At 65.3% G+C, this 43,232-nt stretch carries 34 protein-coding genes; 22 read left to right on the top strand and 12 right to left on the bottom strand.

Annotation, left to right across the window (positions count from 1 at the left end; all coding sequences use genetic code 11):
* From J8I35_RS28925 to J8I35_RS28915, 3 genes are all read left to right on the top strand, one after another.
* On the top strand, positions 1-201 hold a 201-nt coding region (locus J8I35_RS28925; protein ID WP_209928242.1), incomplete at its 5' end, for a 4Fe-4S dicluster domain-containing protein.
* A gap of 48 nt (positions 202-249) precedes the next feature.
* Positions 250-1,443, top strand: coding sequence for a beta-ketothiolase BktB (gene bktB / locus J8I35_RS28920; RefSeq protein WP_209928240.1), 1,194 nt, complete (start codon positions 250-252; stop codon positions 1,441-1,443).
* A gap of 38 nt (positions 1,444-1,481) precedes the next feature.
* On the top strand, positions 1,482-2,336 hold the full coding sequence (locus J8I35_RS28915; protein ID WP_069619533.1) for a 3-hydroxybutyryl-CoA dehydrogenase: 855 nt from the start codon (positions 1,482-1,484) through the stop codon (positions 2,334-2,336).
* Positions 2,337-2,451: 115 nt separating this feature from the next.
* Here J8I35_RS28915 and J8I35_RS28910 read toward each other — a convergent pair whose 3' ends face one another.
* On the bottom strand, positions 2,452-3,315 hold the full coding sequence (locus tag J8I35_RS28910) for a DUF2071 domain-containing protein (RefSeq protein WP_209928238.1): 864 nt from the start codon (positions 3,313-3,315) through the stop codon (positions 2,452-2,454).
* A 126-nt stretch (positions 3,316-3,441) separates the two neighbouring features.
* A complete protein-coding gene (deoC, locus tag J8I35_RS28905) occupies positions 3,442-4,122 on the bottom strand; it encodes a deoxyribose-phosphate aldolase (protein WP_209928236.1) in 681 nt (226 codons plus the stop codon).
* Between the two features lie 146 nt (positions 4,123-4,268).
* On the opposite strand from deoC, the gene deoR reads away from it, so the two are divergent.
* Positions 4,269-5,039, top strand: a complete 771-nt coding sequence (gene deoR, locus J8I35_RS28900; RefSeq protein ID WP_050014199.1) for a DNA-binding transcriptional repressor DeoR — start codon at positions 4,269-4,271, stop codon at positions 5,037-5,039.
* 31 nt (positions 5,040-5,070) lie between these two features.
* Here deoR and J8I35_RS28895 read toward each other — a convergent pair whose 3' ends face one another.
* Genes J8I35_RS28895 through rbsK form a run of 3 tightly spaced genes read right to left on the bottom strand, consistent with a single transcriptional unit; the run spans position 5,071 to position 8,466 of the window.
* Positions 5,071-6,123: an aldose 1-epimerase family protein gene (locus J8I35_RS28895; RefSeq protein ID WP_209928234.1), complete on the bottom strand. Its 1,053-nt coding sequence runs from the start codon at positions 6,121-6,123 to the stop codon at positions 5,071-5,073.
* Positions 6,124-6,125: 2 nt separating this feature from the next.
* Entirely contained in the window at positions 6,126-7,499 is a 1,374-nt protein-coding gene (gene fucP, locus J8I35_RS28890; RefSeq protein WP_209928229.1) for an L-fucose:H+ symporter permease, read from the bottom strand.
* A gap of 40 nt (positions 7,500-7,539) precedes the next feature.
* Positions 7,540-8,466, bottom strand: a complete 927-nt coding sequence (gene rbsK, locus J8I35_RS28885; RefSeq protein WP_089490267.1) for a ribokinase — start codon at positions 8,464-8,466, stop codon at positions 7,540-7,542.
* A 459-nt stretch (positions 8,467-8,925) separates the two neighbouring features.
* On the opposite strand from rbsK, the gene J8I35_RS28880 reads away from it, so the two are divergent.
* Positions 8,926-9,180: a type II toxin-antitoxin system Phd/YefM family antitoxin gene (locus tag J8I35_RS28880; protein ID WP_124557408.1), complete on the top strand. Its 255-nt coding sequence runs from the start codon at positions 8,926-8,928 to the stop codon at positions 9,178-9,180.
* Positions 9,171-9,593, top strand: coding sequence for a type II toxin-antitoxin system VapC family toxin (locus tag J8I35_RS28875; RefSeq protein WP_124557409.1), 423 nt, complete (start codon positions 9,171-9,173; stop codon positions 9,591-9,593). Before J8I35_RS28880 ends, J8I35_RS28875 begins: the two co-directional genes overlap by 10 nt.
* A gap of 175 nt (positions 9,594-9,768) precedes the next feature.
* Here the strand turns inward: J8I35_RS28875 and J8I35_RS28870 are convergent, their stop codons facing one another.
* Positions 9,769-10,371 (bottom strand): LysE family transporter, encoded by a 603-nt coding sequence (locus J8I35_RS28870; RefSeq protein ID WP_209928226.1) that lies wholly within the window; start codon positions 10,369-10,371, stop codon positions 9,769-9,771.
* A 795-nt stretch (positions 10,372-11,166) separates the two neighbouring features.
* On the opposite strand from J8I35_RS28870, the gene J8I35_RS28865 reads away from it, so the two are divergent.
* The 13 genes from J8I35_RS28865 to J8I35_RS28805 all read left to right on the top strand — a co-directional run bounded on the left by J8I35_RS28865 (position 11,167) and on the right by J8I35_RS28805 (position 31,983).
* Positions 11,167-12,783: a tryptophan halogenase family protein gene (locus J8I35_RS28865; RefSeq protein ID WP_176016152.1), complete on the top strand. Its 1,617-nt coding sequence runs from the start codon at positions 11,167-11,169 to the stop codon at positions 12,781-12,783.
* On the top strand, positions 12,783-13,868 hold the full coding sequence (locus J8I35_RS28860; protein WP_348522289.1) for a monodechloroaminopyrrolnitrin synthase PrnB family protein: 1,086 nt from the start codon (positions 12,783-12,785) through the stop codon (positions 13,866-13,868). The genes J8I35_RS28865 and J8I35_RS28860 overlap by 1 nt, the downstream gene beginning before the upstream one ends.
* A gap of 54 nt (positions 13,869-13,922) precedes the next feature.
* Positions 13,923-15,623 (top strand): tryptophan 7-halogenase, encoded by a 1,701-nt coding sequence (locus tag J8I35_RS28855; protein WP_050014209.1) that lies wholly within the window; start codon positions 13,923-13,925, stop codon positions 15,621-15,623.
* A gap of 24 nt (positions 15,624-15,647) precedes the next feature.
* On the top strand, positions 15,648-16,733 hold the full coding sequence (locus J8I35_RS28850) for a Rieske 2Fe-2S domain-containing protein (protein ID WP_034175623.1): 1,086 nt from the start codon (positions 15,648-15,650) through the stop codon (positions 16,731-16,733).
* A gap of 544 nt (positions 16,734-17,277) precedes the next feature.
* Entirely contained in the window at positions 17,278-17,712 is a 435-nt protein-coding gene (locus J8I35_RS28845; protein WP_209928222.1) for a hypothetical protein, read from the top strand.
* A gap of 125 nt (positions 17,713-17,837) precedes the next feature.
* Positions 17,838-20,612 carry a sugar ABC transporter gene (locus J8I35_RS28840; RefSeq protein ID WP_209928219.1) on the top strand — a complete coding sequence of 925 codons (2,775 nt, stop codon included), beginning with the start codon at positions 17,838-17,840 and terminating at the stop codon, positions 20,610-20,612.
* Complete coding sequence (locus tag J8I35_RS28835) at positions 20,602-24,735, top strand: tetratricopeptide repeat protein (RefSeq protein WP_209928217.1); 4,134 nt, start codon at positions 20,602-20,604, stop codon at positions 24,733-24,735. Before J8I35_RS28840 ends, J8I35_RS28835 begins: the two co-directional genes overlap by 11 nt.
* A 171-nt stretch (positions 24,736-24,906) precedes the next feature.
* Complete coding sequence (locus J8I35_RS28830; protein WP_080287820.1) at positions 24,907-25,404, top strand: penicillin-binding protein activator LpoB; 498 nt, start codon at positions 24,907-24,909, stop codon at positions 25,402-25,404.
* Positions 25,358-26,899 (top strand): PelD GGDEF domain-containing protein, encoded by a 1,542-nt coding sequence (locus J8I35_RS28825; protein ID WP_209928215.1) that lies wholly within the window; start codon positions 25,358-25,360, stop codon positions 26,897-26,899. Before J8I35_RS28830 ends, J8I35_RS28825 begins: the two co-directional genes overlap by 47 nt.
* Complete coding sequence (locus J8I35_RS28820) at positions 26,892-27,986, top strand: hypothetical protein (protein WP_209928213.1); 1,095 nt, start codon at positions 26,892-26,894, stop codon at positions 27,984-27,986. Before J8I35_RS28825 ends, J8I35_RS28820 begins: the two co-directional genes overlap by 8 nt.
* On the top strand, positions 27,983-29,629 hold the full coding sequence (gene pelF, locus J8I35_RS28815; protein WP_209928211.1) for a GT4 family glycosyltransferase PelF: 1,647 nt from the start codon (positions 27,983-27,985) through the stop codon (positions 29,627-29,629). The genes J8I35_RS28820 and pelF overlap by 4 nt, the downstream gene beginning before the upstream one ends.
* On the top strand, positions 29,629-31,002 hold the full coding sequence (gene pelG, locus J8I35_RS28810) for an exopolysaccharide Pel transporter PelG (RefSeq protein ID WP_209928209.1): 1,374 nt from the start codon (positions 29,629-29,631) through the stop codon (positions 31,000-31,002). The genes pelF and pelG overlap by 1 nt, the downstream gene beginning before the upstream one ends.
* A 66-nt stretch (positions 31,003-31,068) precedes the next feature.
* Positions 31,069-31,983 (top strand): endo alpha-1,4 polygalactosaminidase, encoded by a 915-nt coding sequence (locus J8I35_RS28805; protein ID WP_348522288.1) that lies wholly within the window; start codon positions 31,069-31,071, stop codon positions 31,981-31,983.
* Here J8I35_RS28805 and J8I35_RS28800 read toward each other — a convergent pair.
* Positions 31,945-32,361, bottom strand: a complete 417-nt coding sequence (locus J8I35_RS28800) for a hypothetical protein (protein WP_209928207.1) — start codon at positions 32,359-32,361, stop codon at positions 31,945-31,947. The genes J8I35_RS28805 and J8I35_RS28800 overlap by 39 nt on opposite strands.
* 508 nt (positions 32,362-32,869) lie before the next feature.
* Here J8I35_RS28800 and J8I35_RS28795 point away from each other — a divergent pair.
* Complete coding sequence (locus J8I35_RS28795) at positions 32,870-34,438, top strand: methyl-accepting chemotaxis protein (RefSeq protein WP_209928205.1); 1,569 nt, start codon at positions 32,870-32,872, stop codon at positions 34,436-34,438.
* Positions 34,439-34,645: 207 nt separating this feature from the next.
* Here J8I35_RS28795 and J8I35_RS28790 read toward each other — a convergent pair whose 3' ends face one another.
* The 5 genes from J8I35_RS28790 to J8I35_RS28770 form a co-directional block, all read right to left on the bottom strand.
* Positions 34,646-34,915, bottom strand: a complete 270-nt coding sequence (locus J8I35_RS28790; protein WP_209928203.1) for a hypothetical protein — start codon at positions 34,913-34,915, stop codon at positions 34,646-34,648.
* 350 nt (positions 34,916-35,265) lie between these two features.
* Positions 35,266-35,661 (bottom strand): hypothetical protein, encoded by a 396-nt coding sequence (locus J8I35_RS28785; protein WP_209928201.1) that lies wholly within the window; start codon positions 35,659-35,661, stop codon positions 35,266-35,268.
* 14 nt (positions 35,662-35,675) lie between these two features.
* Complete coding sequence (locus J8I35_RS28780) at positions 35,676-36,281, bottom strand: chemotaxis protein CheW (protein WP_348522287.1); 606 nt, start codon at positions 36,279-36,281, stop codon at positions 35,676-35,678.
* Positions 36,241-37,971: a methyl-accepting chemotaxis protein gene (locus J8I35_RS28775; RefSeq protein ID WP_209928199.1), complete on the bottom strand. Its 1,731-nt coding sequence runs from the start codon at positions 37,969-37,971 to the stop codon at positions 36,241-36,243. Before J8I35_RS28775 ends, J8I35_RS28780 begins: the two co-directional genes overlap by 41 nt.
* 462 nt (positions 37,972-38,433) lie before the next feature.
* Positions 38,434-38,946 (bottom strand): Lrp/AsnC ligand binding domain-containing protein, encoded by a 513-nt coding sequence (locus J8I35_RS28770; protein ID WP_105787079.1) that lies wholly within the window; start codon positions 38,944-38,946, stop codon positions 38,434-38,436.
* A 173-nt stretch (positions 38,947-39,119) separates the two neighbouring features.
* On the opposite strand from J8I35_RS28770, the gene J8I35_RS28765 reads away from it, so the two are divergent.
* Both J8I35_RS28765 and mdeB read left to right on the top strand, forming a co-directional pair.
* Positions 39,120-40,136, top strand: coding sequence for a 1-aminocyclopropane-1-carboxylate deaminase (locus tag J8I35_RS28765; protein WP_209928197.1), 1,017 nt, complete (start codon positions 39,120-39,122; stop codon positions 40,134-40,136).
* Between the two features lie 71 nt (positions 40,137-40,207).
* Positions 40,208-42,895 (top strand): alpha-ketoglutarate dehydrogenase, encoded by a 2,688-nt coding sequence (gene mdeB / locus J8I35_RS28760; RefSeq protein WP_209928195.1) that lies wholly within the window; start codon positions 40,208-40,210, stop codon positions 42,893-42,895.
* The last annotated feature ends 337 nt before the right edge of the window (positions 42,896-43,232 follow it).

The following is a 43,232-nucleotide window of genomic DNA, read 5'->3' as shown; positions in this document are numbered from 1 at the left end:
CGCACGTATGCGGGGCCGGAGGCGCGCTTCTGCCCGGCGGCCGTGTACGAGTTCGTGAAGAACGACGACGGCGGCGAGCGCCTCGTGATCAACGCGCAGAACTGCGTGCACTGCAAGACCTGCGACATCAAGGACCCGACGCAGAACATCGTGTGGGTCACGCCCGAAGGCGGCGGCGGGCCGAACTACCCGAACATGTAACGCAACGCATCCCCGCGCCCGCGGGCGCGAACGAACCGGAGTGAGACGATGAGCAATGCAGCGAAGGAAGTCGTGGTGGTGAGCGGTGTCCGTACCGCGATTGGTGATTTCGGCGGCAGCCTGAAGGATTTCTCGCCGACCGACCTCGGCGCGAAGGTGGTCGCCGAAGTGCTGTCGCGCGCGAACGTGCCGGGCGATGCGGTCGGCCATGTCGTGTTCGGCCACGTCGTGAACACCGAGCCGAAGGACATGTATCTCGCACGCGTCGCGGCGATCAACGGCGGCGTCGCGCAGCACACGCCGGCGCTGACCGTGAACCGCCTGTGCGGCTCGGGCCTGCAGGCGATCGTGTCGGCCGCGCAGACGATCATGCTCGGCGATGCCGACATCGCGATCGGCGGCGGCTCGGAGAGCATGAGCCGCGCGCCGTACACGGTGCCGGCCGCGCGCTTCGGCCAGCGCATGGGTGACGCGAAGCTCGTCGACATGATGCTCGGCGCGCTGCACGACCCGTTCCAGACGATCCACATGGGCGTGACGGCCGAGAACGTCGCCAAAAAATACGACATCTCGCGTGACGCGCAGGATGCGCTGGCGCTCGAATCGCATCGTCGCGCGGCGCGCGCGATCGCCGAAGGCCGCTTCAAGGACCAGATCCTGCCGATCTCGATTCGCACGAAGAAGGGCGAAGTCGCGTTCGACACCGACGAGCACGTGCGGCACGACGCGGGCCCGGACGACTTCTCGAAGCTGAAGCCGGTGTTCGCGAAGGAGAACGGCACCGTGACGGCCGGCAACGCATCGGGCATCAACGATGCGGCCGCCGCCGTGCTGATGATGAGCGCGGACGCCGCGCGCGCGCAGGGCGTGAAGCCGCTCGCGCGCCTCGTCGCGTATGCGCATGCGGGCGTCGATCCGGCGTACATGGGCATCGGCCCGGTGCCGGCCACGCAGAAGGCGCTCGAACGCGCGGGCCTGAAGATCACCGATCTCGACGTGATCGAAGCGAACGAAGCGTTCGCCGCGCAGGCGTGCGCGGTCACGCAGGAGCTCGGCCTCGATCCGGCCAAGGTCAACCCGAACGGCTCCGGCATCTCGCTCGGTCACCCGATCGGCGCGACCGGCGCGCTGATCACGGTGAAGGCGCTGTACGAGCTGAAGCGCATCGGCGGGCGTTACGCGCTCGTGACGATGTGTATCGGCGGCGGCCAGGGGATTGCCGCGATCTTCGAGAACATCTGATAATCGACCGCTCAGCCTCCGAATACACAGGAATCGTCATGGCCATCGAAACCGTCGGCGTCGTGGGCGCCGGAACCATGGGTAACGGCATTGCGCAAACCGCCGCCGTTGCAGGACTGAACGTCGTGATGATCGACGTCAGCGACGCCGCGCTCGACAAGGGCCTCGCGACGTTGAAGGGCAGCCTCGAGCGGCTCGTGTCGAAGGACAAGCTCGCGGCCGACGCCCGAGATGCGGCGCTCGCGCGCATCACGACGTCGACCGACTACGCGACGCTCGCTTCGGTCGACATCGTGATCGAGGCCGCGACCGAGAACGTCGAGCTGAAGGGCCGCATCCTGAAGCAGATCGAGGCCGTCGCGCGCCCGGACGCGATCATCGCGACCAACACGTCGTCGATTTCGATCACCGCGCTCGCGGCGCCGCTCGCCGATCCGTCGCGTTTTCTCGGCATGCACTTCTTCAACCCGGTGCCGCTGATGCCGCTCGTCGAGATCATCCGCGGGCTGCAGACGAGCGACGCGACCGCGTCGGCCGTGCGCGCGCTGACCGAGCGTTTCGACAAGTCGCCGATCGGCGTGCGCAACTCGCCGGGCTTCGTCGTGAACCGGATCCTGGTGCCGATGATCAACGAGGCGTTCTTCGTGCTGGCTGAAGGCATCGCGTCGGCCGAGGAAATCGACGCGGGGATGAAGCTCGGCGCGAACCACCCGATCGGGCCGCTCGCGCTGGCCGACCTCGTGGGCCTCGACGTGTGCCTCGCGGTGATGGACGTGTTCCTGAAGGACTTCGGCGACCCGAAGTATCGCGCGTGTCCGCTGCTGCGCGAGATGGTGTCGGCAGGCAGGCTCGGGCGCAAGACCGGGCGTGGGGTGTACGACTACAGCAAGTAAGCCGGTCGTCCACGGTGTTTCGCGCGGCCGCCTTCGGGCGGCCGTGTGTTTTGTGCGGCGGGATGACGCGTCGAGTACCGACAGGTCGCGCGGCAACGCGTGCTTGAACATCGCGCTACAGCAGCCGCTCGGACAGTACGCGGAATGCGACGTCGGGCACGACGAAGCACAGCGGTTCGCCGGTCGCGCCGATGCGGGCGAGGAAGTCGCCGCCCGCGGGCCCGACCGTCTTCAGCGGCCGCACCGCATCGACGTCGATCGGCAAGTCGATCGACGCATATGCGAGGCGGTCGCAGTCCTCGACATGGGCGACGGCCGCGTGCTGCAGCGACAGCGCGGCGACGGCCGCGCGCCAGTCGTCGAAGAACGGCGCGAATGTGTCGGGCAACGTCCGGTCGTGCGACGCTTCGGCCGTGCAGCGGAAGTCGGGCGCGCTGCCGCCGCTGCCAGCCAGCCGCGTGTCATAGCGTCCGTCGTGTGCCTCGTGCGTAAAGGGCCGCGCGAGATGCGACGGCAGCGCGTCGCTGAACAGCCGGCTGCCGAGCGCATAGAGCGGGTGATCGAACACGTTCTTCACGAACAGCACGGTGCGCTCGGCCGGCGCGCCGCCCGGCAGCGCATCGACGTAGAGCCGCCAGTTGCTTTGCAGCGGCGACGGAAACGCGCGCCGCAGCGGGCCGGCGAGACGCGGGCCGAAATGCCGGTGCCGGTAGGTGAGCGTTGTGAACGGTGTGCGGCCGCCGCGGCTCGCGAGCGTGACGCCGCGCGGCACGAGGTGCGCGACGGCCGCGACATCGACGACCCACGTGCAATACACGACGTGCTCGACGTCGCTTGCGAGCTGCAGGAACGGTAGCCGCGACAGCAGCGCGCGACGTGCGCGCAGCAGCGGGCCACTCGCGACGATCCGGTTGGCGAGTCGGCCGGCGATGCCGGAGGACGGATGGACGAAGGCGTTGTCGTGGCGCATGGGCGGCATTGTGCCGGGGTTGTCGCATACGGGGAAGATGCGCGGCAAGTGTCTTGAGCCGAGCGGGCGCACATCCGCCGGCGACCCCGCGCGGTGCTGCTCGCGCGACGCATGGCGACGGCCGGGCTTCGCGCGTCAATACCCCGACCCGCCGCCGCCCTGATCGGTCACGATCGCCACCCCCGAACTCGTGCCGAGCCGCGTCGCGCCGGCTTCGAGCATCGCCAGCGCGGCTGCGCGATCGCGCACGCCGCCCGACGCCTTCACGCCGAGCGTCGGCCCGACCGTACGCCGCATCAGCGCGACATCGGCCAGCGTCGCGCCGCCGTGGCCGAATCCGGTCGACGTCTTCACGAACGCGACGCCGAGATCGCGGCACATCCCGCACACGCGCACCTTCTCGTCGTCGGTCAGCAGCCCCGTTTCAAGGATCACCTTGAGCGGCACCGGGCCGCAAGCGCGATGCACGGCGTCGATGTCGGCCTTCACGTCGTCGGTGCGGCCGCTTTTCAGCGCGCCGATGTTGATCACCATGTCGATCTCGCCGGCGCCCGCCGCGATCGCGGCGGTGGCTTCGAACGCCTTCGCGGCGGACAGCCCCGCGCCGAGCGGGAAGCCGACCACGGCGCAGACGAGCACGCCGGTATCGACCAGCTCGCGCGCGGCGAGCGGCACGTTCGCCGAATTCACGCAGACCGAGTAAAAGCGATGCTCGGCCGCCTGACGGCAGAGTTCGCGGATCTGCGCGTCGCTCGCGTCGGGCGCGAGCAGCGTGTGATCGATGGTTTGGGCGAGTTGGGCGTTGGAAAGCGGCATGTGTCAGGACTCCACGGATCGTGTGCGGAAAGCGCACACGGAAAGTTGATGTTTTCACATCGGTTTGTTACAAATACGACATTCCGGCCGGGCCCGCGGGCCCGGCACGACGAGCGACTCACGCGGCGGTCACGCAGGATACAGGCATGGAAACAAAGAAGGGCGAACGGATCAAGACATTGATGAACGTGCTGCAAGGGCAGAACGCGATTCATCTGAGGGAAGTCGCCGAGCTGTTCGGCGTGTCCGAAATGACGATCCGCCGCGATCTCGCGGACAACCCGCACGGCCTCAGCCTGATCGGCGGCTACGTGACGCGCCATTTCGCCGCGCAGCGCAGCGACATCGGCGAATATCTGATCAGTGCCGAGAACAACCGGCAGACCGAGGAAAAGCGCCGCATCGGCAAGCTGGCCGCGCAGTTCGTGACGACCGGCGACACGATCTTCGTCGACTGCGGGTCGACCACGCCGTTCATCGTCGACTTCATTGCCGACGACCTCGAATTCACCGCGGTCTGCAATTCGCTGAACGTGTTCGCGAAGCTGCAGCAGAAGCCGCATTGCAACGTGATCCTGTGCGGCGGCGCGTATCACCGGCAGAACATGGTGTTCGAATCGGTCGCCGAAACGGGCATTCTCGATTCGGTACGCGTGTCGAAGGCGTTCATCTCGGCGGCCGGCGTGAGCGAACGCTGCGGCGTCACGTGCTTCAACTTCCACGAAGTCGATGCGAAGAAGCAGGTGATGGCGCGCGCGCAGAACCGCTTCCTGCTGGTCGACCACACGAAGTTCGACGAAGTGCGCGCAGCCTATTTCGCCGAATTGACCGATTTCAACTACGTGATCTCCGACGGGCAACTGAGCCGCCGCTACGAAACGGCGATCCGCGAGCACGGGATTGCGCTCGTGACCTGATGCGGCGCCGTGCATCGCGCTTTTCAGCACGTCACGCATCGCGCGCTTCCGCCGCGCTGAGGTAGCCGGTAAGCACCTCGAAGCGGCGCGATGCGCCGGGCGCCAGCGCCGCGACGTGGCCCTTGCGGCGTTCCGCTTCGTAACCCTCCGGCTCGCAGGTCGACGGCAACGCGAACGCGGCCACCTGCTGATCCGCGTTGTGCAGGATCCAGCGCGTCGCATGCGGGAATTGCGCGGGGCGATACGCGGTGTGGAACGCGCCGCCGTCCGGATGCGCGAGCCGGAAATGCGCGACGCCGTCGGCATCCGTTGCCACGTCGTTCATGAAGAACACGATCTCGGGGTCGTACAGCGCGGGCGCATCGAGCGTCGCGAGCCGGGCCGGTTCGTGCGCGAGCATGGCCGTGTAGTCGCGCCATGCGGCGGTGGGCTTCACGTGCGCGGGCACGCTGTCGCGCAGCCGCATGCCGCCGCGCGGCAGCGACTGCACGAAGCGGCCGCCCGGCACGTATGCGTAGTTCAGGTGGGCCATGTACATCAGGTCCATCGGCGCGCCGCCGAGGTTCGTCACGTCCATCGCGATCGTCATCCGCGCCTCGTGCTCGGCCAGCCGCACCGACGGCCGCGCGACGTAGTGGCTGCCGAAGCCTTGCACGTATTCGTATTCGCCTGTCACTTCGACCGTCGCGCCGCGCGCGTCCATGCCGACGACGAGGCTCGCGCGGTCCATCGGCGCGCAGGGCATCTCGCCGTGCAGCGCGTGCGTGTCGTCCGGCCCCGGGCAGCCGTTGCGCAGCAACCCGCTATGGAACATGAAGCAGCCGTAGGTATCGATGATCGACGCCGCGCGCTTCGGCTGCCGGAACATGTGCTTCATCGTCAGGTCGCGGCCGTCGAATTCGGCGGCCCAGATCATCTGACCGAGATACGGCAGCACGACCAGATGACCACGGCGGTTCTCGAGCTTCAGCGCCTCGACGCCGGACGGATACGCGAACGCGGTGACGGTGAGGCTGTCGGTGCGGTACAGCGTGCGCGGCGCTTCGCGGAAGTCGTCGCGCCGCAGTTCGATCTCGCCGCGCATGGTCAGGCTCCCGACGTGTTGCGCGTCGCGGCGTAGCGCGCGGACGCATGACCGTCGGTCGCAGCGTCGGGCGTCGCTGCCGGCAGGTGACGCAGGCAGTAGAAGCCGTAGTACACGATCACGACGAAGCACAGCAGCGGCACGACGAACGCGAGCTGCATGTTGCCGCCGGTGTGATCGGAGATCAGCCCCTGGATCAGCGGCACGACCGCGCCGCCGACGATGCTCATCACGAGGATCGAGCCGCCGTATTCGGTGTCCTTGCCGAGGCCGTCGATCGTCAGCCCGTAGATCGTCGGCCAGCACGGGCCGAGGAAGATGCTCACGCACACGGCCGCATACACGGCGGTGATGTTGTGTACGCTGATCGTGTACGCCAGCAGCGCGATGCACAGGATGCCGTACACGATCAGCACCTTGGCCGGGCCGACGCGTTTCATCACGAGCGTCGCGACCAGCTTGCCGACGAAGAACGCGAAGAACGTCGCGAGCAGATAGCGCGATGCGCCGCGCTCGGTGAGGCCGCCGATCTGCATCGCGAGCCGGATCGTGAAGCTCCACACGCCGACCTGCGCGCCCACATACAGAAATTGCGCGACGACGCCCGCGACGAAGCGCCGGTTGCCGAACAGCCGCGCGAGCGTGCCGCGCGCGTCGATCCGGTGCGCGACCGTACTCGCGCCGTTGCCCTTGCAGGCCGGATACGGCGTGAGCGCGAACACGATGAACACGGCGACGAGCACGACGATCAGCCATTTGTACGGCTCGAGCGTGGCCTGGATCATCGCGAGCTGGTGCGTGTGCGCGTCGGCGGCCGACATCGCCGCGAGCTGCGCATGCGACGCATCGCCTTCCTTGAAGATCAGGAAGCTGCCCATGTAGACGCCGGCCATCGCGCCGAACGGGTAGAACGTCTGCGAGATGTTCAGCCGCCGCGTGCTGGTGTCGCGCGGGCCCATCAGCGTCGAATACGAGTTGGACGCCGTTTCGAGAAACGACAGGCCGGCGGCGATCACGAACAGCGCGACGAGGAACATCCCGTACTTCGCCATCGACGCGGCTGGGAAGAACAGCAGGCAGCCGGTCGTGTAGAGCAGCAGGCCGACCAGGATCGTCGTCTTGTAGCTGAACTTCTTCACGACGGTCGCGGCCGGAATCGCGAGGAAGAAGTAGCCGAGATAGAACGCGGACTGCACGAACGCCGATTCGAAATCGGACAGGAAGAACGATTTCTTGAACTGCGCGATCAGCACGTCGTTCAGGTTCGCGGCGGTGCCCCACAGCGCGAACAGGCAGCACAGCAGCGTGAACGCGAAGAGCGGCGTGCGATTCAGGTAATAGCCGTCAGGCGTGTGTTCGATCGGGGTCCGGCTCATGGGTGTCTCCTTCCCAATGTCTCGTCGATGAAGGCGCCGGTCAGAAGCCGGCGTCGCGGAGGAAGCGTTCGAACGTCGCGGCGTCGGCGTACGACTTCTGCGTGCCGAGGCCCGTGACCGAATGCGCGGCGTACGCGGACGCGTAACGCATCGCGTCGACCGCGTCGCGCGACGCCGCGTAGCAGCGTGCGAAGCAGCCGATATAGGCGTCGCCGGCGCCCGTCGTGTCGCGTGGGTCGACGGGGACGCCCGGCACGTGGTGCACGCCGTCGCGCGACACCAGCAGCGAACCGTTGCTGCCGAGCGTGACGAGCACGTGCTGGAGCCCGCGTGCGACCAGCGCTTGGGCGGCGCGCGTAGCGCTCTCGCGCGAATCGACCGGCATGCCCGACACGATCGCGAGCTCGGTTTCGTTCGGCACGAAGAATTCGACGGAACGGATGCGTTCGAAATCGAGATCGGCCACGGCGGGCGCTGGGTTCAGCAACACGGGAATGCCGTGCCGCGCGCCGAATTCGATCGCGTGATAGACGGTGTCGAGCTCGATTTCGAGTTGCAGCACGATCAGCGCGCATTCGGCGAGCATCGGCGCGGCCGCGTCGACGTCGGCCGGCCGCAGGTGGCGGTTCGCGCCCTTGACGATCAGGATGCTGTTGCTCGAATCGGGCTCGACGAAGATCGGCGCGACGCCGCTCGGCACGCCGGCGACCTTGCGCACGTGCGTGGTGTCGATCCCTTCGCGCTCGAAGTTGCGAATCGTGTTGTCGGCGAACACGTCGTCGCCGACCTTGGTGACCATCACGACGCGCGCGCCGAGGCGTGCGGCCGCGACGGCCTGGTTCGCGCCCTTGCCGCCGCAGCCGAGCTCGAAGTTCGGCGCCTCGAGCGTTTCGCCCCGGGCGGGCATGCGCGCGACGTAGGTCACGAGGTCGACCATGTTGCTGCCGATGACGGCGATTGTCTCCATCTGGGTCTCTTCCTTGGTATGGGGGCGGCCGTATGCGTGGGTGGCAGCGGGTCGCGATAGGTGATAATAAAATCACATAGAGTGTGAAAATGCAATCCTATGATGTTAGGATGGTCACTTTAGGGCTGGCGGGAGGGTGGGGAATTCCCCCATGCGTGCCGGAGAGACGGCTTCACGTCAGGCGGTGCTGATGCACAATTGCGAGCGCTCAGATCGAGCGCGGGGAGAGGCGAGAGCCTCGCCGGGAAGGTGGCTGAATTCTCTCCGCGGTGCGGAGAGGATTAGGGGGCGGCAGGATTCCGCGGTTACCGAGATTCCCACTGCTACCGCGTGGTGCCGCGCCCGGGCGAGCGTAACGCGCGGCGCGTCACCGACTTCATCGTCAGGGGCGAAGCCCCGATCTGTGTTCGAATGCGTAAAATACGTATAATACGCATTCGTTGCTCCGAGGAGGCCACCATGCCCACCATTACCGCCACCGAGCTGGCGCGTCACACCCGCCAGATCCTCGATCAAGTCGCCCAGCGCCGCGAGACCGTCGTGGTCGAGCGCAATCAGACCGTGATCGCGCGCCTGGTGCCCGCCGACCCCGTCATGAACGCCGTGCAGGCGCTCGAGGGCCTGCAGCAGAGCCTCGGCGCCGACGATGCGGCCCGCTGGTTGCGCGACAGCCGCGCCGGCTTCGACGACGGAGTGCGTGACCCGTGGGCGTGATCATCGACAGCTGCGTCTGGGTCGGTCTCGCCGGCGGCACCGTCGACGCGCGCGCCGTGATCGATACCGCCGGCGACGCGCCCGTGTTCATCTCGACGATCTCGCTGGGCGAACTGGCGTTCGGCGTGCAGTCCTGTGCTGATGCCGCCGAGCGGGCGCGGCGGGGAGCCCATCTGCGTCAGCTCGAGCTGCGCCCCGTGCTCGAGGTCACGCGCCACACCGCGGCCGCGTTCGGCGTGCTGGCCGCCGCGGTCAAGCAGGCCGGCCGCTCGCCGCGCCCGCGCTACAACGATCTATGGATCGCGGCGCAGGCGATCGAGCACGGCTACGCACTGATGACGCTGAACGTGGCGGATTTCGCGGACCTGCCGGGACTGAACGTGCGAGTGCCGACCACCGCCGGGGGGAATTGAACGGCTCTCGAACAACGCACGGCCGCGACGGCCAGCGCTACAACGGTATCGCGAAAGAGTCGACGCCGGTCTTCGCAACGCGGTGGATAGTGACAACCTAAATACGCGGCAAGCAAGCGCTTGAATAACTCGCTTGCGGAGCGAAATGCGTTTTCGCCGCGAAGCGCCGCGTCAATCAGCGGTTCACGACCGAGTACACGAGCGTGCCGGAGAACATCAACAGCACGAGCGACGCGCCGCGTAGCAGCGTCGACGTACGGGCGGCCCACGCGCGTTGCGACGTGAGCAGCCCGCCGAGCGACGACCAGCCCACCCCGATCGGCGCGAGCACGACCAGAAATACGACGAGCGCCCATGCGAAATAGTGCGCGGACCTGAACGCCTCCAGCGGAAACAGCGTGCTCGAGAACAGCAGCGCCTTCGGGTTCATCATCGTCGCGACGAACACGTCGCGAAAGCGCACCGGCGCGACCGATACGTCCTGCAGCACGCGGCTATGCGTCCACATCCTGAGCGCGAGGAAAAAGATGTAGACGGAACTCGCGAGCTTGACCCCGTCATACAGCCAGGGCCGGCCGGCAGCGAACGTGGACAGAAAGAATCCCCATACGGCAATCGCGATCGCATAGCCGAGCGCCTCCGCGACGACCAGCGGCCACGTGCCGCGCAGGCCGACCTTCAACCCGGACGACAGCAGCAGCGTATTGGTCGGCCCCGGCACGATCAGCACCAGCGAGACGTACATCGACATTTTCAGCAACGTTTCCTGGATGGGCACGCGGCCTCCTCGATTCGTCAGTGTCGCGGTTCGCGTCCGGCCGAAGCGGCGCGCCGCTGAAATAGCGGTTGACCTTCATGCACAGACCGTTCGATCTGCGCTTCCGTGAGCTTGCCCGTTTTCATCGCATGGCCTTCGTGTCCGCCCGGGCACATGATGACGAATTTCTCTGCCGACGAGTCGGATTATTTTTGGGTCGAGATCACGATCGTCGAAATGCGAAAAGGTCAGAAGCTTTATATTTGAAGTGGTGAATTATTTGTTTCTTTCATGTGAATTACGTCTGTCATTTTGCATATTTTTTTGAAGAAATGATTCTAGAGTCATGCACGCAAAATGAAAAAATTAATTTTGTTGTTTCGAAAAAATTGAATCGGCCGTTGTGAGGTATTTGGTCGATATTTTCAGGTATTTAGAATTTCTCTGAACAGCCGGGGATTGATATGAAATTTTTCGAGATGTGCCATCATGAACGCTGCTATTGTGTGTCGGACAGTCAAGCGCACGGTACGACGATCCCGGAAACAATTAGGTAGACTGAATTTGTAAATGCACTAATGGCAATCACCGTATCGTAAATTCAATTTGTCGAAGCAGAATCCATTCCGCGGTGTGCCTCCGCGTGCGATGGAGGCTTCGCGTTGTCGCCTGACTTCGCTGCGATTCACTACGCCTTTTCGGTGTCATTTGTCGTGATGGACCGGGCGCGTCATTGCGCGTTACCGGACGAGTGGCGGGTTCAATTCGACAAGGCGGCACTATCCATTCAGGTTTCAAATCCCATGGGAAGCGTTCATGAGTAATCCGATCAAGAATATCGTCATCGTGGGCGGCGGCACGGCGGGCTGGATGTCCGCGTCGTACCTCGTCCGGGCGCTCCAGCACCACGCGAACATCACGCTCGTCGAATCCGCGGCGATCCCCCGGATCGGCGTGGGCGAGGCGACCATCCCGAGTTTGCAGAAGGTGTTCTTCGACTTCCTCGGGATACCGGAGCGCGAGTGGATGCCCCAGGTGAACGGCGCGTTCAAATCCGCGATCAGGTTCGTGAACTGGCGGAAGTCGCCCGATGGTTCGCGCGGCGATCACTTCTACCATTTGTTCGGCAACGTGCCGAACTGCGACGGCGTGCCGCTGACCCACTACTGGCTGCGCAAGCGCGAACACGGCTTCCAGCAGCCGATGGAATACGCGTGCTATCCGCAGACCGACGCGCTCGACGCGAAGCTGGCGCCGTGCCTGGCCGACGGCACCCGCCAGATGTCCCACGCGTGGCACTTCGATGCGCACCTGGTGGCCGACTTCCTGAAGCGCTGGGCCACCGAACGCGGGGTGAAGCGCGTGGTCGACGAGGTCGAGCAGGTTCACCTGAACGATCGCGGCTACATCGCCAGCCTGTCCACCAAGGAAGGGCGCACGCTGGAAGCGGACCTGTTCATCGACTGCTCCGGCATGCGCGGGCTCCTGATCAACCAGGCGCTGAAGGAGCCCTTCATCGACATGTCAGACCACCTGCTGTGCGACAGCGCGGTCGCCAGCGCCGTGCCCGCCGACGACGCGCGCGACGGGATCGAGCCGTACACGTCGGCGATCGCGATGAACTCGGGGTGGACCTGGAAGATCCCGATGCTCGGCCGGTTCGGCAGCGGCTATGTGTTCTCGAGCAAGTTCACGTCGCGCGATCAGGCCACCGCCGACTTCCTCGACCTTTGGGGGCTCTCGGACAAGCAGCCGCTCAACCAGATCAAGTTCCGGGTCGGGCGCAACCGGCGCGCGTGGGTCAACAACTGCGTCGCGATCGGGCTGTCGTCGTGCTTTCTGGAGCCGCTGGAATCGACGGGCATCTACTTCATCTACGCGGCGCTTTACCAGCTCGTGAAGCACTTCCCCGATACGTCGTTCGACCCGCGGTTGGCCGACGCATTCAACGCCGAAATCGTCTACATGTTCGATGACTGCCGGGATTTCGTGCAGGCGCACTATTTCACCACGTCGCGCGACGACACCGCGTTCTGGCGCGCGAACCGGCACGACCTGCGGCTGTCGGACGCGATCAAGGAGAAGGTCGAACGCTACAAGGCGGGGCTGCCGCTGACCACCACGTCGTTCGACGATTCCACGTACTACGACACCTTCGATTACGAATTCAAGAACTTCTGGTTGAACGGAAACTACTACTGCATTTTTGCCGGCCTGGGACTGCTGCCCGACCAGTCGCTGCCGCTCTTGCGGCACCGGCCGGAGTCGATCGACAAGGCCGACGCGATGTTCGCGCGGATCCGGCGCGAGGCGGAGCGTCTGCGAGCGACCCTGCCGACGAACTACGATTACCTGCGCTCGCTGCGCGCGGGCGATGCGGGACTGTCCCGCAGCCAGCCCGGGCCGACGCTCGCGACGCCGGAGATCCTGTAGTGGACCGCGCCCCGGACCGGGTACGCGCGATCGCGGCCACGCACGCTGCGGTGGCGGCCTGCGACCCGCTGCAGGCGCGCGCGCTCGTCCTGCGGCTGCCGGGCCTGAACCGTCGACAGGATGTGCCGGGCATCGTCGGGCTGTTGCGCGAGTTCCTCCCGGCGCGCGGCGTGCCCTCGGGCTGGGGCTTGGTCGAAGCCGCCGCCGCGATGCGCGACATCGGGTTCTTTCTGGGATCGCTCAAGCGGCACGGACACGAGCCCGTGGATGCGGTGCCCGGGCTCGAGCCGGTGTTGCTCGACCTGGCGCGCGCGACCGGCCTGCCGCCGCGCGAGACGCTGTTGCACGTGACGGTCTGGAACCCCGCGGCGGCCGACGCGCAGCGCAGCTACACGGGGCTGCGCGACGAAGCGCACCTGCTCGAGAGCGTGCGCATCTCGATGGCCGCGCTCGAGGCGGCCATCGCGTTGACCGTCGAGCTGACCGACGTGCCGCTGCGTTCGCCCGCGTTCGCGCAAGGGTGCGACGCGCTGGCGGACTATCTGCAGAAAATGGTCGACTCGATCGTCTACGCGTATCGCTTCATCTCGGTGCAGGTGTTCTACGACGAGCTTCGTCCGTACTACGAACCGATTCGAGTTGGCGGCCAGAACTACCTCGGCCCCGGTGCGGTCGAAATGCCCCTTTTCGTGCTGGAGCACGTGTTGTGGGGGGCGCGATCGGACCACCAGGGTTATCGGGAATTCAAGGAGACGTACCTGCCCTACGTGCTTCCCGCGTTCAGGGCGATCTACGCGCGGTTCGCCGGGCGGCCGGCGCTCGTCGACCGCGTGCTCGGCGAAGCGCAAGCGGCCCGTGCGCGCGGCGAGCCGGTCGAGGCCGGGTTGGCGGCCCTCGACCGCGTATTCGAGGTCCTGCTGCGTTTTCGCGCGCCGCACGGCAAATTGGCCGAGCGTGCGTACGAAGTCGGGCGAAGCGGCCCCACGATCGGCAGCGGCGGGTACGCACCGAGCATGCTCGGCGATCTGCTCACGCTTACGCGCGCGGCACGGTCACGCGTTCGCGCCGCGCTCGACGCGCGCTGACGGCGCGACGCGGGCGGCGGCCATGTGTTCCATCTCACCAGGAGAGTTTGCCCCATGACTCAGCAGAGCCCCGCGAACGGGCGCGACAGCAACCACTACGACGTGATCATTCTCGGCTCGGGCATGTCGGGCACCCAGATGGGGGCCATCTTGGCCAAGCAACGGTTTCGCGTGTTGATCATCGAGGAATCGTCGCATCCGCGCTTCACGATCGGCGAATCGTCGATCCCCGAGACGTCGCTGATGAACCGCATCATCGCCGATCGCTACGGCATTCCGGAGCTCGACCACATCACGTCGTTCTATGCGACGCAGCGTTACGTCGCGTCGAGCACGGGCATCAAGCGCAACTTCGGCTTCGTGTTCCACAAGCCCGGCGAGGAGCACGACCCGAAGGAGTTCACGCAGTGCGTGATTCCCGAGCTGCCGTGGGGGCCGGAGAGCCACTATTACCGGCAGGACGTCGACGCGTACCTGTTGCAAGCCGCCATCAAGTACGGCTGCACGGTTCGCCAGAAGACGAGCGTGACCGAATACCACGCCGACCAGGACGGCGTCGCGGTGGCCACCGCCCAGGGCGAACGCTTCACCGGCCGCTACATGATCGACTGCGGCGGGCCGCGCGCGCCGCTCGCGACCAAGTTCGGGCTGCGCGAAGAGCCGTGCCGTTTCAAGACGCACTCGCGCAGCCTCTACACGCACATGCTCGGGGTCAAGCCGTTCGACGACATCTTCAAGGTCAAGGGGCAGCGCTGGCGTTGGCACGAGGGAACCTTGCACCACATGTTCGAGGGCGGATGGCTCTGGGTGATCCCGTTCAACAACCACCCACGATCGACCAACAACCTGGTGAGCGTCGGCCTGCAGCTCGACCCGCGTGTCTACCCGAAAACGGACATCTCCGCGCAGCAGGAATTCGACGAATTCCTCGCGCGGTTCCCGAGCATCGCGGCGCAGTTCCGGGATGCCGTGCCGGTGCGCGACTGGGTCAAGACCGACCGCCTGCAGTTCTCGTCGCGCGCGTGCGTCGGCGACCGCTACTGCCTGATGCTGCACGCGAACGGGTTCATCGATCCGCTGTTCTCCCGCGGGCTCGAGAACACCGCAGTGACCATCCACGCGCTCGCGGCGCGCCTGATCAAGGCGCTGCGCGACGACGACTTCTCCCCCGAACGCTTCGAGTACATCGAGCGCCTGCAGCAGAAGCTGCTGGACCACAACGACGACTTCGTCAGCTGCTGCTACACGGCGTTCTCGGACTTCCGCCTGTGGGACGCGTTCCACAGGCTGTGGGCGGTCGGCACGATCCTCGGGCAGTTCCGGCTCGTGCAGGCGCACGCGAGGTTCCGCGCGTCGCGCGACGAGCGCGCCCTCGATCATCTCGACGACGATCCCCCGTACCTCGGGTACCTGTGCGCGGACATGGAGGGGTACTACCAGTTGTTCAACGACGCCAAAGCCGAGGTCGAGGCCGTGAGCGCGGGGCTGAAGCCGGCCGGGGAGGCCGCGGCGCGGATTCACGCCCTCATCGACGAACGCGAATTCGCGAAGCCGATGTTCGGCTTCGGATACTGCATCACCGGTGCCAAACCGCAGCTCAACAACTCGAAGTACAGCCTGCTGCCGGCGATGAAGCTGCTGCACTGGACGCAGACCAGCGCGCCGGCGGAGGTGAAGCGGTACTTCGACTACAACCCGATGTTCGCGCTGCTCAGGGCGTACGTCACGACCCGCATCGGCCTGGCGCTGAAGTAGTCGACCGACCCCGGAATGAAAATGATAGACGACGTTCAATTGAATCAAGTGCGCGCCAGCGAGCATCCGTCGGCGGCGTATGACGCGACCACGCGCGTGGCCGCGAGCTGGTACGTCGCGATGCGCTCGGACGACCTCAAGGACAAGCCGACCGCGTTGACGCTGTTCGGCCGCCCGTGCGTCGCGTGGCGCGGCACGACGGGCCGGGCCGTGGTGATGGACCGCCACTGCGCGCATCTTGGCGCGAACCTGGCCGACGGGCAGATCAAGGATGGGTGCATCCAGTGCCCGTTTCACCACTGGCGGTACGACGAGCACGGCCAGTGCGTGCATATTCCCGGCCACAGCGCGGCGGTGCACCGGCTGGAGCCGGTGCCGCGCGGGGCGCGCCAGCCGACGTGGGTCACCGTGGAACGGTACGGTTACGTGTGGGTCTGGTACGGCTCCCCGCAGCCGCTGCACCCGCTGCCCGAGATCGCCGCGGCCGACGTCGACAACGGCGACTTCATGCACCTGCACTTCGCGTTCGAGACGACGACGGCGGTCTTGCGGATCGTCGAGAACTTCTACGACGCGCAGCACGCGACGCCCGTCCACGCGCTCCCGGTCTCGGCCTTCGAGCTCAAGCTCTTCGACGACTGGCGCGCGTGGCCGGAGGTCGAGTCGCTGGCGCGGGCGGGCGCGTGGTTCGGCGCCGGGATCGACTTCACCGTAAACCGGTACTTCGGGCCCCTCGGCATGCTGTCGCGCGCGCTGGGCCTAAACATGTCGCAGATGAACCTGCACTTCGACGGCTACCCCGGCGGGTGCGTGATGACCGTCGCGCTGGACGGAGACGTCAAGTACAAGCTGCTCCAGTGCGTGACGCCGGTGAGCGACGGCAAGAACGTCATGCACATGCTGATCTCGATCAGGAAGGTGGGCGGCGTCCTGCGCCGCGCGACCGACTACGTGTTGTTCGGGCTCCAGACCAGGCAGGCCGCGGGGTACGACGTCAAGATCTGGAACGGGATGAAGCCGGACGGCGGCGGCGCGTACAGCAAGTACGACAAGCTCGTGCTGAAGTACCGCGCGTTCTACCGGGGCTGGGTCGACCGCGTCGGCCGATAGTGTTGCCGCGGCGATGCCGAGGGCCGAGGGCCGCCGACGGCATCGATATGCGTGATACGTGATGACAAGATGGCCAGGTCGCGCCCGGCCGGCGATTTTATCGACCGAAGCGAATGCGGGCGTGCTCGCGCGTATGCACGCCGATCGAACGTGCAGCGGCATGGGTAAATCCAGGTTAAAGGCAGGCTGTACGGCAATTGAATGCGATATTCAGAGCAATCGATACCCATGGCAGCACGGCGCCGCAAACGTGTGCGGCCATGACGCGCGTCCCGCCTGTCGCGACGTATCGCAGGAGTCGAATGCCATACGCAGGTCATCCTGGGTCGGGATAATCCAAAAACTCCGCCGGTGATTTCGTTCTCGCTGGATGGCCATGGCCCGATTGGGCGGCGGCGTTATCCCACCACGCTGCGAATTTCCGTCGAAATGCCTTCACCATCTTTACGATGCCGCATCAAAACATAAAGTTATGTAAGAACATAAAATTTACCAGTGGGCGTGGTAATTTTAAAAAGAAGAACAAACGGGGAAGTAAATAAGTATGGCCAAGTCGGAAAAAGCATCCGGGTTGATGCTTGTCGCTGGTTTCATCGGCTCTTCCGCGATCGATGGCTGCAATGCGCTGCGCTTGCAGCCAATTGCGGTGCGGGTCTTGTGCGTGTTGGCGATCACGTGCTGTTTTTTCGTCGTCTATCCACGCGAAATGCCGTCCGGGGAGAAGACCGAGAGCATGGATCGCTTCGAATATTGCTCGGACATACACGGCATGGGCGCACTTCAAGCCGCCCTCGTACTGGCTGCCGACAAGGCCGCCGGTTTCAGAGTCGCCACGCGTTTGCAGATGCCGCGTATCACTGATGCGGGCCGCGGCAGGCATGGGCGCCGGCAAACGATGAGTGCGCAAACGACCTCCCCTGCATCGTGGTTGCTGCATGCGCGTGCGCCGATGGGGCGCGACGGTCCCGTGCGTATGTAAGGACGTCTCCCGACTGTAGACACCATCCCCTAGATCTTACCTGTGCCGGGGCGGCGTGCGCCGGCATGGCTTGACGTCCGGAACGACACGAATTGAATCATCAATCCAGAGCGAGCACGGCTTCCGTGCTTGCTGTCCGCGGCAGCGTTGCCGCGATCCTGTGCATCGCGGCGCTTGCGTTCGTTTCGCTGCACGCCCTGGCGGCCGATACCCCGGAACATCCATCCCCGCCGGCCGGGCCACGTGCAAACGTCGCGTTTTTCGACGGCGCCCAGCCGCCCGAGGGCTTGCTGCAAGCGTTCGACGCCGTGGTGCTCGATCCCGCCCGGGGCTTCGATCCGGCGGCGCACCCGCTCGCGCATACCGTTTGGGTCGCACGCGTACCGCACGGCGCGTCGGGCCCGGCACTCGGGCCGGCGGCGTTTGTCTCGCAGCGCATCGAGCCGCTGTGGGCGCGCGGTTATCGCGGCTTCCTGCTCGACACGCCGGAGGCAATCGCCTCGAGCGAGGCAATTCATGCGGCCTATCCTGACGCTCGTCTGATCGTCGGCGGCAACGATGCGTTGCGCGCTGCGCAATCGCATGCGAATGGGCTTTACGCGGTGCTCGGCCCGCCGCTGGTGCGCGGTTTCATGGACGGCGACGACATGCGTGCGGTACGCGACGTCGCCACCGCAGATCGCACCGCGCGCGTCGACGCGGCGCGGATTTTCATGCGTGAGACGCACGTGCCGGTGTTGTCGCTCGAGATCTGCGAGCGCACCGACCGGGCATGTGGCCGCGCGACGGCCGCCCAGGTCGTCGCGACCGGCGTGACGCCGTACGTGACGGACGCCGGCCGTGACGTCGTCGGCATCGGTGCGATCGAAGTGCTGCCGCGCAAGGTGCTGATCGTACAGAACCGCGACACCGATACGCCAGTGGATGAAACGCGCGGCGTGCGCGACCTTGCGATGCCGCTCAATTATATCGGCTACGACGTCGAATACGCGGATCTCGACGCGCCGCTGCCGACCGATATCACACCGGACCGTTACGCGGGCGTCGTCGCCTGGATCGAAGGCGCTGAGCCCGCCGACCCGGCGAGATGGCGGCGCTGGATCGATGCGCGCATCGCGGATCACGTGCCGGTCGCCTTCATGGGACAGTTCGGCTTCGACGCCGCGCAGGAAGAGGGCGCGGCACTCGATCTGCAGCCGGTCCCCGGCCCGTTCACGGCGCCGCTCAGCGTCGTGACGCGCGATCCGATGATGCACTTCGAGATCGATCCGAGGCCGGATGCGCGCGATCTCGTCGGGATGCGCGTCGGATCGCACAGCCGTGTGCTGTTGCGGCTCGCGGCGGCAGGCACGAACGTCGACGCGGCCGCGATCACGCCGTGGGGCGGCTATACGCTGAGTCCGTACACGGTCGTTTCGCTGAACGGCATCGGGCAGACGCGTTGGGCGATTCAGCCGATCTCGTTCGTGACCGACGCGTTGCGTCTCGTGCGGATGCCATCGCCGAGCGTCACGACCGAGAACGGCCGGCGCCTGTTCATGACGCACGTCGACGGCGACGGCTATGCGTCGCGCGCGGAATTCCCCGGTGCCGATTATTCGGGAGACGCGCTCTATCGACGGATCTTCACGCGCTACAAGGTGCCGATGACGTTGTCGGTCATCGAAGGCGAAGTGGGGCCGACCGGCCTGTATCCGAAACTGTCGCCGCGCCTCGAAGCGCTCGCGCGGCAGATGTTCGCGCTGCCGTGGGTGCAGATCGGTTCGCATACCTACTCGCATCCGTTCCAGATGGCCGACCTCGATGCGACGACGGGCGCACGCGTCGACCACCGGAGCAACGTCGAGCGCGGCAACGGCGGCGACACGGCGTTCTCGCTGGATATCCCGGGCTACACGTTCGATCTCGACCGCGAGATCGCCGGCTCGATTGCCTACATCGACTCGCGCCTCGCGCCGCCGGGCAAGCGTACCGAAGTGCTGCAATGGCCGGGCGACTGCGAGCCGCCCGCGATCGCCGTGCGCAAGGCCTATGCGGCCGGCGTGCAGAACATCAACGGCGGCGACACGATCATCCGCAAGTCGGTGAACAGCTGGACCCATATCGCGCCGCTCGGCATCGACAAGGGGCCCGGCGCGTACCAGGTATACGCGCCGAACCAGGACGAGAACGTTTACACGAACGACTGGCAGGGCCCGTTCTATGGTTTCACGCAGGTACTCGAAACCTACGACATGACGGAGCATCCGTATCGCTTCAAACCGATCGACGTGTACTACCACATGTACAGCGGCACGAAGCTCGCGTCGCTGCGCGCGCTGGACCAGATCTACTCGACCGTGCTGAAGCAGCCGGTGCTGCCCGTCTACATCACCGATTACACGCACAAGGTGCTGGACTGGCGCGGTTTCGCGGTCGCGCGCGAAATAGCCGGCGGCGCATGGGTCGTGCGCGGCAACGGCGACGTGCGCGAGTTGCACTGGCCGCGCAGCGACGTGCCGGACCTGCGTGCGTCGCAGGGCGTGACCGGTTATGCGCCCGGCCCGGACGGCCTCTATATCCATATTGCCGACGGGGCGGCGCGTGTCGTGTTCGAGCGCGACACGGAGAGCGGGTTGCGCGGCGGAGCGCAATCGCATGGCCCGAGCGGGACGCCGTACATCGCTCAGGCGAACGGATTCGTCCGAAATTTTCACCGTACCGTCGACGGAATGTCGTTCGAATTCGGCGGCTACTCCCAGCCGTTCGTCGAGCTCGCCGACGCGCAGCGCTGCCGCGTGCGCATCGCGGGCCGTCCGATCGACGCACGGCGCGACGGAACGGTTCTTCGTTTCGAAACGGCGGCCGACGTCCGTCAGCCGATGCGTTACCAGTCGGTCGAGATTGCGTGTGACCGGTAATCGCTCGCGTATCGCGCCGCCATGGCTCGTGCTGGTGCTGGCCGGCGTCGTGCTGCTGGCCGGCTATGCGGTGGCGCCGCATGACGGGCTGCGTGAGCGGATGGCCGCGGTTGGCGGCCCGAGCGACCTGAGCGCGGCGTATCTCGAAGCGTGGCTGAAAGTGCGGCCGCACGACGAAGCGCTGCTGTCGATGCTCGGCGAGCAATATGTGTCGCTGGGCCGGCTCGCGGATGCGGGGCAGGTCGCTCAACGGATGGACGAAGCCGTTTCCCCACCGCTGCGACAGGCCGCGATGAAGCTGCGGCTCGCGATCGCGCAGCAACGCACGAACGAGATGCAAGCCGACGATCCGCGCCGTTCCGCTGCGCTTGCCGCGCTGCGCGGGCAGATCGCCGACGCGGCCACGCTCGACTGGTCCGATCGCGATCTCGAATGGTTCGCACAATCCGCGGCCTCGGTCGGCGCCCCCGCGCTCGCGCTGCGTTTCTATACGCGCCTCGCGCGACGCGACACCACGCATCGCGATACGTGGGACGGCTACGTGTCGCGCTACGCACTGCAGATCGGCGACTACAAGGAGGCGGCCGACAGCTGGTTCCGGCGTCAGCAGAACGCGACGACGCTCGACGCGCAGCGACGCTGTTTCATCGCAGGCATTCGTGTGCTGCAGGCCGGCAATCTGACCGCCGATGCAATCGCGGTTGCGCAGCGCCAGAACGACGCGTTCGTCGACGATCAGCCGACGCTCGTCGCGTTGCTCGATCTTGCACGGGCGGCGCAGCGGCCGGACCTGATCGAGCGGTATGCGAAGGCGTTGGCGCGGCGCGCGGGGATCGGCGGGATTGCCTATCGGAGCAGGCGCGCGGGGCGCGTGCTCGCCATGCCGGCGGTTTACCTGTCGGATTCCACCCCGCAGGCGTACGCATATCTGGACGGTCCGGTCGTACGAGGCCGCGCACGTCGCGGTAGCGTCGCGCGACAGTTCCTGGCAGGCCAGGACGGCCACGGCCCGTTCATCGATGCAGCGCGAGCGCAAGCCATCGCACAGACGCAACCGCAGGCGCACATCGTCAAGGTCTCGTTGCAACGACGCGACGCAATGATGCGCTTCGACGCCGCGACGCAGGTATCGAAGCATGCGGGAGCGGTGCAGCTTCCGTCGCCGCCGGCTGCCGATGGGGCGGACATTGCCGATCTCCTCTATCAGTCGTTCCTGGAATCCGCCGATCCCGCCAATGCGCAGAAGGTCGCGCTCGCGCAGCTCGCAAAGGAACCGCATTCGGCGCTGTGGCGCAAGCGCCTGGCGCAGGTGGCCGAATGGAACGGGTCGTCGCAGCTCGCGCTGAAGTCCTGGCTCGACTATGCGCGACAAACGGGCGACCCCGTCGGCTGGCGGAACGTTCGGCGCATCGCCCCGATGCTGGACGACGACGACGCCTACCTGGCCGCTTTGCTGCAGGCGGCACGTGCGACGCCCGACGATCTCAAGCTCGTCGATTCCATCACGGCAACGTATGAGCGCCTCGGGCGGCCGGACGACGCGATCGCGTTCCTCGACGGTCTGCCGCACGGCCGTGAAGCGAACGCGCTCGACGAACGCGCCGGTGCGCTCGCGGAACGCGCCGGCCACGACGACGAGGCGCTGGCGATTTACCGTCGGCTGCAACGGCGCGAGCCGCGCAATCCGCGCTACGCGCTGCACACCGCCAATGTCCTGTATCGCGACGGAGACTACGCGGGCGCACTCGAAGCCATGACGAACGCGAGCCGTTACGCGCAGGACGGCGATGTGGTGTTCTGGCGCAACTACGGCGAACTCGCGCGCCTGCTGCAACGCGACGACGCGGCGCACGACGCGTACCGTCACCTGCTGGCGAGCGATGCGGCGACACCCGAGGATCTGGCCGACATGTCGTACTTCTACGATGCGTACCCGATCGACGCCGGCCGCATCTCGGCGCTGCACTACCGGCGCGACCATAGCGTGCGCGCGCTGCAGCAGGCGGTCTACTACTACACCGCGGCCGGCGCGATGGAACGCATCGACGCGCTGCTCGCGAGCCTCACGCCGCAGGAGCGCGAGGCAGCCGAGGCGTCGCCGGGTTTTCTCGGCGTGCGCGCCGAGTACGAGCGGCAAGCGGGGCGTCCGCTCGATGCGTTGCGCGATCTGCAGCGTGCGGTCGATCTGCCTGGCGCATCGGCGGATCTGAATGCGGCGCTATTGTGGACGCTGGTCGATTACGGCACGGATGCCGAGTTGCGTGCGGCGCTCAAGCGCTGGCGCGACAAGGCTTCGGCTGACGCGCGGCTGTGGGGACCGTATGCCGCGGCCGAACTGCGCCTGAACCGGCCCGTCGATGCACTCGAATATCTGCGCCGTCAGGCCGTGATGATGTCGCACGATCCGCTGTGGCTGCTTACGTACGCCGACGCGCAGGAAATGGCGGGACGTCCGGATCTCGCGTGGTCGATTCGCCGCAAGGTGTGGCTGCAGATCGGCGCATTCGGCCGGAAGCAGGCCCGGCAGGCGCCGCAGGAACGGGATGCATCGTCCTCGCCGCCGCGACGGACGACGCAGGCGCCGCAAGCCGCTCAACCCATGCAACGCGGTGTTCCGGCGCGTACGTCGCAGGACGTCGAGACGCGCCTGGCGCTGCGCAGCCGCGGCGTCGATCTGGCTGCGCAATATTCGAACGCCGACCACGCGGTCGCGCTGCTCGACGCACTGCTGAAGGACGGCTCGGCGGCTGCCGATTTCATCAGCGAACGCCGTACCTTGCTCGGCGATGCACGCGGTCTTTCGCCACTCGAATCGTCGGCGCGGGGTAGCGCGAAATCGATGCAGGACATGCTGAAAAAAGATCGCCGTGCGTACGAGGCAGTCGCGCAGGAGGTGGCGATCACGTGGGCGCTGTCGCACGAGGCGAATCCGCTTGCGAAGCGGTGGCTCGCGTTGCAGGCGGCGAACCTGTTCGCGCGGCCGGCGTCCGCGCAATTGACCGTCGCGCTCGCCGACGGCGACATCGGAACGATGGAGCGTCTGCTCGATCAGGGCGTGCGCCTGCCGCGCTACGACCGGATCGATGCGGCCGAAGCCGTCGACCGTCCGGGGCAAGCACAAACGCTCGCGTTCGACGGCCTCGATGGCGCGCCCGACGACAGCGAAATGCATCGGCGTTTCGTCGAAACCGCGCTCGCGTGGCCGCAGTCGCTCGACGCGACCGTGACGCGCTACGCCGAACATCCGCTCGATTACAGCGAGCAGACGATCGCGGCAAGCCGCAAGATCGCCGGGCATTACCTGATCGGCATGACCGCCACGCTGGACCTCCAGCGATCGACGGACGCATCGCAACTGGTCAACGTGCCGTCGGCGGACCGCTCGCTGGTGGTCCATGCCAGGCGGCAGACGCGCGACGATGCGTTCACGGTGAGTGCGGGCCGCCGCGAAGGGCTCGACGCCTTCTATACGATCGGACTGGGCGCGGAATTCGGACGCAACGGACCGTTGCAGTTCGGAATACGTGCGGGCCGCGATCAGGTCGCCGACGAGCTGCCGACGTTGCGCATCGGCGGGATGAAGGACAACCTGATCGCCGATGGGAGCTGGCAGGCGAACGAACGCGTGACGGTGTCCGGCAGTGTCGAGATGGACCGTTTCTACAGCCAGGCGCGCACCTATCTCGGCAGCGGCGTGCTGTCGACCGCGCAGGTCAGCTATCGAATTCGTACGGCGTACCCGGACTATACGATCCGCGTCGTCGGCACGCACGGCGATTACGGTGCGGGGGGGCGGGCGGACACGCTGATTTCGTCGCTTCTGCCTGCCGCGAGCCGGTCGGGCTCCGCGGGAAACTTCATGCCAGCCACGTACACGCAATACGGATTGTTCGCGGGGTTCGGGACCGATCTGCGCGAGCGGTACACGCATCGGTGGCGGCCGTTTCTCGAGGTCGGCGTCCTGCACGATTCGATTCAGGGCGGCGGAGCGGCCGTCGATGCCGGCATGGCGGGTTCGGTGTTCGGCGGGGATCACGCCGCATTGTTCATCCAGCACCAGCGTGTATCACGCCTCGGTACGCCCGTGACGGTGGTCGGCGCGCAATACCGCTGGTTTTATTGATTCCGGTTTCCATCGTTGCGCGGCGCGAACGGAACGACGCACACGATGATGCATGCAACGAAGTGAGTAGGGAGTGGTTCGATGAACGAGATGAACGAAGCGACTGTACGGTCCGGATGGTTGCGCGGCGCGGAGGCAGCCCGGCTCGTCCGCTGGGGCGCGGCGATCGCGATGTCGGCGGCGGTGCTGGCGGGCTGCGGCTCGATGCGACAGACCGCGGCGCCGACGCTCGCGGCCAGCGATGCGGTGGCGATCGCACCGATTGCGAACTTCACCGAAACGCCCGCGGCCGGCGGGAGCGCCGCGGCGCTCGCGGCGACCGTATTGCGCGCGAACGGGCTGGCCGACGTGCGTCTCGCGCCGGCCGACGGAGACGGCAACGCGATGTTCGACACCGCGCAGCGCGACACGGGCGAGCGTCGGCTCGCGTGGGCGCGCGAGCATCACGTGAAGTACGTGCTGGCCGGCGCCGTCGAGGAGTGGCGCTACAAGGTGGGCGTCGATGGCGAGCCGGTCGCGGGGCTGACCTTCGAACTCGTCGACGTCGAGTCGGGCCGGGTCGTCTGGAGCGCGGCGGGCACGCGCAGCGGCTGGAGCCGTTCGAGCCTGTCGAGCGTCGCGAATGCGCTGGTCGGCCGCCTGCTCGCGCCGTTGCGGCCGCGCTCGTGATGCGTGCCCGACACGACTGGACCGGGCGGCGACCATGAGCTCCGCGAACGCTACCGGCAACCCGCACGGCGGGAGCGGCCCTGCACCGGCGTCGCCTCGATCGCGTCAGGCGAATCCGTTCGGGCACCTGAGTACGGTACGCCGTCTCGTCGCGCCTGCCGCTGCACGGCCGGTTTCGGTCGTGGAAACGATCGTGTTCATGCTGCTCGTGCTCGCGCTTGCTTGGTACTTCGACCGGAGCGATCCGCTGCTGCTGCGTACGGACTTTCCGTGGCTGTGGTTCGGCCCGCTCATCGTCGCGCTGCGTTACGGGACGCTGCTCGGGCTGCTCGCGAACGCGTTGATGATCGGCGCATGGCAATGCGTCGCCCACCTGCATCCTGCCGCGGCCGGCGAAGCGTGGCCGCTGCAGCGCTTCGCCGGCGGGTTGCTGCAGACGATCGTCGTCGGCCATTTCGGCGACACGTGGGGCGCTCGCGCAACTCGGGCGAACGCGCTCAACGACTATCTGAACGACCGGCTCGTCGCGATCACGAAGAGCCACTACCTGATGCGTCTGTCGCACGAGCGGCTGGAAAAGGACCTGCTGTCGAAGCCGACCACGCTGCGGGATTCGATCACCGAACTGCGCCGGCTGTCGCTCGCGCACGGATTCGATGCGCCGCCGCAGGGTGCGGCGAGCACGGTACGGCTACCCGGTGCGCACGCGTTGCTCGAATTCGTCGCGCAGGCGTGTCAGATCGAGGTGGCGGCGCTGTACCCGGTCGAAGGCGCGACGAACTCGCCCGGAATCGTGTGCGAACCGGTTGCGCGGCTCGGCGATGCATTCGATTTCGATCCGCGCGACAGCCTCGTGGCTCGCGCGCTCAAGACGAAATGCGTCGCCCATCCGAAAAGCAGCGGCGACGTGGCGCCGAATACGGCGCTGCTCGTCGCCGCGCCGGTCGTGTGCGCAGACGGTCGCATGATCGCGTTGCTCGCGATCAAGCGCATGCCGTTTCTGTCGCTGAACTTCGACAATCTGCAACTGCTGCTGGTGCTGCTCGGCTATTACGCGGACGGCGTCGAGCATGCGGCGTGCGTGCGCGACGTGGTGGCGGCAGTACCGGCGTGCCCGTACGAATTCGCGCTCGACATCGCGCGTCTGACGCGCCTGCAGCGCGAATCGGGGATCGCGTCGTCGGTGGTCGCGCTCGTGTTCCAGCACGACGAGGCGGACGATTCGCTGTTCGAGCACGTGATGCGCGGGCGCCGTTCGCTCGATCTCGTATGGCCGCTGAAGACGCCGACGCAATCGGTGCTCGTGAATCTGATGCCGGCGACCGATACGGCCGGCGTCGACGGCTATCTCGCACGCGTCGAGGCGAGCCTCGATGCGCAGTTCGGTCTCGATCTCGAAGGCGCGCGCATCGGCGTGCATACGCTGCATCTGGGCAGCCTCGAACCGGGGCCGGCATTGCAGCGCCTGCTGAAGGGAAGCGGCATCCATGTCTAGGCAGCGATCCGGTTCGTGGGCCCCCGGCGCGTTACGGGTGCCATCGGCGTCGGTGCTGGCCGCACTCGCGTCGTCCGTCGGCATTGCGATCGTCGCGGCGCTGCAGTATGCCGTGCTCGCGCGGTTCGGCGGGTTCGCCCGGGCGGGGGCGGCGATGCCCGTTCCCGCATCGCCGGTCGACCCCCTGTGGCCCGTGTTCGGCGCGATGGTGGTGGGCGGCGCGGCGCAGGCGGTGCTGTACCGGCTGTTGCTGCCGCAACGTTACCGAACCCCGCGCAACGGGACGCTTGCGGCGCTCTGGCTCGCCTGTACGTTCGTGCCTGTCGGCGGCGGCCTCGTCGTGCTGGCCAGCTGTGCGTGGGCGGCTTGCTGGCCCGCGAAGCAGGGCGACGACGCATACGCCGACGTGCCTTTGCCCGAGTTCGTCACCTATCTCGTGTCGCGCGTCTCGCACGGCGGCGGCGCGCGTCTTCAGGCGCGTCTCGTGAATACCCGGGTGGCCGCGTCGGATCGTCTCTCCGCGCTCGTTGCGATCCAGAGCATGCCGACGCGCACGACCGGCACGCTGCTGCGCGATCTGCTCGCCGATCCGCTAGAAGACGTGCGGCTCATCGCATACGGCACGCTCGACCGCGCCGAGAACGAGATCGCGCAGAACATCTTCCACGCGCAGCAGACGCTCGACGCCGCCACCGACGACGCAACGCGCCAGGCGACCCATCGCCGGCTTGCCGAGCTGTACTTCGAGCTGGTCTATCAGAATCTCGTGCTCGGTGCGGTGCACGGGCACACGCGCGAGCAGGCCGACCGCCACGCGCAGGCCGCGCTCGCGATCGACGCGGGCGACGCGGCGATGTGGCTCGTTCGCGGCCGCCTCGCACTCGCGACCGGCGACGCGGATGCGGCCATGCAATACATGAGCCGCGCGCTCGAATGGGGCTTTCCGCGCGAGCGTCTCGTGCCGTGGCTCGCCGAGGCCGCGTTCCTGCGCGGCGAGTATTCGCGCACGGCCGAGCTGCTCGCGTCGCTCGGCAATGCGGCCGCGCTGCCCGTTCTCAATCCCGTCGTTCGTTACTGGTCGTCATGAAACCGTCCATTCACCGCCGTGCCGGCCCGTCGACCGCGATCGACGTCTGCCTGCTGCTCGAAGGCACGTTCCCGTATGTGCGAGGCGGCGTATCGAGCTGGGTCAACGAGATGATTCGTGCATACCCGCACAAGCACTTCGCGATCGTGTTCATCGGCAGCCGGGAAGACGACTATCATGGCGCCGCGTACGCATTGCCCGACAACGTCGTTCACTTCGAATCCCATTATCTGTATGGCGACGTGCCTGCCGATACGGGCAGCGCACGTGAGATTCCCGGCGACCCCGAAGCATTCAGGCGTTCGGCTGCGCTGCACGATGCGTGGCGAGGGCTGAGTGTGGACGGCGTCGCGGCGAACCCGGCTGCGCTGATGGCCGACCTGGTCCAGCTGATCGGCGACGACGGACCACTGAACGAGCAGCAGTTTTCCACCAGCCGCGCGGCGTGGGACTTCATCGTCGAGCGTTATCACCGCTACTGCACCGACCCTTCCTTCACCGACTACTTCTGGACGGTGCGGATCATGCACAAGCCGCTGTGGCAGCTTGCGCGGATCGCACGCGCACTGCCGCCGGCGCGCGTCTATCACACCGTATCGACGGGTTACGCGGGCTTTCTCGGTGCGCTGTTGCATTACCGAACGGGCCGGCCGCTGCTCGTTTCCGAGCACGGCATCTATACCAAGGAACGCAAGATCGATCTGCTGCAAAGCGAGTGGATCCGCGACAACCGCGGCGCGTTCGAGCGGGACGTATCGACGATCAGCTATTTTCGCGCGCTGTGGGTGCGTTTCTTCGAAGCGCTCGGCAAGCTCGCCTACGACGCGGCCGACGAGATCGTCGCGCTCTACGAGGCCAATCGACACCGTCAGATCGCCGACGGCGCCGAGGCCGCCCGGACGCGCAACATTCCGAACGGCGTCGACGTGGACGGCTTCGCGCCGCTGCTGGACAAGCGGGACGGCGGCCCGCGCCGCGTCGTCGCGCTGATCGGCCGTGTGGTGCCGATCAAGGACATCAAGACGTTCGTCCGCGCGATGTTCATCGCATCGCGGACGATGCCGGAAATCGAAGGCTGGATCGTCGGGCCGGAAGAAGAGGATCCCGCGTATGCGCTGGAATGCCGGGCGCTCGTGCAGAGCCTCGGGCTCGCCACGACGGTGCGCTTTCTCGGCTTCCAGCGGATTCACGACATTTTGCCGAAAGTCGACGTGATCGCGCTGACGTCGATCAGCGAGGCACTCCCGCTCGTCGTGCTCGAAGGCTTCGCGGCCGGTGTGCCGTCGATTACGACGGACGTCGGGTCGTGCCGGCAACTGATCGAAGGGCTCGGCGAGGACGACCGCGCGTTCGGGCCCGCCGGTGCGGTCGTGCCGATCGCGAATCCTGCCGCGTTCGCGCAGGCGGCGCTCGACCTGCTCGGCGACGCGCAGCGCTGGCAGGCCGCGCAGCACGCCGGCCTCTCGCGGGTTCGACGCTTCTACACGCGTGCGCAGATGATCGACCGGTATCGGGCGTTGTACGACGCGCTCGCGGTCGCCCCCGACCGGATGCGTCGCGGTCGGCCGTTCGAAGCCGGCTGCCCGGTGCACCATGCGGGTGCGGGCGTGGCTGCGTCCGGTTCGATCGAGGAGGGCCGCTGATGGCCGGCATCGGCTTCGAATTGCGCAAGATCCTGCGGCAACAGACGCTCTTCGGCGTCGCACGCGCATACGCGTATGCGGGGCTGATCAGCTCCGGGCCGCTGATTCTTTCGATATTCGGGATTCTGATCATCGGCGTGATGAGCATCGCGTTCGTGATACCGAAATATGCGATCGTTCAGTTTCAGGTGTCGGTGACTTACCTGATCGCGTGCAGTCTGATTCTGACCGGGCCGCTGCAATTGTCGTTTACGCGCTTCATTTCCGACCGGCTGTTCGAAAAGCGCGACGATCTCGTGCTGTCGAACTATAACGGCGTGGCGCTCATCGCCACGGCGGCATCGGGATGTGTCGGCTTCATCGCGGCGGCGGCGGGGTTTCGCGGCGAGCTGCTGCTGTATCGGCTGCTGATGGTCGCGGGATTCGTCATCGTCAGCAACATCTGGATCGCGGTGATCTTTTTGTCCAGCGTGAAACAGTACCGGCAGATTCTTGCGGTGTTCCTGGTCGGCTACGGCTGCACGGTCGCGTTCGCGCTGATGCTGAACCGGCAGGGCATCTGCGGCCTGCTCGGGGGGTTCGTCGCAGGGCACCTCGTCTTGTTCGCCGGGCTGTCGGGGTTGATCTACCGCAACTACCGCAGCGATCGCTTCGTGTCGTTCGAGATGCTCGACCGGCGCTTCGCGTATCCGACGCTCGCGCTCGTCGGACTGCTGTTCAATCTCGGCGTATGGCTCGACAAGTTCATGTTCTGGTATGCGCCGGGCACGGGTTCCCCGGTGATCGGGCCGTTGCATGCATCGGTGATCTACGACATTCCCGTGTTCATCGCGTACGTTTGCGTGATGCCCGGGATGGCGACGTTCCTGGTACGCATCGAGGCGGACTTCGTCGAGTATTACGATGCGTTCTACGAAGCCGTGCGCAGCGGTGCGACGCTGCGGCACATCAACGGCATGCGCGACATGATGGTCGGCAGCGTGCGCGCCGGACTGTATGAAATCATCAAGGTGCAGGCCGCCGTGCTGGTGCTGATCGTCGCTTTCGGTCACTGGCTGCTGGCGGCCCTGCACATTTCGATGCTGTACCTTCCGCTTCTGCTCGTCGACGTGATCGCCGCGAGTCTGCAGGTGCTGCTGTTGGGTTTGCTGAACGTATTCTTCTATCTCGACGCGCGCCGGCTGGTCGTGGCGCTGTCGGCGGCTTTCGTCGCGCTCAACGGCGTGCTGACCGGCATCACGCTGTGGATGACGCCGGATGCATACGGCTACGGCTTTGCGCTTGCGCTGCTCGTTCTCGATGTCTCGGCGGTCCTGCTGCTCGACCGCAAGTTCGGCCGCCTCGAATACGAAACCTATATGTTGCGTCATTGAGGGGATATGTTTTCATTCCGAATCCATCGGTCGCGCAGGCGGCCGAGGATGGCAGCGGCGTCGTCCATGGCTGCCATCGCGGTCGTCATCTTTGGTGCGCTGTTGGGGCGGGCAGGCTATGCGCAACCCGCACCGTCCGTATCGTCGCCTGACGCGTGCGATCCGGCCGATGCGATGCGTGCGCATTCCGTCGCGTTCTTCTACGGCAACGACGTACCGGTTCGCCAGCTGGAGAAGTTCGATGTCGTCGTCGTCGAACCCGACAGCGGCTTCGATCCACGTGCGCAGGACGTGCAACGCCCCGCGTGGTTCGCCTATGTGAGCGTCGGCGAAGTCACACCAGAGCGCGACTATGCGCGCAGGATGCCGAAACGGTGGTTGTTCGGGCGTAATAGGACATGGGCGTCGGCGGTCGTCGATCAGTCGGCGCCCGGGTGGCCGTCGTTTTTCGTCGAACAGGTGATCGCGCCGCTGTGGGCGCGAGGGTACCGCGGCTTCTTTTTCGACACGCTGGATTCGTACCAGCTCGTCGCGAAGACGGAAGCGGCGCGCGCGAAGCAGGAGGATGGCCTGGTCGCCGTGATCCACGCGGTGAAATCGCGCTATCCGACTGCGCAGCTGATCCTGAACCGCGGCTTCGAGATCTTGCCGAGGGTGCACCACGCGATCGCCGCGGTTGCATTCGAATCGCTGTTCGGCAACTGGGATCAGCGCAACCGGCGTTACGGCGCCGTCCCTGCAGCGGATCGCGACTGGTTGCTCGCGCAAGCAAAAGCGATTGAAGCGCGCTATGCGCTACCGGTGATCTCGATCGATTATTGCCCGCCGGAAGACGCGGCGTGCCGCAGCACGATCGCCGCGAAGATTCTCGCGACGGGCGCCATTCCGTACGTGACGGACGGCGCGTTGCGCACCGTCGGCACGGGCCCCGATGCGACGGCATCATGGCGATGCCGCGACGCGAGGTTGGGCGGAGGTTGACGCATTCGGCCTACTGCTGTCGAGCGTATCTCGAGACAGCGCGTCGATTGCCGCAATGATCGAATTGAACAGCCCGGAGAGTTCGTCTGCGTGCACACTGACGCGAGCAAGCATTTCCCGCTGCTCGGCGGTCGTGGCTTCTGCTTGCCAGCGCATGAACTGCTCGTCTTGAATCGGTAAGGTTCTTCGTTGCCGGGCGTAGTAATGCCGGATTCGTCCAAGCATCGCGCCGTCCAGCACGTGCGGCTCCATTTTGTGCGTGGTCAGTTTGACCTGTATCCCACGCGCTTCGTCCAGTTGAGCGTCGAACAAATAAAGGAAGGTCGGCAAAAACTGGATCGGTCGCCATGTCGGCGCTTGTCGCGTGGTGTCGTTCATCGTTGGAAATCCGCCGGGATGACTGTTTTGTCGATCTGTGTCGAGCGTCCATCACGCTGCGGGCGCCTGTATTGAGCCACTGGCTGGACATCGACCGCGCAATACATGCAATCGGTATGCCATCCGGTCGGCTCGATCAGGCAAGGATTGGCCGGCAGGGCTGAAACCCATGTGTCAACGGTTCGTGACACGGGTGTATGGAAATTCGTACTCGTCGCGGGATGCGACGATGCGACCGCGCTGCCGGTTCCCGTTTCCCCGGTGACGAGAGCGTCCGGCATTTTCATTACGTCCGACGCAGTTTTTTCGCGGCAACCGATAAAAAGATACTGCGCCCGTGATCGTTTGCGAGGGCGAATAGTTACCTGATGCGGCTTTGCGTCAGGGCAAGCCGACCGATATGGCCGGCCATCTTGCGAAATGCTTCTTCAGGCGGGGCGTGCGTACATTACAGTAAGTTTCCTTGCGTGCCGACATAACGAACAACAACACGCGGGAGGAAGCAAGCATGGGCTCCATGACAGTCGGCAGGAAGCTGGGCGTCGCATTCGGTATCGTCGTACTCATATCGTTGATCGGCAGCGCGATCTCGATCGTCAATTTTCTGAAGCTGAACCAGGCGAACGGCTGGAACGTTCATAGTTACCAGGTCCTGCGGGCGAACGACGACATGTTGACCAGCATGGTCAACATGGAGACCGGTGTGCGCGGCTACGTGGCCGCGGGCGATGACCGGTTCCTGGAGCCCTATAAGGCCGGCCTCAAGCAGTTCGCCACGTCGTTCGATGTCGTGCGCAGCCTCACTTCGGACAATGCCACACAACAGCGTCGTCTCGAGACACTGCGCGACATGCATCGGAAGGTGGCGGAGGTCGACGACAAGCTGATCGCCATGCGGCGCGACGTCAATGCCGGTACGCAGCCTGCCAACGTGCTGATCGACTACTTCAAGCAGGGCGACGACAAGCAGTTCATGGATCGCTATCGGGCCGTGGCCGCCGAGCTGAACGAGGCCGAGCAGTCGCTGCTCGATCAGCGTTCAGGAGAGGTGGCCAGCTTGACTGCGTTGACCAAGTTGACGCTCGCGGCGGCGGGCATCATCACCGTCATCCTGTCGATCGTGCTGGGAACCGTCATCACGCGCGGCATCATGCGGTCGCTGGGCGGCGAGCCCGCCGACGCCGAGATCGTGGCCGGGCGGATTGCCGAAGGCAATCTCGAAGCACCCGTGCCGGTCGCGCCGAACGATCGCGGCAGCCTGATGGCATCGCTCGAATCGATGCGGCGGCAACTGAGCGGCATCGTGTCGGAAATTCAGTCGACCGCGGAATCGATCACGACCTCGGCCGGCGAGATCGCGCAGGGTAACCTGGACCTCTCGCAGCGAACGGAAGAGCAAGCGGCTTCGCTCGAGGAAACGGCGGCCAGCATGGAGCAGCTGACCGCGACGGTTCGCCAGAATACGGAAAACGCCAAGCAGGCGAATGCGCTTGCGGGCAGCGCGTGCGAGGTCGCGATGCGCGGCGGCGAAGTGGTGAGCCAGGTGGTCGACTCGATGCGTGCCATTTCGAACAGTTCGGGCAAAGTGGCCGAAATCATCACCGTGATCGAAGGGATTGCGTTCCAGACGAACATCCTCGCGTTGAACGCGGCAGTCGAGGCCGCGCGTGCGGGCGAGCAGGGGCGCGGCTTTGCGGTGGTGGCCGGCGAAGTGCGCACGTTGGCGCAACGCAGCGCGAACGCGGCCAAGGAAGTGAAGGATCTCATCACGGGTTCGGTGGAGAGCGTGGCGCAGGGGTCGCAGCAGGTCGAACGCGCGGGCACGACCATGTCGGATATCGTGCAGTCCGTGCGGCGAGTGACCGACATCATGAGTGAAATCGCATCGGCGTCGGACGAACAGGGAACGGGTATCGAGCAGGTCAATGTTGCCGTGGGCCAGATGGACTCGGTCACGCAGCAGAACGCGGCGCTCGTGGAGCAGGCATCTGCGGCCGCGCAGGCGATGGCGCAGCAGGCCACCACGCTGCGCGAGGTGGTCGGGGTATTCAGGATCGGTCGCGCGCTCGCGCACTGACGGGCTCGGCGTCGGTGCTTCGCTGGAAGTCGAGGCGAGGGGCGCCGAGCCGCTCGCGCGGCGATGCGTTCGTCGATCGAAGCAGTGTGTTGCAGGGTGTCGAGTAAAGCGAACGCCGGCTGTATCGTGCTTCCGGGTGGAAACGACATCGTGCACGCATGTCGTTTTGCCGCTGTCCAGGCGTGGACGAAGGTCGGCGCAAGCCTTCTACAGGTGCTCGACCGGCACGGGGATCGTCTCGCCTTGATACGGCATCGCCGAGAGCGGTCCGATCGCGCGAAGGATCCGGTGCCGGTTCAGTTCGAAGGCCAGCCGAATCTGCTGTTCGCTCGTATCCCGGGCGCCGAGGCAGGCGCACGCCGTCTCGCACAATAACGAAAACGAACGATATCCCCAACCAAATCCATAGGCGGAAAATTGCAGTGTGGCCGCATCCGTCAAAACGGGCAGCGTGCTCTCGACTGGTTGGGTGTTCATCCTTGGCACCTGTCTGAAAACCATACATACGGTATTTCGCCGCGCACCGGGGGGCAGCATGACGCTTCCTGTTCGCGCGAAATATGCAAGCGACGTGCCACATCAAATGCCTATGCCGGAAAGGCCTTGCCGGCAGCGTGCGATCAGATGTGTCAATCGATCGATACACCGGTGTCAACGAATTAGACGCCGATTGCGGTCGATGTGGGCGTTGTTTTATTGTCGTCAATCAACCGAAATAGTTTGGAAAGGGACGCGATGCCGGTTTACATCGCCGATATCATTTAATCGCTCGGCGGCGTGAAGCAAGGTCGGCGCGCATAGGCGCATGGCGCCGGCTCGAATCGAGCTCAGGCGAACGTCGACGAATCGTTCGGCTGCTTGACGCCGGATGTGGCCCGGGACGATTCGTCGAGCCACGCGATGATCGAATCGTACAGCGCGGCGAGGTGGTCGGCGCGCTCGCCGATCCGCCGGAGCATGTCCCGTTGCTCCGCCGTCGTGGCTTCCCATTGCCAACGCATGAATTGCTCGTATTGAATCGGCAACAGCTTCCGTTGGCCGATGTAGTCTTGCCTGACTCGCTCGCGCATCGCAGGGTCGGACATGCGTCCTTCCGCCGTGTTCCGGGTCAATTTGTCGAAGGTCGCCCGGGCTTCGTCCACTTGAGTGTCGACCAGATAGAACAGGCTCGGCAAAAACTCGATGGGCCGCCAGACCGGCGGCCGTTGTGTGTCTTTCGTCATCGTTTGAATGTCGATCAGGCTTTGCTCGGACGGTTCCCGCGCGCGCCGACGTCGATCGTTTCCATCAGTCGATCGATGTCGAGCAGGGTCAGCAGTTGTTCGCCGTCGTCTCCTGCGTGGACGGCGAGGCCCGTGACGTATTCCGTTTGCATCGCGGCCCCGGCCTCCGGCGCCGCGCGGCGCGCGGAGCGATCGATATCGACGACGCCGCTCACCGAGTCGACGATCAGGCCGATCGCCTGTTCCGCACCGTCGAGTACGATGATGGCGGTCGGCATGGTGTCGCCGATCGGGTCCGGCGAGAACGTCATGCGCAGGTCGACGATCGGCATGACGAGGCCGCGCAGGTTGATCGTGCCTTTGACGAACGGCGGCGCATCGGCGGCGGGCGTCGGTTCTACATAAGGGCGGATCTCGCGGACACTCTGGATATCGATTCCGTATTCGTCGTCGCCGAGCACGAAGGCGACAAATACCTGCGTGGTCGCGTCGCCGGCGCTATCGCGGAAAGGTGTGCCCTCCGCGATTTCAACTGCTTCCGTCATGTCATGCTCCAGGAAATGGATGGTTCGTGCCGAATCAAAAGGTGGTCCAGTCTGCTGCAGCGTCCATCGCGGCACGGGGCGACGGTATTCTCGCCTCCGTCACCGGCGTGCGGCCCGGTCGCACCGGCCGCGACACGGCCGCCGTGGCTGCCGCACCCCGGTGCGCCGCCGGCTGGTCGTATGCGAGGCTGTCGGCGGACCCGACGCGGAAGAACGAGACCGCCTCGGTCAATCGATGGCCCTGATCCTCCAGCGACTTCGACGCGGCCGCCGCTTCTTCCACCAGTGCCGCGTTTTGTTGCGTGACTTCGTCCATCTGCGTGATCGCGATGTTGACCTGTTCGATCCCGCGGCTTTGTTCGGAGGAGGCCGCGGCGATTTCGCCCATGATGTCGGTCACGCGCGCCACGGCTTTCGTCACTTCGGCCATCGTGTGGCCCGCGTCGTCGGCCAAACGCGACCCATCCTGAATCTTCTGCACGGATGCGCCGATCAACGACTTGATTTCCCTGGCCGCAGTCGACGAACGCTGTGCGAGGCTTCTGACTTCGCTCGCCACGACGGCGAAGCCGCGACCCTGTTCGCCCGCGCGGGCAGCTTCCACGGCGGCGTTCAGCGCGAGAATATTGGTCTGGAACGCGATGCCTTCGATGATCCCGGTGATCTCGGCAATCTTCGACGAGCTGTCGCTGATGTCGGTCATGGTTTCCACGACCTGGCTGACCACCGCGCTGCCTTTATGGGCGACGTCCGACGCGCCGTTGGCCAGCGCGCTCGCCTGTTGCGCGCTCTCCGCGTTCTGCTGCACGGTGGCGGTGAGCTGTTCCATGCTCGATGCCGTTTCCTGCAACGACGCCGCCTGTTGCTCCGTGCGGGACGACAGGTCCTGGTTGCCCGACGCAATCTGGCTGGAGCCCGTCGCGATGCTGTCCGCGGCGGTGCGGACTTGCCCGATCAGCCGGACGAGGCTCGCCTGCATCTCGCCCATCGACGCGAGCACGCTGCCCCGCGGCGCGGCGGCGGCGCCGTCGACGGTGCCGAGGTCGCCCGCCGCGACGCGGCGTGTGATGTCGCTCAGGTTACCGGGTTCCGCGCCGAGTGCGCGCGTGATGCTGCGCGTGATCAGGAACGCCGCCGCGACGGCTGCCGCGAGTGCGGCGAGACAGATGCCGATCAGCAAAACGCGGTGTCGGCCGTACTGTTGTACGGACGCCTGCTTGCTTTCAGCCGCCCGATTGCTTGCGAAACCGGCGTAGGTGTCGGCTGCCGCGACGAGTTCCTTCAGTAGCGGCCGGCATTGATCGACGATCATCGCGATCGCCTGGTCCCGCTGGCCGTGTAGCGCAGCGTCGCCGATCGCGACGGCCACCGGGCCATATCGCGACTCGATGCGGTTGATCTCGGCCACCAGCGCACGCGCTTTCTCCGTCACGTCTGAATTCGTGGCGATTGCTTCGTTTAACTGGCGAAGCCGTGCCTGCACTTCCTCATGTGCCTGTGTCATCGCAACGCGCTCTGCTTCGACATCGGCGGGTTTCGTCACGAGCACGAGATTACGGACGGCAGTCGCACGTCGAAGTACCGCCGCACGAACTTTCTCGGTCAACTCCGCGCGTGCACGCGCCCCGTCGACGTAGCTGGCGAAACTGTCGTTCGCATCCCCGAGCGCACCGAGTGCGAGCACCGAAACCAGCACCACCAGCGCGGCCATCATGCCGAAGGTCAGCGCGAGTTTCGCTCGCACGGTCAATTGTCCGAAGCTCATGTTTAGTCTTCCCCTGTCGTTCGCCCTGGTCGAGCGGTTGTCGTTGTGCTTGTTATGAACGTCGGGTCGGGAAGGCGTCGACATGCGTCGAAGCTCATCCGCGCCCCGTCGTTGTAACCGCGACCACGCAGATACCGGTACCGGCTTCGATGTCTTCGCGTGCCGGTTCGCGAAGGACGAGCGCCGCCTGCCCGGTGCGATCTGCGAGATCGCTCCGGGCAATATATGCAAGCGGTGTGCCACATAAAGGGGACTGTCGGACAAGGCTGTGCCGGCAGTGCGGCAGCGGGAGTGTCAACGTGCCCGGACACGCGTGTCCGGAAATCCGACGCTAGCCGATGTCGAGGTTCGCGATGCGCGTGTGCGGAGGCTGGCGGCTGATGCCGAGCCGCTTCGCTGCTGCCGCGCGATCGTCGCCGGCGGGTTCCGGCGGGCGCAGGAAACGGCTGCCTTGCTCAGCCGCTATATGGCGATTTGCGTCGAAGAAAAAACCTGTTTGAGCACCATGAAAGTCCGAATCTGCCGCACGCCGGGCAGATAAAGCAGTTGCTCGGCATGGAGCCGGTTGAAGCTTTCGCTGTCGCGCGTGCGCAGCATCATGAAGTAGTCGAACTCGCCGGTCACCACGTGGCATTCCATGCAGCCGGATACGTTCTGGGCCGCTTTTTCGAACGCGGCAAAGGATTCGGGGGTCGATCGATCCAGCACGACCCCGATGATGACGACCATGCCCGCGTCGAGAGCAGGCGCGTTGAGCAACGCGACGATTCCTCGGATCAAACCCAGGCTCTTGAGCCGTTCGACGCGGCGCAAGCAGGCCGGCGCGCTCAAATTCACCTTCGCGGCAAGCGCGACGTTCGAGATCGATGCGTCCTTCTGAAGGGCGCGCAGGATCGCTTTGTCCGTGCGGTCAAGTTCGACGTGGCCGGCGTCGTCCGGGCGCGATTTGTCGAGAAATTTTGTTGTCGATTTCATCGATTCTAAAAAATTTGCGTTCGTGGGGATGGGGGAAATTGTATTTCAAAGCACGGAGGAGGAAATATGTTTGCAACCACGTTTCGCGGGTATTTAACTAGAATTTCTTCGTGCCCGGTCGCCCTGACGACATCGGGCGTCGGAACCCACCGCCCACCTTTCGGAGAACCTCCGTGAACCTCGATCGCTTTCCTCGCCACAAGCTGACCTTCGGACCCACCCCCATCCATGAGCTGCCGCGCCTCAGCAAGGAGCTGGGTGGCAAAGTGCATCTCTATGCAAAGCGCGAAGACTGCAACAGCGGCCTGGCGTTCGGCGGCAACAAGACCCGCAAGCTCGAGTACATCGTGCCGGACGTGCTGGCGAGCGGCGCCGACACGCTGGTATCGATCGGCGGCATCCAGTCGAACCAGACGCGCCAGGTCGCGGCAGTCGCGGCTCATCTGGGCCTGAAATGCGTGCTGGTCCAAGAAAACTGGGTCAACTACTCGGACGCAGTGTATGACCGCGTCGGCAACATTCAGATGTCCCGCATGATGGGCGCCGACGTTCGGCTGGTGAGCGACGGCTTCGACATCGGCATTCGTCCGAGCTGGGAACAGGCGATGGAGAGCGTTCGCAACGCGGGCGGGAAGCCGTATCCGATCCCCGCCGGCTGTTCCGAGCATCGGCTGGGCGGCCTGGGGTTCGTCGGTTTCGCGGAGGAAGTGCGCGCCCAGGAAGCTGAACTCGGATTCAGGTTCGATTACATCGTCGTGTGTTCGGTGACCGGAAGCACGCAGGCCGGCATGGTCGTCGGGTTCGCGGCGGACGGACGCGCGGATCGCGTGATCGGCATCGATGCGTCGGCCAAACCCGAGCAGACGCGCGAGCAGATTCTTCGCATCGCACGCCAGACCGCCGACCTCGTGGAACTCGATCGGCCGATCGCGGACGCGGACGTGGTGCTGGACACGCGCTACGGCGGCCCGGAATACGGCCTGCCGTCGGAAGGGACGCTCGAAGCGATTCGACTGTGCGCGAAGACCGAGGGGATGTTGACCGACCCGGTTTACGAAGGCAAGTCGATGCACGGCATGATCGATAAGGTGCGCCGCGGCGAGTTTCCGGAAGGGTCCCGGGTTTTGTACGCGCACCTCGGCGGCGTCCCCGCATTGAACGCCTACAGCTTCCTGTTCAAGAACGGTTGAGGCCTGGCCGCGTTCCGACTGCCAGTGGAGCCGGAACGCGGCGTGCATATCGCCAATTCGGGGTGCCAAGTATGGACATGCAGAATCGATTCCCGGCCACGATGACGGACCCCGACCCGGAGGAGCTCCGGGAATGGTGCGACGCGCTCGATGGCGTGTTGCATGCGTGGGGCGGCGATCAGGGCAAGGCACGGGCACGCCATCTTCTCGACGCGTTGTTGGCGCACGCACAGGCCCGTCGCATCGCGTGGCGGCCGCCATTGGTCACGCCATACGTCAATACCGTGGCGCCCGACGAACAGCCGGCCTATCCGGGCGATCTGCGCATGGAGCGGCGGATCGCGGCGTTGATACGGTGGAACGCGCTCGCGATGGTGGTCCGCGCGAACCGTGCGCAGGGAGAACTCGGCGGACACATTGCAAGCTATGCATCCGCCGCGGATCTGTTCGAGGTCGGTTTCCAGCATTTTTTCCGCGGCCCGGAGGCGGTGCACGGCGGCGATCTGGTGTTCTTCCAGGCGCACTCCGCGCCGGGCGTCTACGCTCGCGCGTTTCTCGAAGGACGACTGTCGGAAGAATCGCTGTCCCATTATCGCCAGGAGATCGTGGCGGAGGCTCGCGGAATCCGGGGATTGAGCTCCTATCCTCATCCCTTCTTGATGCCGGACTTCTGGCAGTTTCCAACCGGATCGATGGGGCTGGGGCCGCTCAACGCCATCTATCAGGCGCGGTTCATGCGGTACATGGAAAATCGCGGCTTGAAGGCGCATGGCGAGCGTCGCGTGTGGGGGTTTTTCGGCGACGGAGAAATGGACGAGCCCGAGTCGATCGCCGCGTTGACGCTCGCGGCTCGCGAGCGGCTCGACAACTGCGTATTCGTCATCAACTGCAATCTCCAGCGACTGGATGGCCCCGTTCGCGGCAACGGCCGCGTCATCGACGAGCTCGAGGCGTTGTTCGCCGGCGCCGGATGGAACGTCGTCAAATGCATCTGGGGCTCCGAGTGGGATGCGTTGCTCGGCCGCGATCATGGAGGTGCGCTCGAGCGCGCTTTCGCGAATACCGTCGACGGCGATTTTCAGACGTTGTCGGCCAATGACGGCGCGTTCAATCGCGAGACGTTCTTCAGTCGGACGCCGGAGCTGCGAGCGCTGGTGGATTCGTTGTCCGACGACGACATCGCGATGCTTCGGCGCGGCGGGCACGATCCCGTGAAAATCCATGCCGCCTTTGCCGCGGCGACGGTCAGGAATGGTCGACCGTCGGTCGTGCTTGCCAAGACCATGAAGGGCTATGGCATGGGCACGATCGCCCAAGGGCGCATGACGACGCATCAGCAGAAAAAGCTGGAGCGGGACGACCTGATTGCATTTCGGGATCGATTCGCGCTCCCGCTTTCCGACGAAGCGGCATCGGAAGCGCGGTTTTATCGGCCGCCGCACGATAGCGATGAACTGCGGTACCTGCGGGAGCGTCGCGAGACGCTTGGCGGCTATCTTCCGCAGAGACGTGCGGCGTCCGAGCGGCTCGTGGTGCCCGAGCTGGCGAGCGTCGCGGGCTTTTCCCTGAATGCGGACGGAAAGGTCATGAGTTCGACGACCGCCTTCGTCAGGCAACTCGGTGCGCTGCTCAAGGACGCCACGCTTGGCCCGCGATTGGTTCCGATCGTGGCGGACGAGGCCAGAACGTTCGGCATGGCGAATCTTTTCAGACAGGTCGGAATCTACGCGCCGTTCGGGCAGTTGTACGATCCGGAAGACAATTCATCGATGCTCTCGTATCGGGAGGCGTCCGATGGTCAAATTCTCGAGGAAGGTATTACCGAGGCAGGCGCCATCTCGTCGTGGACGGCCGCCGCGACGAGTTACGCCGTGCACGGTGTGCCGATGATGCCGTTCTACATTTACTACAGCATGTTCGGGTTTCAGCGTATCGGCGATTTGATCTGGGCGGCTGCGGATCAGCGGGCCAGAGGGTTTCTCGTCGGCGCGACGTCGGGGCGCACGACGCTCGGTGGGGAAGGATTGCAGCATCAGGATGGGTCGAGTCATCTTCTCGCGTCGACGATACCGACTTGTCGGGCTTACGATCCGTCGTTTGCCGGTGAGCTGGCGGTGTTGGTCGACCATGGGTTGCGGCGCATGCTGAGTGATGCGCATGACGAGTTCTATTACGTTACCGTCACTAATGAGAACGTCGCGCAACCTAGTATTGCTGATGCCTCGCATGAAGGGATCGTTAAAGGCATGTATCTGTTTCGACAAGGTGGTCGCTTTCATAGGCGCGTTCAGTTGTTCGGCAGCGGCGCGATCATGGGGGAGGTGCTCAAGGCGGCGGACGAACTCGAACGGTTGCATGGAGTGTCTGCCGACGTCTGGAGTATTACCAGTTATGTCGAGCTGGGGCGGGATGGCGCGCGATGCGAGCGGGAATGGCGGCTTGGGTCTGGCGATATCGGGGAGGCGTGGATTGCTCGCCAGCTGAGTGCGACGGTTGGGCCGATTGTCGCCGCGTCGGATTATGTGAAGGCGCTTCCGGAAATGGTGCGTGCGTATATTCCCGAAGGGCGGCAGTATGTCACGCTCGGGACCGACGGGTTTGGTAGGAGCGATTCGCGGGCGCAGTTGCGGCGGTATTTTGAAGTGGATGCTCAGGCCATCGTGCAGGCAGGGTTGAAAGCCCTCGAGGGGCTGGGGGCGGGGGATCAGGTTCGCGAGCAGGCGGGATCGGCTAATGTCATCGGGTTGGTGGCGCGCTAATGTGGGCTTCTGGCGAATGGGGTGCTGGGTCACTGTTTGGGCTGGTTCTCCACACGCTTGTCGTTGAACCTGTTTTGCTATCGGTCTATTAGCGTCGCCCCTGCGCGGGGCGGCGGTCACTTTTCTTTGTCTTCCAAAGAAAAGTAACCAAAAGAAAGGCGCGTCCTTGGGCGGACGGCAAAGGAGGTGTTGCTCAGGGGCGTGGTTTCTTTGCCGCCGCAGGTCGTGGGATTTGGGAATGGTGGTGCAACAGTTTTGTCATCGGTCTATTAGCGTCGCCCCTGCGCGGGGCGGCGGTCACTTTTCTTTGTCTTCCAAAGAAAAGTAACCAAAAGAA

Origin of the sequence: Burkholderia sp. CpTa8-5 (assembly GCF_017815045.1) — a bacterium.
GTDB lineage: Bacteria > Pseudomonadota > Gammaproteobacteria > Burkholderiales > Burkholderiaceae > Burkholderia > Burkholderia sola.
The sequence above is the reverse complement of the archived record's forward strand: the minus strand, read 5'-3'. Positions and strand labels throughout refer to the sequence as shown.

Coding starts and splice junctions, on each gene's coding strand:
- deoC (WP_209928236.1), bottom strand. CDS start 4,122: ATGCCGCTTTCCAACGCCCAACTCGCCCAAACCATCGATCACACGCTG.
- J8I35_RS28785 (WP_209928201.1), bottom strand. CDS start 35,661: ATGACGAAAGACACACAACGGCCGCCGGTCTGGCGGCCCATCGAGTTT.
- J8I35_RS28830 (WP_080287820.1), top strand. CDS start 24,907: ATGTCGGCGGCGGTGCTGGCGGGCTGCGGCTCGATGCGACAGACCGCG.
- mdeB (WP_209928195.1), top strand. CDS start 40,208: ATGGACATGCAGAATCGATTCCCGGCCACGATGACGGACCCCGACCCG.
- J8I35_RS28805 (WP_348522288.1), top strand. CDS start 31,069: ATGGCTGCCATCGCGGTCGTCATCTTTGGTGCGCTGTTGGGGCGGGCA.
- pelF (WP_209928211.1), top strand. CDS start 27,983: ATGAAACCGTCCATTCACCGCCGTGCCGGCCCGTCGACCGCGATCGAC.
- J8I35_RS28915 (WP_069619533.1), top strand. CDS start 1,482: ATGGCCATCGAAACCGTCGGCGTCGTGGGCGCCGGAACCATGGGTAAC.
- rbsK (WP_089490267.1), bottom strand. CDS start 8,466: ATGGAGACAATCGCCGTCATCGGCAGCAACATGGTCGACCTCGTGACC.
- J8I35_RS28775 (WP_209928199.1), bottom strand. CDS start 37,971: ATGAGCTTCGGACAATTGACCGTGCGAGCGAAACTCGCGCTGACCTTC.
- J8I35_RS28910 (WP_209928238.1), bottom strand. CDS start 3,315: ATGCCGCCCATGCGCCACGACAACGCCTTCGTCCATCCGTCCTCCGGC.
- J8I35_RS28790 (WP_209928203.1), bottom strand. CDS start 34,915: ATGAACACCCAACCAGTCGAGAGCACGCTGCCCGTTTTGACGGATGCG.
- J8I35_RS28825 (WP_209928215.1), top strand. CDS start 25,358: ATGCGCTGGTCGGCCGCCTGCTCGCGCCGTTGCGGCCGCGCTCGTGAT.
- J8I35_RS28845 (WP_209928222.1), top strand. CDS start 17,278: ATGGCCAAGTCGGAAAAAGCATCCGGGTTGATGCTTGTCGCTGGTTTC.
- J8I35_RS28820 (WP_209928213.1), top strand. CDS start 26,892: ATGTCTAGGCAGCGATCCGGTTCGTGGGCCCCCGGCGCGTTACGGGTG.
- fucP (WP_209928229.1), bottom strand. CDS start 7,499: ATGAGCCGGACCCCGATCGAACACACGCCTGACGGCTATTACCTGAAT.
- J8I35_RS28800 (WP_209928207.1), bottom strand. CDS start 32,361: ATGAACGACACCACGCGACAAGCGCCGACATGGCGACCGATCCAGTTT.
- J8I35_RS28770 (WP_105787079.1), bottom strand. CDS start 38,946: ATGAAATCGACAACAAAATTTCTCGACAAATCGCGCCCGGACGACGCC.
- J8I35_RS28880 (WP_124557408.1), top strand. CDS start 8,926: ATGCCCACCATTACCGCCACCGAGCTGGCGCGTCACACCCGCCAGATC.
- bktB (WP_209928240.1), top strand. CDS start 250: ATGAGCAATGCAGCGAAGGAAGTCGTGGTGGTGAGCGGTGTCCGTACC.
- J8I35_RS28795 (WP_209928205.1), top strand. CDS start 32,870: ATGGGCTCCATGACAGTCGGCAGGAAGCTGGGCGTCGCATTCGGTATC.
- J8I35_RS28865 (WP_176016152.1), top strand. CDS start 11,167: ATGAGTAATCCGATCAAGAATATCGTCATCGTGGGCGGCGGCACGGCG.
- J8I35_RS28855 (WP_050014209.1), top strand. CDS start 13,923: ATGACTCAGCAGAGCCCCGCGAACGGGCGCGACAGCAACCACTACGAC.
- pelG (WP_209928209.1), top strand. CDS start 29,629: ATGGCCGGCATCGGCTTCGAATTGCGCAAGATCCTGCGGCAACAGACG.
- J8I35_RS28895 (WP_209928234.1), bottom strand. CDS start 6,123: ATGCGCGGCGAGATCGAACTGCGGCGCGACGACTTCCGCGAAGCGCCG.
- deoR (WP_050014199.1), top strand. CDS start 4,269: ATGGAAACAAAGAAGGGCGAACGGATCAAGACATTGATGAACGTGCTG.